A 56,528-nucleotide genomic window follows, 5' to 3' on the forward strand; every position below is an offset into this window, starting at 1 on the left:
GCGCGCCCGGCCGCCCGGTCAGCCGGCCCGACGCGCGGTCCCACACGATCCGCGCGCGCAGCTCGCCGAAGTCCTCGCTCGGGTAGCGGCCCGCGAGCATGTCGAGGACGGCGTGCAGCGACGCGTCACCGAGGTGCGCGTAGGGCTCGCTGCGCCGCACGAGCGTCGCCAGCTCCGCGACCGTCCACTCGTCGACCGCGACCATCGCGACGACCTGCTGGGCGAGCACGTCGAGCGGGTTGGCGAGCACGTGGAGCTCCTCGATGCCGCCGGAGCGCATGCGCTCGGCGACGACCGCCGACGGCACGAGGTCGCCCCGGTGCGTGGGGAACACCACGCCGTGCGACACGGCCCCCACCTGGTGGCCCGCGCGCCCGATCCGCTGCAGGCCCGACGCGACCGAGGGCGGCGCCCCGACCTGCACCACGAGGTCCACCGCGCCCATGTCGATGCCGAGCTCGAGGCTCGACGTCGCGACCACCGCGGGCAGCCGGCCGTCCTTGAGCTCCGTCTCCGTGCGCGTGCGCTCGGCCCGGCTCATCGAGCCGTGGTGCGCGCGGGCGATGACGGGCTCGACGCCCGAGCTCGCGCCCGACTGCGCCTGCACCTGCGCCGCGGTGACCGTGCCCGGGTCGAGCACGTCCTCGCCCTGGCGCTCGGCCCACAGCTCGTTCATGCGCGCCGTGAGGCGCTCCGCCCCGCGGCGCGAGTTCGTGAAGACCAGCGTGGAGCGGTGGTCGGTGACGAGGTCGACGACCCGCTCCTCGACGTGCGGCCAGACCGACGGGCGCGGCGGCCGGACGTCGGGCGCGCCCGTCGGGCGCGACGTCGCCGGGCCCGTGAGGTCGCGCTCGCCGGGGGGCAGGGGCGGCAGGCCGCCGTCCGACCGCGACCCGGCGTCCGGCACGAGCGCCGCCGTCCCGAGGTCGGAGAGGTCCGGGACGGGCACGACGACGTCGACCTCGATGCGCTTGCTCGACGGCGGCTGCACGACGACGACCTCGCGCCCGCCCTCGGCCTCGGGCCGGTGCCCGCCCAGGAAGGTCGCGACCGCCTCGACGGGACGGACCGTGGCCGAGAGCCCGACGCGCTGCGCCGGGGGCCGCTCGTGCGCCTCGAGCAGCGCGTCCAGGCGCTCGAGCGACACGGCCAGGTGGGCGCCCCGCTTGGTGCCCGCCACCGCGTGGATCTCGTCGACGATCACCGTCTCGACGCCCACGAGCCCCGCGCGTGCCTGTGACGTCAGCACGAGGAACAGCGACTCGGGCGTCGTGATGAGGATGTCGGGCGGGTGGGTCGCGAGCCGGCGGCGCTCGCTCGTGGGGGTGTCCCCGGTGCGGGTGCCGACGACGACGTCCGGCACGTCGAGCCCGAGCCGCACCGCGGCCTGGCGGATGCCCGCGAGCGGCGAGCGCAGGTTCCGCTCGACGTCCGCGGCGAGCGCCTTGAGCGGGGAGACGTAGACGACGCGGCAGCGCGCCTCGCGAGCCGGGGCCTCGTCCGGGGGCGCGGCGAGGATCCGGTCGAGCGACCAGAGGAACGCGGCGAGCGTCTTGCCCGAGCCCGTCGGGGCGACCACGAGGGCGTGCCGGTCGCTCGACACGGCCTCCCACGCACCGGCCTGGGCGGCGGTCGGCGCGTCGAACGCGCCCGAGAACCACGCGCGCGTGGGCGCGGCGAAGCGGGCGAGCGGGTCCGAGGTCACGCGCCCATTCTGGGGCTGCCCACCCACACGCGCCCGCCGCAAACGTGCCGGCGGCCCGGCGGCCCGCCCGTGCGCCCTCGGCGCGACCCCGGGCGACTTCGGTGCGACCCCGGGCGACGCGGTGCGGCCCGCGCGTCCCGGCGCGCGACCGGGCGGCCACGGATCCGTGCAAGGCTTGGTCCGTGCGCTACCGCGAGTTCTCCGAGCTGGTCGACGAGGTGTTCGGTGCGGCCCTGGGCCGCGCCTACGTGCGCGAGCAGGTGCTGTCCGCGCTCGACGACCGGACCGCCGCCCAGGCGCTCGAGGACGGGGTCGAGCCGCGCGTCGTCTGGCACGCGCTGTGCGACGCGCTCGACGTGCCCGACGCGCGGCGCTGGGGGAACGACGACCACCGCCAGGCGCCGCCGCGCCGCTGACCGGCCCGGCCCCGACCTGCGCGGCCCAAACCTGCCCCGACCTGCTCGGGACCCGGGGACGCCCGAGGGGCGCACCCCGCCGTGCCCCGCGATGATGGCGGCATGAGCGTTCCCGCCCGCGGCCGCCTCGCCACGCTGCGCCTCACCGCCGCCGACGTGCGCGGCGCGGCCTGGTCGCTCGTCTCGACGGCGGCCGGGCTGGGGCTCGCGATCTGGGTCGTCCCCGGGGTCGAGGTGACCAACCCCTGGTCGCTCGTCCTCGCGGCGCTCGCGGTGGCGGTGGGCGACGCGCTGCTGCGGCCGGTGCTGCGCGGGGTCGCGCGCCGGTCCGGCGTCGTCGGCGCGCTCGTGTCGGGCGTGGTCGCCCAGGTCGCGGTCGCGTGGGCCGCGCTCACCTACCTCCCGGGGTTCCGCAGCGGGACGTGGACCGACGTCCTCGCCGTCCTCGTCATCGCGGCCGTGCTCATGGCGCTCGGGCGCTGGGTCGTCGGGGCGAGCGACAACGAGTACGTGATCGGGGACCTGCTCCGGCGCGCGCGACGCCAGGCGGGCGTGCCCCGGGGAGCCGCCGCGGGCGCCGCCGCGGAGCGCCCGGCGGGCCTGCTCGTCGTCCTGCTCGACGGCGTCGCGCGCCCCACGCTCGACTACGCCCTCCAGGCCGGCCTGGCCCCGACGCTCGCGCGGTGGCTGGGCGACGGCACCCACCACCTCACGACGTGGTGGGCCCGCGTGCCCGCGACGACGCCGGCCTCGACCGTCGGGCTCCTGCACGGGTCGACCGAGCACGTCCCCGCCTTCCGGTGGTGGTCGCGCGCGCTGGGGCGGCTCGTCGTGACGAACCGGCCCGCGGACGCGGCGGTGGTCGAGGCGCGCACGAGCGACGGCGCGGGTCTGCTCGCGGGCGGCGGCGTCGCCGTCTCGACGATGTTCTCCGGGGACGCGGCGACGAGCCTGCTCGTCATGAGCCGGGCGCGCGAGGGCCTGGGGCCCGGGCAGATGTTCGTGCACTTCTTCGCGAGCCCGTTCGTCCTCGTGCGCGCCGTGGTCGTCGCGCTCGGCGAGCTGCTCAAGGAGCTCTACCAGGGCTGGCAGCAGGCCGTGCGCGGCGTCGAGCCGCGCGTCTCGCGCCTCGGCTGGTACCCGGTGCTGCGCGCCGTGACGAACGTCGTGCTCCGCGACCTCAACACGACGCTCGTCGCGGAGCAGCTCGTGCGCGGGGCGCCCGTCGTCTGCGTCGACCTCGTGGACTACGACGAGATCGCGCACCACGCCGGGCCGCTGCGGCCCGAGTCGCTGCGCGCGCTTGAGGGCCTGGACCGCGTCGTCGGGCTCTGGGAGCAGGTCGCGGCCGTCGCGCCCCGGCGCTACGACGTCGTCGTGCTCTCGGACCACGGGCAGTCGCTCGGCCCGACGTTCGAGCAGGTCACCGGGCGGTCCTTCCTCGACGAGGTGCGACGCCTCATGGCGCTCGACCCGCCTGTCGACGGCGCTCGTGCGGACGACGACGGCCGCGCGCGGGACGGCGCCGCGCCCGCCCGGGGCGAGGGGCGGCGTCGGGCGACGGCCCCGGACAGCGAGGCGTGGGGCCCTGCCAACACGGCCCTCAACGCGCTGCGTCCCGGGCAGCCGGACGCGCAGGCGGGCCGCATGCTCGTGGGCCCGGACCGCTCCGAGCGCCGCGCCGACGCCGCACCCGCCGTGCCCGAGCTGCCCGAGGTCGCGGTCGTCGGGTCGGGCAACCTCGGGATGGTGTGGTTCCCGCGCGAGCCGCGGCGCCTCACGGGCGACGAGGTCCGCGCCCGGTGGCCCGCGCTGCTCCCGGGGCTCGTCGCGAACCCCGCGGTCGGCGTCGTCGTCGAGCGAGGCCCGCGCGGGGAGGTCCGGGCGCACGGCCGGGGCGGCTCGCGCGACCTGCTGACGGGCGAGGTCGTGGGTGCCGACCCGCTCGCGTCGTTCGGGTCGTGCGCGGCGGCGGACCTCGTGCGCGTCGCCGGGCTGGAGGACGCCGGGGACCTCGTGCTCGTGTCCAGCGTCGACGAGGTCGGGATGGTGCACGCGTTCGAGGGCCTGGTCGGGTCGCACGGCGGCCTCGGCGGGGCGCAGAACCAGGCGGTGCTGGTGCACCCCGCGCACCTCGCGGTGCCCGACGACGAGCTCGAGGACGTCGACGGCACGCCGATGCTCGTCGGGGCGGAGGCGGTGCACCGCCGGCTCGTCGCGTGGCTCACCGACCTGGGGGTACGGCCGCCGGTGGCCGAGGACGCGCCGGGCCAGGGGAGCGGCGCGTGAGCGTCACCGTGACGTGGCTCGGCCACTCGAGCGCGGTCCTCGACCTCGCCGCGACCCCCGGCGGGCCGACGGCGCGGCTCGTGACCGACCCGCTCCTGCACCGGCACGCGGGGATGCTCCGCCGGCGCGGAGAGCAGCCGGCCCCGGTGTGGCGGGGCGGCGACGCCGTCCTGCTGTCCCACCTCCACCACGACCACGCCGAGCTGCGGTCGCTGCGGCTCCTCGGCGACGTGCCGGTCCTCACGGCGCCCGCCAACGCGCGGTGGCTGCGCGGCAAGGGGCTGCGCGGCGTCGGGCTGGGCGACGAGTGGCACGCGGTGGGCCCGCCGGGGGCCGGGGTGGAGACGCGGCTCGTCACCGCGGTGCACGGGCACCGGCCGATGCCGCACCGGCCCAACGCCGCGAACGGTCACCTCGTGCGGACCACCGGTCCCGACGGCCTGCGCGTGTGGGTGGCGGGTGACACCGAGCACCACCCCGGGATGGCGCACCTCCCGGCGCTCGCGGGCGGTCCGGTGGACGTGGCCCTCGTGCCGGTCGGCGGGTGGGGGCCGCGGCTCTCGGGCGGGCACCTGGGCCCGGTGCAGGCCGCGCGGGTGTGCGCCGAGGTCGGGGTGCGGGTCGCGGTGCCGGTGCACTGGGGGACGCTGCACGCGCCGGGCGGCCAGCACCTGCCGCGCGGCTGGATGGACCACGCGGGCGCGGCGTTCGAGGCGGCCGCGCAGCGCGAGGCGCCCGGGACGCGGGTCGTCGTGCTGCGGCCCGGGGAGTCGTGGTCCGCGGACGACGACGGGTGAGCCCGCGAGTCGCGGACACGCCGGGGCGGGTTCCGTGATCGAACACGTGTTCGGCTAGAGTTGTGCACAGGGCGCGCTCCGGCGGGCCCGGGACGCCGGTCCGGCACGACGGTCCCCAGGTCTGGGGCTCGTCGGCACCGCGTGTCGGTGGCTGCCCGTAACGTCGGGCCACAACGAACAGATGGACGTCGAACCGAAGGTGGACTGACATGCCCGCACCCGCAGACCGCGAGAAGGCGCTCGAGGCAGCCCTCGCCCAGATCGACCGGAGCTTCGGCAAGGGCTCCGTCATGCGCCTCGGCGAGGAGGGCCGTGCCCCCGTCGAGGTCATCCCCACGGGCTCCATCGCGCTGGACATCGCGCTCGGCATCGGCGGCCTGCCCCGCGGGCGCGTCATCGAGGTGTACGGCCCGGAGTCCTCCGGAAAGACGACCGTGGCGCTGCACGCCGTGGCCAGCGCCCAGCGCGCCGGCGGCATCGCGGCGTTCATCGACGCCGAGCACGCCCTCGACCCGGAGTACGCCAAGAAGCTCGGCGTCGACACCGACGCCCTGCTCGTCTCCCAGCCGGACACGGGGGAGCAGGCGCTCGAGATCACGGACATGCTGATCCGCTCGGGCGCGCTCGACATCATCGTCATCGACTCCGTCGCGGCCCTCGTGCCGAAGGCGGAGATCGAGGGCGAGATGGGCGACAGCCACGTCGGTCTCCAGGCCCGCCTCATGTCGCAGGCGCTGCGCAAGATCACCGGTGCGCTCAGCGCGTCCGGCACGACCGCGATCTTCATCAACCAGCTCCGCGAGAAGATCGGCGTGTTCTTCGGCTCTCCCGAGACCACGACCGGTGGCAAGGCGCTGAAGTTCTACGCCTCGGTCCGTCTCGACATCCGCCGCATCGAGACCCTCAAGGAGGGCACCGACGCGGTCGGCAACCGGACCCGCGTGAAGGTCGTCAAGAACAAGATGGCGCCGCCGTTCAAGCAGGCCGAGTTCGACATCCTCTACGGGGTCGGCATCTCTCGCGAGGGTGGTCTCATCGACATGGGCGTGGAGCACGGGTTCGTGCGCAAGTCCGGGTCGTGGTTCACCTACGGCGGCGACCAGCTCGGGCAGGGCAAGGAGAACGCGCGCTCGTTCCTGCGCGACAACCCCGACCTCGCGAACGAGCTCGAGAAGAAGATCAAGGAGAAGCTCGGCGTCGGGGCCAAGGTCGACGCACCGGCCGACCCGGCCGCCGGCGTGACCGTCGCGGCCGACGCCGCCGTGGCCGCTCCGGCTAAGGCGACCGCCGCGGCCGGCAAGGGGAAGAAGTCGCCGTTCTGATCGGCGAGCAGGACGGGGTCGAGGGCGCTGAGCCCGTCGACCCGTCCGCGGAGGATGACGGGCGCCGCACCGGCCGCAAGGCCGGGCGGCGCCCGCGCCCGTCGCTGCACGAGCTCGTGGAGCGCGGCGAGATCAGCGACGCCGACCTCGCCGAGCGCGCCCGCGAGACCGTCCTGCGCATCCTCACCGCGGCACCGAAGAGCCGCGCGGAGCTCACGCAGTCGCTCGCGCGCAAGGGATACCCCGAGCACGTCGTGCTGCCCATCCTCGACCGCTTCGAGGAGGTCGGGCTCGTCGACGACGCGCAGTACGCGGAGATGATCGTCCGCACGCGGCACGCCGAGCGCGGGCTGTCCCGCCGCGCGATCTCGACCGAGCTGCGCCGGCGGGGGATCGACGGCGAGGTCGGTGCGGCCGCGCTCGAGCAGGTGGACGACGACTCCGAGGCGGACGCCGCCCTGGCCCTCGCGCGAGCACGTCTCGCCAGGACCCGCGGTCTCGACCGCGACGTGCGCGTGCGTCGGACGGTCGGCGCGCTCGCCCGCAAGGGGTACAGCCCCGGGCTGGCCTTCGAGATCGTGCAGCGCGAGCTCGACGCGGAGGAGTGACGCTCGACCGGCCAGGACGAGCACGGGCGGCCCACCCCACGGCAGAGCGGCCCGTCGCCCGCCCGAGCACGGGCGGGCGACGGGTGCGTCAGCGCACGGTGGAGGTGGCCGGGGCGTCCTCCGTGGGGCCGCCCGCGACCGCCGTCGGGTTGCCGATGCCCGGTCCCGCAGCCGTGGCGCCCGCGGTGCGCCCGCTGAGGAAGCGTGAGAGCCACTGGGCCAGGGCGGTCAGGGCGTAGTTGATGACGATGAAGATGACCGCGGCGACCGTGAGGGTCTGCAGGGTGTTGCCGAAGGCCGTGCCGAGGATCTGCGCGGCCCGCAGCAGCTCGGGGTACGTGATGATCTGCCCGAGCGCGGTGTCCTTGAGCACGACGACGAGCTGCGACACGAGCGCGGGCAGCATCGCGATGAGCGCCTGCGGGAGCTGGATCGACCGCAGGGTCTGCCCGCGCGTCAGGCCGATCGCCACGCCGGCCTCTCCCTGGCCCTTCGGCAGGTTGCCGACGCCGGACCGGACGAGCTCGGCGATCACCGAGCCGTTGTAGAGCACGAGGGAGATCACGACCGCGAGGAACGGGGCGTCCGGGACCTTCTGCAGCCCCAGCAGGAGCCAGAAGAAGATCATCATGAGGAGCACCGGCACGGCGCGGAAGAACTCGACGACGACACCGCACGCCCAGCGCAGCGCGCGCACGTGCGAGAGCCGGCCGGAGCCGAAGACCAGCCCGAAGATCACGGCACCGACGATCGCGAAACCGGCGGCGCGCAGCGTGTTCTGGAGGCCCGGCAGGAAGAAGTTCTCCCACGCGTTGGCGGTGAAGACGGGACCCCACTGCTCCCACGAGAGCTGGCCCTTGCGTCCGAGCTCCAGCAGCACGAGCACGGCGATCCCGATCACGATCACGGCGCCGATCACGTTGCCGACGGCGATCGCGCGCCGGGCCCGGGGCCCGGGGGCGTCGAAGAGGACGGACTGACGCGGGGCGCTCATCGGCGGACCGCCAATCGGGTCGAGAGCGAGGTGGTGAGCAGGCCGATCGGGATGACGAGGATCACGTAGCCGATCGCGAAGGTGAGGAAGATCGCGTAGATGTAGTTCGAGTTGAACTCGATCATCGTGCGCATGAGGCTCGACGTCTCCGTCGTGACGCTCGCGGCGGCCGCGACGGTGGAGTTCTTCAGCAGCGCGATGAGGGTGTTGCCGAGGGGGGCGATGGCGCCGCGGAACGCCTGCGGGAGGATGACGAGGCGCGCGGCGGGAGCGAAGGAGAGGCCGATCGCCCGCGCCGCCTCGGCCTGGCCGATCGGCACCGTGTTGACGCCCGAGCGGATCGCCTCGCACACGAAGGCGGCGTGGTAGACGGTCAGGCCGATGACCGCGAACCGGAAGAAGTTCGTCGGGAAGTCGGGGGACAGGCTGATCTGCAGCTGGGTCCACACCGCGAGGACCATGAACGTCATGATGATCGTCAGCGGCGTGTTGCGCAGGAGGTTCACGTAGGTCGAGCCGGCCCACCGCAGGCTCGAGACGGGGGAGATCCGCATGAGCGCGAGCGCCGTGCCGAGGATCAGGGAGAAGATCGCAGCCCAGAACGTCAGCTGGATGTTCACCCAGAACGCGCCGAGCACGTCGTAGGTGCTGAGGAGCTCGGTGAACTGGGAGAGGTAGTCACCCACGGTTGGTCATCCTCCGGGAGGGCGTGGTCGTGGACCGACCGGACGAGGCCGGGGAGCGGAGCGCGGCACGCCGCGCTCCGCTCCCCGGCAGAGAGGTCAGGCGCAGGGGTCGACCGTCGGCGGGTTCTCGCTCGCGTTCGGCGTGTACCCGGTGCCCTCGGTGTTCTTGCTGACGAACTCCTCCCAGGAACCGTCCTCGATCATCTTCTCGATCGCGGCGTTGACGTCCTCGCAGACGTCGTTGTCCTGGGGCAGGCCGACGCCGTAGCGCTCGGTCGAGAACGGCGCCCCGACCACCTTCACCTTGCCCTGGTTCTGCGGCTGCGCCGCGAGGCCCGCGAGGATGATGTCGTCGGTCGTGACGGCGTCGACCTGGCCGGCCGTGAGCGCGGTCACGCACTCGGCGTACCCGGGGCGCTCGAGGAGCTGCACGCCCGCGGCGTACTCGTCCTTGATGCGCTGCGCCGACGTCGAGCCCGTGACGGAGCAGAGGTTCTTGCCCTCGAGCGACTCCGGGCCGGTGATGTCGGTGTTGTCCTCGGCGACGAGCAGGTCCTGCCCGGCGACGAAGTACGGCCCGGCGAACGCGACGGTCTCCTTGCGCGTGTCCGTGATGGAGTACGTCGCGAAGATCATGTCGACCTGACCGGTCTGGAGCATCGTCTCGCGCTGCGCGGACGGTGCCTCGACCCACTCGATCTGATCCGGGGAGTAGCCGAGCTCGCCCGCCACGTAGGTGGCGACGTCGACGTCGAACCCCGTGTAGGTCGACCCGTCCTGGAACCCCAGGCCGGGCTGGTCGAACTTGATGCCGATCTTGACCGTCTCGCCGCCGCCGTCGCCGCTGCCTCCGGCGGACTGCTCGGGGTCCGTGGTCGTGCTGTCGTCGCCGACGTCGCCGCTGCTGCACGCTGCGAGCGTGAGCGCGGTGAGAGCGGCCAGCACGGCAGCACCTGCGTGTCGTGTGCGCATCGTTCCTACCCTTCGTGAGTGGTGGTCGTCCGACGACGGTGTGCCTCGTCGGTCGGCCGGGTGTGGGGGGCCTGGCGGCCCGGTCCGTGGTGGTCGGTGCGTGGTGAGGGCGGGGGACCTCAGTGCGTGAGGATCTTGGAGAGGAAGTCCTTGGCCCGCTCGCTCTTCGGCGCGGTGAAGAACTCCTCGGGGTGCGCCTCCTCGACGATCTGGCCGTCCGCCATGAAGACCACGCGATTCGCGGCCTTCCGGGCGAAGCCCATCTCGTGGGTGACGACGATCATGGTCATGCCCTCCTTGGCGAGCGAGACCATGACGTCCAGGACCTCGTTGATCATCTCGGGGTCGAGCGCCGACGTGGGCTCGTCGAACAGCATGACCTTGGGCTTCATCGCGAGGGCCCGGGCGATGGCGACGCGCTGCTGCTGGCCGCCCGAGAGCTGCGCCGGCATCTTCTGCGCCTGGTTCTTCACGCCGACCCGGTCGAGGAGGGCCAGGGCGCGCTCCTTCGCGTCCTTGCTCCGCTCGCGCCGCACCTTGACGGGCCCGAGCGTCACGTTGTCGAGGATCGTCTTGTGCGCGAAGAGGTTGAAGGACTGGAAGACCATGCCGACGTCGGAGCGCAGCCGCGCGAGCGCCTTGCCCTCCTGGGGGAGCGGTTCGCCGTCGACGAGGATCTCGCCCGAGTCGATCGTCTCGAGCCGGTTGATCGCCCGGCACAGGGTCGACTTGCCCGAGCCGGAGGGTCCGATGACGACGAGCACCTCGCCGCGCCGGACCGTGAGGTTGATGTCGCGCAGCACGTGGAGCTCGCCGAAGTGCTTGTTCACGTCGCGCAGCTCGACGAGCGGCTCACCGAGGACCTGCTCGGCGGGGAGGGGCTGAGCGTCCTGAGCGCTGCGCTGCGCGTCGGACGGCGAAGGGGTTTCGTCGGCCATTCCTGGACACTATGTCCCTTCTGTTGCACGGTGCCACCTCATCCGGCAACAACCGGGCAACAGTTCAGTAACACGGCACCCGGAGCCGTACCCTGGACGGTGATGTCCACGATCGCCCCTGCCCCCGTCCCGGCCGCCCCCGCACCGCACGCCACCGCCGCTGCGCCGGCCGACGCGTACCCCCGCACCTACGTCGTGCGCACCCTCGGGTGCCAGATGAACGTCCACGACTCCGAGCACATGGCGGGGATGCTCGAGCAGGCGGGCTACACGCGTGCGAGCGCGCAGGACGAGGCCGCGAACCGCGCCGACGTCGTCGTCATCAACACGTGCGCCGTGCGCGAGAACGCCGCGACGCGCCTGTACGGCAACCTCGGCCAGCTCGCCTCGGTGAAGGCCGCGCGACCCGGCATGCAGATCGCCGTCGGCGGCTGCCTCGCGCAGAAGGACCGCGGCACCATCGTCGAGAAGGCCCCCTGGGTCGACGTCGTGTTCGGCACCCACAACCTCGACGCCCTGCCCGTCCTGCTCGAGCGCGCGCGGCACAACGAGGCGGCGCAGGTCGAGATCGCCGAGTCGCTGCAGGTGTTCCCCTCGACGCTGCCGACGAAGCGCGAGTCCGTCTACGCGGGGTGGGTGTCCATCAGCGTCGGCTGCAACAACACGTGCACGTTCTGCATCGTGCCGCACCTGCGCGGCAAGGAGCGCGACCGCCGTCCGGGTGAGGTCCTCGCCGAGGTGGGCGCGCTCGTCGAGGCCGGTGCCATCGAGGTGACGCTGCTCGGCCAGAACGTCAACAGCTACGGCGTCGAGTTCGGCGACCGCGGCGCGTTCGCCAAGCTCCTGCGCGCGTGCGGGACGATCGACGGGCTCGAGCGGGTGCGGTTCACGTCGCCGCACCCGGCGGCGTTCACCGACGACGTCATCGCGGCCATGGCCGAGACGCCGAACGTCATGCCCCAGCTCCACATGCCGCTCCAGTCGGGCTCCGACCGGGTGCTGCGCGCGATGCGCCGCTCCTACCGCTCCGAGCGGTTCCTCGGGATCCTCGACCGTGTCCGGGCCGTCATGCCCGATGCCGCGATCACCACCGACATCATCGTGGGCTTTCCCGGCGAGACCGAGGAGGACTTCGCGGAGACGATGCGGGTCGTCGAGGCGTCGCGCTTCTCCTCCGCGTTCATCTTCCAGTACTCCCCGCGCCCCGGGACGCCCGCCGCGACGATGGACGGCCAGCTCCCCAAGGAGGTCGTCCAGGAGCGCTTCGAGCGGCTCCAGGCGCTCCAGGAGCGGATCGCCGGCGAGGAGTCCGCACGCCAGGTGGGCCGGACGATCGACGTCCTCGTCGGCGAGGGCGCAGGGCGCAAGGACGGCGCGACGCACCGCGTCACCGGTCGCGCCCCCGACAACCGCCTCGTGCACCTCGCGCTCCCCGCGGCCGTCGTGGCCGGGGCGCCCGACGACGCCCCCTCCGACGGGACCGGCACGCCCGGGTCCGTCGACCCGCGCCTCGCGGACGACCTCGACGTCCGCCTGCCGCGTCCCGGCGACGTCGTCACCGTCGAGGTCACCCGCTCCGCGCCGCACCACCTCATCGCGGACTCGGCGCTCGCGGGCGGCACGTTCGCCGTCCGCCGGACCCGCTCCGGCGACGCGTGGGCGCGGCGTGAGCGCGCCCGCCTGGGCGGGGGCGACGACGACCACGGCCACGGGCACGGCGGCGGCGCGCCGTCCGGCCCGGTCGTCCTGGGGCTCCCGACGCTCCGCGCCTGAACGGCGGGGTCCAGGACCCCGACGGCGGGCGCGCACGACGGCGCCAGGACGTCAGTCGTCCAGGGTCCCCGGCGGGAGCTGGGCACCGATGGCGTGGAAGAGCTGCACGGCCGTGCCGAGCCCGCACGAGACGGTCTGGGCGAGCTGGTCGTCGGTCGCGCCGTGCTCGAGGTCGACGGAGACCTCGGCGTAGAGCGCGAGCCGGCCGCCCTCCTCGCGCACGTAGACCTTGGGCCAGATGCGCTCGCGGTTCCAGTCGTTGACGGTCTGGAGCGTGACGAGGCGCGACTCGACGGGGAGCGTCGTCGACCAGCGGCCGCGGACCTGGAGGATCTCCGACCGGTCGCCGAGCAGCAGGAACCAGAAGCGGTGCCCGTCCCACGTACCTGTGATGTCGCCGTCGTCGTCGACGCGGAAGTGGTACCCGCGGCGCGTCAGGTGGTCGCCGATGCGCGCCATCGACAGCGCGCGCGGCAGCTCCTCCTCGCGGGGCAGCGAGTCCGGCGCCTTGGGCCGGCGGTTGCCGAACAGGCGCGTGAACCAGTTGGTGCGGGCCTGCGTCATGGCGCCTGCCTCGCGGGGTCCGGGTAGAACTCGTCGAGCGCGTCGAAGAACATCGACCCCGTGCTCAGACCGCACTGGAGGAGCTGGTCGAGCTGGTCGTCCGTCACGCCGTGCTCGAGGTCGACCGTGACCTCGGTGAAGACCTGGATCATCCCGTTGTCGCGGACGCGCGTGTAGGTCTTGGGCCAGATCCGGTCGGCGTTCCACTCGTTGCAGAACTCGAGGATCTCCTCGAGGCGCTCGAGCGCGAGGTCGCGGTTCCACTGGCCGCGCACCTGGAGGATCTCGTCGTCGTTGCCGAAGAGCAGGAAGTAGAACAGGCGGCCGTGCCACAGCCCGCCGACGTCGCCGTCGGAGTCGACGAAGTAGCTGTACCCGCTGTCGGTGATCCACTCGACGACCCGCGAGAGCGTGAGCGGTGTGGGAGGCCGCAGGACGTCGGTCGCGACCTGACCCAGCTCGCGTGCCAGCAGGTCCTCGACCTGCGACTGCAGGTCGTCCGCCGGCCGGGCCGCGCCGGACCGGCCCCCGTCCTGCGCTCCGCCGGGATTCCCGTCCCGCCGGTCGTCGTCGTCCCGCGCCCCGAAGAACCTCACCTCCCTACCGTACTCGCGCGCGCCCGCGGACGCCGCATCGCGGGCCGTCCGGGGAGGCGCGGCGAGGGTGGTGGAGCGGGCACCACTACGGTGGGACGGTGACCGTCCGCGCCGTCGTGCTCCCCGGAACCGCCCTGCTCGTCCCGGGAGCGGCCGGTGCCGCCTCGGTCCTCGGGCCGGTGCGCGACGCCGCGCTCGCGGCGCTCGCCGACCTCGTGGCGGACCCGCCCGGTGAGGCGGGTGCGACGGCCGTCGTCGTGGTCGCCCCGGGCGTGGAAGGAACGCGTGGCCCTGCGCGGGCCTCGCTCGCCGCGGGGGGTGTCGCGGACCGGTGGATCGACCCCGCGTGGGCCGCCGCCACGCGACCGCTCGACCGGCCGGTCGCCGGGACGGCCGCCTCTGTGGCGCTCCTCGCGCTCGCCGGTGCGGGCTGGACCGGTCCCGTCGATGTCGTGGAGCTCGGTGGCGCGGCGACGCGGACGGCGGCAGGTGCGATCACGGAAACGAGCTTGGAGACGAGTACGGGGACGAGCGCGGAGGCGGGTGCGGCGACGGAGAACGCCCTGGACGCCGCCCGAGAGCTCGGTGCGGAGCTCGCCCGGGAGGGGGCGCGGCTCGTCGTCGTGCACGACCCGCGTGCGCCCCTGCCGCAGGCCCTGCTCGACGGGTTTGTCGCCGCGGCGGGCGCCCAGGCCGCGCCGGTCGCGACGGCTGACGAGCCGGACCCCGCCGTGGCGGTCCGGCGGTACGAGGTCCGCGCCCCCGCAGCCGCCGCCCGCCCGGCGGGGCCCGTCGTCAGCCGCTGAGGCCCGTCCCGACGGCAGCCGCCTCGTCGTCGCGCCCGAGCCGGCGCAGCGCCGCGACCATCTCGTTGCCGACCATCGCGCGCGACTCCGCGTCGTGGACGATCGCGAAGCCCTCCATGGCCGACTCGAGCAGCTCCACCGCGTCCGTGTCCTTCCCCGCCGCGCAGCGCGAGCGCCCGGCGAGCCAGAAGGCGTGCGCCGCGTCGCGGACGTCCCCCGCACGGGCGAACTCCTCGGCGACGGACTCCGCGAGCGTCGCCGCCGCGTCGAGGTCGCCCGCGGTCGCGAGGAGGCGGGCGCGCGTGTCGTCGAGGTCGCGGCGCTCGCGAGCGTCGGCCGCCGCGTCGCGCTCGACGAGCTCGACGGCCCGCGGCGCCGGCGCGACGTCGGTGCCCTCGCCCGCTGCGGCCAGGTCGTCGAGCGTGCGCTCGACCTGGGCCAGGGCGGCGGTCACGTCGCCCCGCCCGGCCTCGAGCCGCGCGTAGGCGCGCACGACCTGCCCGACGAACCGGGGAGCGACACCGCCGGCCCGCAGGAGCGCGAGCGCGTGCAGGAACGCGGGCGCGGCGCCCTCGTCGTCGCCCTCGAGCGCGGCGAGCTGCGCCGCCTCGGCGAGCGCGAAGCCGGCGCGGTCGAGGTGGCCGGAGCTCTCCAGGTGCGACGACGCGCGACGCAGGAGGCGTGCCGCCCGGACCGGGTCGTCACCCGCGACGTCGTCGGCGAGCGCGAGCAGGCCGTCGGCGTCGGTGGGCTCGTCGGTGCCCTCCGCCGGGGCTCCGCCGGTGACCGCGGACTCCTCCGGCGCGAGCCCGGCGGGGAGGTCCGACGGACCGCTCGTCGCGACCTCGGCCCCGGCGACGGGCCGCGGCGACGCAGGCGGGACGTCCAGGGAGAGCACCGCCAGGTCGACGGGGAGCGTGCGCGCGCCGCGCTCCCACGCGGCGCGCAGCCGTTCGGACGCCGCCGTCGTGCCGTTGCGCGCGTCGAAGGACTGCGCGAGGGCGGCCGCCTCGCCGCGCACCCACGCGTCGAGCTCGCCGAGCGTCGTGGCGGGAACGTCCCGCAGGGCGAGCGCGGTGTCGCCGTGGTCGGCCCGCAGGACGCCCGTCGCGACGCTCACGCTCGTGAGGAAGCCGAGCCGGTCGCCCGGCGAGTCCGCCTCCGTGAGGAACGCCTGGCGCTCCACGAGCAGGCGCAGCGCGCGCGACGCGTTGCCCGTCCGGGCGAGGAACTCCACGTGACGACCCTTCGGGCCCGTCATCGTCACCCCGGTGTCGAGGTGGCGCAGCCCGCGGCGGTGCGTGCGGGCCGCCGCCTCGGCGTCGCCGACCTCCACGTACGCGAGCTGGAGGTGGGACAGCATGTCGCCGGGCTCGGTGGCGCACGACGGCGATCCCTGGAGCACGCCCTCGAGCAGCCGGATGCCCTCGTCGTGCCGGCCCGTCTCGAAGAGGTACGCCGCGCGGTCGCCCGGCTCGCACGCCTCGCACTGCGAGTAGTCGTCGCGCGGGGTCGCGACCCACGCGCGGTACGCGTCCTCGACGTCCGCGCCGCCACGCTCGCGCGCCCACTCGAAGCGCTCCAGGGCGACCGCGTTCGTGCCGTTGCCCGCGAGCGCGTACCGGCGCGCCATGTCGTCGAGCGTGCGCTCGATCTGCGCGGCGGGGACGTCGGGGAACTCCATGAGGTGCCCGACCATCCACTTGAACGACCAGAACAGCGAGTGCGTGTCCTCGGCGTCGAAGTGCTCGGGGTGCTCGTCCCACCAGCGCAGCATCTTGGTGAACGGCAGGTACGCCTTGGTCACCTCGCCGCCCCACACGTACGACTCGACGAGGACGAACTGCGCGTAGGCGCGCGCCGCGTCGGGGCCCTCGGCCTCGACGCGCTCGAGCTCGGCCGCGGCGGCCGTGGAGCGCGCGAGGCCGTAGGGCATGCGGCGGACGTCGTACAGGGCGGCGTTCACCTGGTCCACGGACCGGGTCATCGGTTCTCCTCGTCGGCAGGGGGATCGGGTTCCGTGGCGGGGTCCTGCCCGGCCGCGAGGGCGCGGGCGAGCAGGAGCGACAGGGAGTCGTTCATGAGGGTCGCCTCGACGGGCTGGAGCGCCTTGCCGGACGCGAGCACCGCCGTGACGTAGAGGGAGCGGGCACCCGCGGCGCGCACCTGCGCGTCGGGGCTCGTGAGCAGGTCGCGCACCGTGGCGTTGGCGTCGTTGAGGACCAGGCGGCGGGGGCGGGCCGGGGCGCTGAGGCCCGCGAGGATCTCGCCCCACAGGTCGTCCGTCTCCGCGACGCGGGCAGCCTCGCGCGCGTGGTCGCTCTCGCGGTCGTGCAGGAGCATGGCCGGGAGGGCGTCGGGCTCGTACCAGCGCAGCACGACGTCGCAGTCCTGCTCGGCGAGCGCGGCGTCGAGCGACGCGAGCGCGTCGGCGACCTCGAGCTCGCGCAGCGGCTCGACCTCCGTGAGGACGTGCGCGACGTCCGCGGCCGACACGGGCGACAGCCGCCACTGCGGGAACCGCGCCGCGACGCGCTCGAGCAGGTCGGCGTCGTAGACGTAGCCGCCGTTGACGACCGCGAGCCCCTGCGCCGCCGCGACGGGCGCGATGCGCCGGAACTCCTCGACGCTCGCCGTGTACAGCAGGCGCCCGTCGAGGTGGTCCGTCGCGAGGTCGGCCAGGGTCGTGGACCCGGCCGTCGTCTCGAAGGGCAGCACACGCGCGGCGACGTCGAGCATCTCGTCGTCGGTGAGCGCGAGCGCGCGCACGGCGAGGTGGTGGGTCTCGAGGAAGCGCCGAGCGAGGACCGAGCCCGTCGCGAGCGTCTCCAGCAGCCACCGGCGCACCTGCGCCCCGAGCGCGTCGCGGGTCGCGAGCAGGACCTCGTCCTCGTACAGCCCCTCGCGCGACGCCGTCGGGCGCAGCACGGACGCGTCGAGGACGCACCGCACGAAGAACGCCCACGGGGGCAGCAGGTCGTCGACCGCGCTGCCCAGGAGCATCCGCTTGAGGTAGACCCGGTGCCGCGACGTCGTGGTCGGCGCGACCGCGGCCGGGAGCACGTACGCGACGCCCGTCAGGCCGGCGAGCGGCAGGTCGAGGTCGATCCGTGCGAGCGGGGTGAAGCCGAGCGTGCGCTCGGCGTAGCCGGCGAGCGCGGCGTCGCGGGCCGCGGGCGTCAGGTGCGCAGCGCGCCACGGCAGGCCCTCCCCGCTGAGCCGGCGCACCGCGACCGGGGCGTCGGCGCCCGCGCCGCCGTCACGGTCCTCGCCGGGGCCGCCGTCGAGACGCGTCTCGACGAGCAGCTCGACCGGCAGGAGCGAGCCGAAGTCCTGGGCGAGCGCGACCACCGACTCCGGGGCGAGCCAGTGCTCGGTGTCCCGCCGCGGGTGCAGCCGGACGACGCTCCCGGGCTCGGCGGGTGCCGCCGGGTCGTCCGGCGCGAGCTCGACGAGCTCGTACCGGCCGTCGGCGCGGCCGCGCCAGCGCACAGGGACGGGCGCGTCGCCCGCCGCCGTGGGGCGCGCGGAGCGCGAGACGAGCTCGATCTCGTCGGCGACCATGAACGCGGACAGGAGCCCGATGCCGAACTGACCGAGGAACTCCTCGCGACCCGTCCCGAGCTCGACGTCGCGCTTGGAGCTGCGCCCGATGGTCGCGAGCAGCTCCTGCGCCTCGTCCCGCGTGAGGCCGACGCCCGAGTCGTGCACCTCCAGGCCGCCGTCGGGCAGCGGACGGAGCAGGATCCGCGCCGGCGCCTGCGGTCCCTCGAGCCCGGCGCGCGCGGTGATCGCGTCGACGCCGTTCTGCAGCAGCTCGCGCAGGTAGACGCGCGGGCTCGAGTACAGGTGCCGGGCCAGGAGGTCGACGACGCCCCGCAGGTCGACCTGGAAGGCCGTCGTCGCCTCCTCGCCCGGGGCGCCGTCCGGAGCGCTGCGGCCCGCGGTGGTCTCGTGCGTGCCGGTCACCGCGCGTCGACGTCGGCGCCGCCCTCGGCCACGGTCTGCGCGGCCGTGTCGGGGAAGCGGGCGTCGAGCGCGTCGAAGAACTGCAGTCCCGTGAACAGGCCGCACTCGATGAGCTGGCCGAGCTGGTCGTCCGCGACGCCGAACTCCAGGTCCGTCGCGACCTCGGTGTAGACCGCGAGCTGGTCGTCCTCGACGCGCGCGTAGACCTTCGGCCAGATCTTGTCGCGGTTGAACTCGTTGGCGACGAGCGCGACCTGCGCCTCGGCCGACGCCGGGAGCGTCCGGTTCCACCGGCCGCGGACCTGCAGGATCTCCTGCTTCTCACCCATGAGGAAGAAGAAGAACACCTTGCCGTCCCAGTTGCCGCCCAGGTCCCCGTCCGAGTCGACGAAGTACCGCCACTCGCGGCTCGTGAGGAACGCCTCGACGCGCTCGCGCGTCAGCGGCGCGTTCTGGCTCGTCGGTGCGGCGTCCGGCTTGGTGAAGAAACCCATGTTCTCGAGTCCTTGTCGTCTGAGAGGTCGTGCGAGGTCGTCGTGCTGAGGTCGTACGCGTCGGTGCGCGCTGGCGGACCGACCACCGGACACCCTACGCATCCTCGCCCACACGCCTCGGGCCGCCGGCCGCCCGGACGGTACCGTTGCGCGGGTGAAGACCGAGCACGACCCCGCAGGCCCAGGCGTCGTCGTCGCCGTCGTCGGCCCGACGGCCACGGGGAAGTCCGACCTCGCCCTCGACCTCGCCGAGCGCCTGTCCGTCCCCGGGGCGCCCGCGGAGATCGTCAACGCCGACGCCTACCAGCTCTACCGCGGCATGGACGTCGGGACCGCGAAGGTCCCCGTCGCCGAGCGCCGCGGTGTGCGCCACCATCTCCTCGACGTGCTCGACCCCGCCGAGGACGCGTCCGTGGCCCGGTACCAGACCGAGGCCCGCCGCGTGCTCGACGAGATCGCCGCCCGGGGGGCGCGCGCCGTCGTCGTGGGCGGCAGCGGGCTGTACGTCCGCGCCCTCCTCGACGACATGCGGTTCCCGGGCACGGACCCCGCCGTGCGGGCGGCGCTCGAGGCGCGCGCCGAGGAGCAGGGCCCGCGCGCGCTGCACGACGAGCTCCTCCGGCGCGACCCCGCGGCCGCCGCGAGCATCGGCCCGGCCAACACCCGCCGGCTCGTCCGGGCGCTCGAGGTCATGGAGCTCACCGGCGAGCCGTTCACGGCGAACCTCCCGCGCCAGGTCTACGTCCGCCCGACCGTGCAGATCGGCCTCGACTGCGACCGGGCCGTGCTCGACGCGCGGGTCGCCGGCCGCGTCGAGCGGATGTGGGAGCAGGGCCTCGTGGCCGAGGTGCGCCGCGTCGAGGCGCACGGCATGGGCCGCACGGCCCAGCGCGCCGTCGGCTATGCGGAGGTGCTCGCCGCGCTCCACGGCGAGACCACGCAGGACGCCGCGCGCGAGGCCGTCACCGCGAACACGCGGCGCCTCGCACGCAAGCAGATGGGCTGGTTCGGCCGGGACCCGCGCGTCGGGTGGCTCGACGCGCAGTCGCCGACGCGCGTCGAGGACGCTCTCGCGCTCGTCGCCGCGGCGGACGAGCGCGCTGCCGCGCAGGGCACGGACGGGCACGAGTCCGCGACCGTGCCGGGCACCGCCGTCGGGCCGGACGAGGCGGACAGCGGCGCGCCCGTGCGCCGTAGTCTGGGCTCATGACGCGCACCCGCTTCACCAAGGGCCACGGGACCCGCAACGACTTCGTGCTCCTCGCCGACACGAAGGGCGAGCTCGACCTCACGCCCGAGCTCGTGCGTGCGCTCGCCGACCGCCGCGGCGGCGTCGGGGGGGACGGCGTCATCCGCCTCGTGCCGACCGCGCTCGTCCCGGAGTCGCGCGACGTGCTCGCGGAGGACCCGCACGCCATCTGGTTCATGGACTACCGCAACGCCGACGGCTCGGTCGCCGAGATGTGCGGCAACGGGGTCCGCGTCTTCGCGGCCTTCGCCGAGCGCCTCGGGCTCGTGAGCTTCGCGGGCGGCACCGAGGTCCCGGTCGGCACGCGCGCGGGCGTCAAGCGCGTGCGCAAGGAGGACGACGGCTGGTTCGCCGTCGACATGGGCCCGTGGTTCCTCCCCGGCGGGCGCCCCGCGCTCCAGGACGGCTACGACGCGACAGTCGTCGTGCGGGGCTGGGAGGTCCCGCGCCCGGCGCTCAGCGTCGACCTCGGCAACCCTCACACCGTCCTCGCCGTCGCGCGCGAGGACGTGCTCGAGCGCGCCGACCTCACCGAGGCGCCCGTCGTCGAGCCGCACCCGTCCCACGGGACGAACGTCGAGCTCGTGGTGCCCCTCGGTGAGACGACCGCGGACGACGGCACCGTCGTCGGGCACGTGCGCATGCGCGTGCACGAGCGCGGCGTCGGGGAGACGCCGTCGTGCGGCACGGGCGCGTGCGCGGCGGCGCTCGCGGTCCGCGTGTGGGGCGGCCCCGACGCGCCGGACACCTACCTCGTCGACGTCCCGGGCGGCACGGTGCGCGTGCGGGCGCTCCCGGGCGGCCGCGTCGAGCTCGCCGGTCCCGCGGTGCTCGTCCACGCGGGGGAGATCGACCTCGCCGCGCTCGTCCCGGGGACGCCGGTCCCGCCGGAGGACGACGCGCACCAGGGCGCGGACGGCCTCGTGACCGCCCAGCCCGCCGAGCCGGTCGCGGCGGCGTCCGAGGGCGACCGCGCGCCGGTCTGACCGCCGGCTCAGCGGGGCGCGACGACCTCGAGGACGCGGAACCCCTTCGCGCTCGCGGCGCGCTCGACGACCGCGCCCGGCAGGAGCGGGGGCAGCGCCTCGGCGAGCCAGCGCTGGAGCGAGTCCGAGCCCAGGTTGCGCTGCACCACGAGGTGCGCGCTCGCGCCCGGCGCGAGCCGGGGCAGCCAGTGCAGGAGCATCCCGTGCAGGACGTCCTTGCCGACCCGGATCGGCGGGTTCGACCACAGCGCGGCGAGCGCGACGTCGTCGGGCACGTCGTCCGGGAGGACGGCCCGGACGTTGTCCAGCCCGAGACGCTGCGCGTTGCGGCGCACGAGGTCGAGCGCGCGCTCGTTGACGTCGACGGCCCACACGGTCGCCTCCGGCGCCTCCAGGGCCATCGTCAGGGCGACCGGGCCCCAGCCGCAGCCGAGGTCGAGGACGTGGGCGGGGCCGTCGTCGGGCCGGGCCGCGAGGACGTCGTCGAGCGGCGGGGTGGTGCGCAGGAGCACCTGCGTGCCGAGGTCCAGCCGGCCGGGGGAGAAGACGCCCGAGGCGACCTCGACCTCGACGTCGCGGCCCGCGAGCCGCACGGAGATCGTGCGGCGCTCGGCGGCGGACGCGGGCCGGGCGGTGAAGTAGTGGTCCGCCGCGCCGTCGGGCGCGGCGTCGACGGCGGGGTCCTGGTCCTCGGTCACGTCGGCCGATCCTACGCGGGCGCGCCCATGTCAGGAGGCGGTACGGCGCACCGGGCCGCTCGTCGGGGGCTTAACCACTGGCCTCGGGACGATTTCGCGTGCCACGCTTGTTGTCACACCCGGACGCACGAGCGCCCATCACCGACGGAAGGCGGCACATGAGCCCAACCCCTGCGAACACTCCGAACCCCACCTCGGCTCAGGACGAGCCGACCGGCGCGACGCGGGACATCGCGAGCGACGTCGTGGCGCGGGTGCTCGCTCGGGCCGGGACGGCACGCGCCGAGGGCGGCACGGTCCACACGGAGCACGACGGCGAGCAGCTCGAGCTCGAGGAGCGCAGCGCGCTGCGCCGCGTCGTCGGCCTGTCGACCGAGCTCGAGGACGTCACCGAGGTCGAGTACCGGCAGCTGCGCCTCGAGAAGGTCGTGCTCGTCGGGCTCTGGAGCCCCGGCTCCGACCCGCGCGAGGACGGCGCGCCCACGTCCGCCGAGGAGGCCGAGATCTCGCTGCGCGAGCTCGCCGCCCTCGCGGAGACCGCGGGCTCGCAGGTGCTCGACGGCGTGATCCAGCGCCGCGCGAAGCCCGACCCGGGCACGTACCTGGGCTCCGGCAAGGCCGCGCAGCTCGCCGACGTCGTCGCCGCCAGCGGCGCGGACACGGTCGTGATCGACGGCGAGCTCGCGCCCTCCCAGCGGCGCGCGCTCGAGGACATCGTCAAGGTCAAGGTGATCGACCGGACCGCCCTGATCCTCGACATCTTCGCCCAGCACGCCAAGTCGCGGGAGGGCAAGGCCCAGGTCGAGCTCGCCCAGCTCGAGTACCTCCTCCCGCGCCTGCGCGGCTGGGGCGAGTCGATGTCCCGCCAGGCCGGTGGCCAGGTCGGCGGCGCCGGCGCGGGCATGGGGTCGCGCGGTCCCGGTGAGACGAAGATCGAGCTGGACCGCCGGCGCATCCGCAACCGCATGGCCAAGCTGCGCCGCGAGATCCAGGCGATGGCCCCGGGGCGCGAGACGAAGCGCGCGTCGCGCAAGCGGCACGCCGTGCCGTCCGTCGCGATCGCGGGCTACACGAACGCGGGCAAGTCGAGCCTGCTCAACTCCATCACCGGCGCGGGCGTGCTCGTCGAGAACGCGCTGTTCGCGACGCTCGACCCCACGGTGCGCCGCACGCGCACCGACGACGGCCGGGTCTACACGCTCGCCGACACCGTCGGGTTCGTGCGTGCGCTGCCGCACCAGCTCGTCGAGGCGTTCCGCTCGACGCTCGAGGAGGTCGGCGACGCCGACCTGCTACTGCACGTGGTGGACGCGTCGCACCCCGACCCGGAGGGCCAGATCGCGGCGGTGCGCCACGTCCTGGCCGACATCCCGGGCGTGGAGGACGTGCCCGAGGTGATCGTGCTCAACAAGGCGGACCTCGCCGACCCGGAGACGATCGCGCGCATCCGGCTGCGCGAGCGCCGCACGGTCGTCGTGTCGGCGCACACGGGCGAGGGGATCGAGCACCTGCGCGAGCTCATCGCGCACGAGCTCCCGCGCCCGGACGTCGAGATCGACGTCGTCGTGCCGTACCACCGGGGCGACCTCGTGCACCGCGTGCACACCGAGGGCGAGATCGACCACGAGGAGCACACGCCCGAGGGCACGCTCCTGCGCGGCCGTGTCGCCCAGGCGCTCGCGACGGAGCTCGTGGGCGCCTCCGCCGGGAGCTGATCCGCCCCCCAGCCTCCCGGCGGCGCGGCGGCCCCGCCCCGCGCCGGACCCGGCGCCGGCCCCACGCACGACCTCGCGCAGCCACGGCTGCGCGGGGTCGCGTGCGTCCCGGGCCGGTCCACAGGGCCCCCGCCGCGTGGGTGCCCGACCGTAGAATCGGCAGGTGCCCCCCTCCACCCGTACCGCTCCCGTGCCCGACCGTCCGGACACGGAGGCGCCCGGGCAGGCGGCCGGTGACGTGCCCGCCGTCGAGGAGCTCCTCGACCTCGCGGTCACGCGCCTGGGCGGCGCGCGGCGCGACGGCCAGCGGACCATGGCGCGTGCCGTCACGGACGCCATCGAGCGTTCCGAGCACCTCGTGGTCCAGGCCGGGACCGGGACGGGGAAGTCGCTCGGGTACCTCGTGCCGGCCGTGCGCCACGCGGTCGCGACCGACGAGCGCGTCGTCGTCTCGACGGCGACCCTCGCCCTCCAGCGCCAGGTCATCACGCGGGACCTCCCGCTCGTGGCCGACGCCGTCGCCGACCGCCTCCCGCGGCCCGCGTCGATCGCGCTCCTCAAGGGCTGGCACAACTACCTGTGCGTGCACAAGATCGCGGGCGGCTACCCCGCGGACGAGCCCACGCTCTTCGACCTCCCCGGCGAGGCGGCGGGCGCCGCCGACCACCCTGCCGCGCGCGGGGGGACGAGCATGGCGGCCCTCGGCGAGCAGGTCGTGCGCCTGCGGGAGTGGGCCGACGAGACGCCCACGGGCGACCGGGACGACCTCGTCCCCGGCGTGAGCGACAAGGCGTGGCGGCAGGTCTCCGTCACGGCGCTCGAGTGCCTGGGCCAGCGCTGCCCGCTGCTCGCCGAGTGCTTCCCCGAGCGGGCGCGCGCCGCGGCGCGCGAGGCCGACGTCGTCGTGACGAACCACGCGATGCTCGGCATCGCGGCCATGGGGTCGCCCGGGGTGCTGCCCGAGCACGACGTCCTCGTCGTCGACGAGGCGCACGAGCTCGCGGACCGCGTCACGGCCGCCGCGACGGTGGACCTGTCGGTCCCGGCGATCGAGAGCGCGGCGCGCCTCGCGCGCCGCCACGGCGGGGTCACGACGGACGCGCTCGACGCCGCGTCCGCCGCGTTCGGCACGGTCGTCGGGTCGCTGCCCGCCGAGCGCTTCCCCGACGGCCTGCCCGACGCCGCGCGCTCGGCCGTCGCGGCGGTGCGGGACGCCGCGCGCGAGGTGCTCTCCACGCTCAAGCCCGAGACGGGCGTGACCAAGCCGGCCCAGCCGGACACGGGCCTGAAGATGGCGCAGTCGACGATGCTGCAGCTCTTCGAGGTCGCCGAGCGCATGGCGGCCGACCCCACGGGCCACGACGTGCTGTGGTGCTCGCGGCCCGGGGAGGGCGGCTGGTCCGGCGACCGCTTCGGCGACGGCGCGAGCCGCCTGCACGCCGCCCCGCTCGGCGTGGCGGGCCTCATCCGCACCCACCTGCTCGCGGAGCGCACGGGCGTCTTCACGTCCGCGACGCTCGCGCTCGGCGGGAGCTTCGACGCCGTCGCGCGCACCTTCGGGCTCGGCCCCGCGGCGACGGGCGGAGCCGCGGACGCGGGCGACGGCGACGCGCCGCGCTGGCGCGGGCTCGACGTCGGGAGCCCGTTCGACTACCCGCGTCAGGGCATCCTCTACGTCGCGAAGCGCCTGCCGACGCCCGGCCGCGAGGCGTCGACCGAGCACCAGCTCGACGAGATCGCGGCGCTCGTCGAGGCCGCCGGTGGTCGGACCCTCGGCCTGTTCTCCTCGCGGCGCGCCGCGGTGGCCGCGGCCGAGGCGATGCGCGAGCGGCTGGACGTGCCGGTCCTGTGCCAGGGCGACGACCAGCTGCCGACGCTCGTGCGGGAGTTCGCCGAGAACCCGGCGACGTGCCTGTTCGGCACGCTCTCGCTGTGGCAGGGCGTGGACGTGCCCGGGCCGTCGTGCCAGCTCGTGCTCATCGACCGCATCCCGTTCCCGCGCCCGGACGACCCGGTGAAGTCGGCGCGGGCTCGCGCCGTCGAGGCCGCGGGCGGCAACGGGTTCATGCAGGTCTCCGCGACGCACGCGGCCCTCCTGCTCGCGCAGGGTGCCGGGCGGCTAGTACGGTCCACGGCCGATCGCGGGGTCGTCGCGGTCCTGGACCCACGGCTCGTGACGGCGCGCTACGGGTCGTTCCTCACGCGGTCCATGCCGGGGTTCTGGCAGACGACCGACCGCGACGTGGCCACCGCTGCGCTCCGCCGCCTCGCCGCCCTAGGCTGAGCCCTTTCCAGCGACTTCACGGAGGCGACATGACGAGCACGTCACCGCAGGGCACCGGCGACGCGACCACGGGCGGTCCGGGAGGGGGAGCGCGGACGACGAAGCTCGCGATCGTCGGCGCCGGTGCCGTCGGCTCGACGCTGGCCTACGCCGCGCTCATGCGCGGTGCGGCGCGCACGGTGGCGCTCCTCGACGTCAACCGCGCGAAGGTCGAGGCCGAGGTCCTCGACCTCCAGCACGGCATCCAGTTCATGCCCATGGCGCGCGTCGAGGGGTCCGACGACGTCGCGGTGTGCGCGGGCGCCGACGTCGTCGTGGTCACGGCCGGCGCCAAGCAGAAGCCGGGCCAGACGCGTCTCGACCTCGCCGAGGGCACGATCGGGCTCATGCGGACGATCCTCCCGGGCCTCGTGGAGGTCGCCCCGGACGCCGTCTACGTCATGGTGACCAACCCGGTCGACATCGTCACGTACGCGGCGCTCAAGTTCTCGGGCCTGCCCCCGACGCAGCTCTTCGGCAGCGGCACCGTGCTCGACTCCTCGCGGCTGCGGTTCCTCGTGGCGCAGCACTGCGGCGTCGCGGTGCAGAACGTGCACGCGTACATCGCGGGGGAGCACGGCGACAGCGAGATCCCGCTCTGGAGCTCCGCGACGATCGGCGGCGCGCCGCTGCTCGAGTGGCAGGGCATCGGCGGTCGGGGACCGCTCACGGGCGACGTGCGCGACGAGATCGCGCGCGAGGTCGTGCAGTCGGCCTACCGGATCATCGAGGGCAAGGGCGCGACCAACTACGCGGTCGGGCTCGCGGGCACCCGGATCATCGAGGCGGTGCTCGCCGACGAGCACCGGGTGCTGCCCGTGTCGACGCTCCTCGACGGCATCTACGGGCTCGAGGACGTCTGCCTGTCGCTCCCGACGCTCGTCGACCGCCGGGGCGCGACGGAGCGCGTCGAGGTCCCGCTCGCGGACGACGAGCTCGCGGGCCTGCGCTCGTCCGCGGAGTCGCTGCGCGCGGTCGCGCGACGCTTCGGGCTCTGAGCCCACGGGCCCGTCGGGCCCGGCACGACGAGAGCCGGGCGGTCGAGGGACCGCCCGGCTCTCGTGGTGTCCCGAGCCTGCCAGGAGGGGCGCCCGGAGCCGCTCGGAGACCGTTCAGAGGCTGCGCAGGACGGAGACGACGCGCCCCAGCACCTGGGCGTCGTCGCCGGGGATCGGGTCGTACGCGGCGTTGTGCGGCATGAGCCACACGTGGCCGTCGGCGCGCCGCAGGCTCTTCACGGTGGCCTCGCCGTCGATCATGGCGGCCACGATCTCGCCGTTCTCCGCGACCGGCTGGCGCCGCACGACGACCCAGTCGCCGTCGCAGATCGCGGCGTCGATCATCGAGTCGCCCTGGACGCGCAGGAGGAAGAGCTCTCCCTCGCCGACGAGCTGGCGCGGCAGCGGGAAGACGTCCTCCACGACCTGCTCCGCGAGGATGGGGCCACCGGCGGCGATGCGGCCGACGACGGGGACGTACGACGGCGCGGGGTGGGCCCCGTCGTACGCGGGCTCGGGGGCCGTCCCGGCCGGCGCGAGCGGGGTGGCGCGGCGGGCGTCGTCGGGCTGGACCACCTCGATGGCGCGCGGACGGTTCGGGTCGCGCCGCAGGAACCCCTTGCGCTCGAGCGTGGTGAGCTGGTGCTTGACGGAGGACGGGCTCGTGAGCCCGACGGCCTCGCCGATCTCGCGCATGCTCGGCGGGTAGCCGCGCTGCTCGACGCACGCGCGGATGGTCTCGAGCACGAGCCGCTGGCGCGGGGTGAGCCCGTCACCCCCTGCCGACCCGTCCGGCAGCTCGCGCACCTCGGCGAGCCCCCGTGCCCTGTCCGTGCCTCGTCCCGCCATGGTCGCTCCGCCCTCGTCCGTCGCGTGCCGCCGGCGCCAACCGGGCCTGCGGCCTCCCCTCCCCGGGGCGTGCGCCCCGGGACCTCGGTCGCCCCTCCGGGTCCGAGCGGACATGTCCGGCGAACCGACCTCACCCCAGGCTAGGGGAGGATGCGACACGAATCAAACACCTGTTCGAGCATGTCTCGACTCTGTCGGTCGCTCGTGATAGACATTCGTACAGATGTTCTACGTACAGGTGTTCGACCGCAACGGGTCGGCGCGGAGATGAGGCGGGCGCGCGGGTCCGATCGACCGGGGAAGGCGATCGGGCTCGCGGGCCGGGACGGAGGGGACATGGACACGGTGGCGATGGCGACGGCAGCGCCGTCCGCGCTCGGGCGGGGCGGCGCAGCGGAGCGAGGTGCGCGCCCGGAGGCGCGGCTGCGGCTCACGCGACGCGGCCGTGCGGTCCTCGTGCTCCTCGTGGCCGTCGTGCTCGTCCTCGCGGCGCGGGTCGGGCTGGCCGTCGCGAGCGGGCCCGGGGAGCCGGTCGAGGTTCGCGTCCACGTCGTGAGCGCGGGGGAGACGTTGTGGGAGCTCGCCCAGGGTGTCGCGACCCCGGGGGAGGACCTCCGGGAGGTGGTCAGCGGGCTCGTGGAGCTGAACGGCCTGCCCTCGTCCGGCGTGCGGGCCGGCCAGACCATCCTGCTCCCGGTCGCCGAGCGGTGACGCGACGCGCGCGCGGTCCAGATCCTGTGACGCAGCACACGGCGCCGACGCGCGACAGGTGGCGGCCGAGGGTTGCGCCGGCGCCTTAGGTCCGCCTAAGTTAGTGTCACCTCACACGCCGGCTGGGGGGCTGGGCGGACGAGGCGAGGAGTGTGCGGACCACCGCGACTCCTGTGCACGTCGCCGCGCGCGAGGCGAGTCGCGCGCGAGATGGGGACGGGGGCGTCCCGACGGGGGCGGTCGACTTCGACCGCCCCCGTTCTGCTGTCCGCGGCCCGGCGCGTCGTCGGCGTGTTGCACCGCGCGCCCGCGACGACATACGTTCGTCGCGCCGACCTGTCGGCGCGACCCGCGGAGGAGCCCGCCATGCACTGCCCGTTCTGCCGTCACGCGGACTCCCGCGTCGTCGACTCCCGCACGTCCGACGACGGTGCCTCCATCCGCCGGCGACGCCAGTGCCCGGAGTGCAACCGTCGCTTCACCACGATCGAGACCGCCAGCCTGTCCGTGGTCAAGCGGTCCGGCGTGACCGAGCCCTTCTCGCGCGAGAAGATCGTCAACGGCGTCCGCAAGGCCTGCCAGGGGCGCCCGGTGAACGAGGACGACCTCGCCGTCCTCGCGCAGCGCGTCGAGGAGACCATCCGCGCGAGCGGGAGCGCCGAGCTCGACGCCTACGAGATCGGTCTCGCGATCCTCGGGCCGCTGCGCGAGCTCGACGAGGTCGCCTACCTGCGCTTCGCGAGCGTCTACCAGGCGTTCGACTCGCTCGAGGACTTCGAGAGCGCCATCACGTCGCTGCGCGTCGACCGGGAGGAGCGCGAGGCGGCGGCGGGCCGTGCGGCGGCCGAGGCCACCGACGACGTCGCGACCGACCGCGAGACGGCACCCCAGGCCTGACGGTCACGCGACGGTCCCGCGCCTCGCGCCTCCGGTCCGAGGTTCGGTCCGCACAGCCGGACACGGCTGCGCGCGGCCGCGGCGCTACAGGTCGCTGGACCGCGTCGCCCAGATGTTGATGCCCGTGTCCACGGGGAGGTCGTCGACGGCCGCGAGCTCCTCGGGGGAGAGGTCGGGGGCCTCGAGGGCCGCGAGGTTGTCGTCGAGCTGGCGCGTCGAGCTCGCGCCGAGCAGGACCGACGTGACGCGCTGGTCGCGCAGCGCCCAGCGGATCGCCGTGGACGCGAGCGTCCGCCCGTGGGCGCGCGCGAGCCCGTCCAGATGGCGCACGCGGTCGAGGTTCTCCTCCGAGAGAAACGCCGGGCGCAGCGGCCCCCCGCGCGCCGCGCGCGAGCCGTCCGGGACCCCGTGGAGGTAGCGGTCCGTGAGCATGCCCTGGGCGAGCGGGGAGAACGCGACGACGCCGAGCCCTTCGTCGCCCGCGACGTCGAGCACGGTGGCCCCCGCCTCGTCGTGCGGGTCGGGCGCCTCGATCCACCGGTTGAGCATGGAGTAGGAGACCTGGGTGACGACAAGCTCGACCCCGACGTCGGCCGCGACCCGCAGGGCCTCGCGCGTGCGCCGCGCCGAGTACGACGAGATGCCGGCGTAGCGGGCGCGCCCCGACCGGACCGCCGTCGCCAGCGCACCGATGGTCTCCTCGAGCGGGGTGGAGGGGTCGTAGCGGTGCGAGTAGAAGATGTCGACGTGGTCGAGCCCGAGCCGGCGCAGCGACGCGTCGAGGGACGAGAGCAGGTACTTCCGGGACCCGCCCTCGCCGTAGGGGCCGGGGCCCATGCGGTAGCCCGCCTTGGTGGTCACGACGAGCTCGTCGCGCACGGGCCGGAGCTCGCGCGCGAGCAGCCGGCCCAGCGACTCCTCCGCGGCGCCGCCGGGCGGCCCGTAGTTGTTCGCGAGGTCGAGGTGCGTCACGCCACGGTCGACGGCGTGCAGCACGATCTCGCGCTGCGTCGAGAAGGGGTCGGCGACGCCGAAGTTCTGCCAGAGCCCGAGCGCGACCTCCGGCAGGCGCAGGCCGCTCCGGCCGAGCGCACGGTGCGGGAGCGCGGCACGCGCCGGCGCGGGACCGCCTGTGGCGTGGGGAGGAGCGGGGGAGGCCTGCGGCGTGGGATCGGGCGACACGTCCCGACGCTACCCGACGGCGTTCGCCGCGCGGTCGTCGGCGCTCGCGGCGCGGTCCCCAGCGCCCGCGCCCGCAAGGCCGGGACGGCCGGTCCGAGCGGACAAATCAGGTGGCGTCGGGCCGCCCGGTGGGGGAGGCTGGCGGGGTGCCCGCAGCGTCGGGCCGACCGCAGTGCCCCCACCGAGTTCCCCGTCGACGAGGAGACCGCCATGGCGTCCGACCAGCAGCGACCCGCTGCAGAGACCGCACCGACCGAGGAGGCCAAGGCGAAGTTCCGGGAGGCGCTCGACCGGAAGAACGCCGCGCGCCACCGCACGGCGGACGGCGAGTCGAACACGGGCTCCGTGCACGGCTCGGAGACCGTCGGACCGGTCCAGCGCACGTTCCGCCGCAAGTCCGGCTGAGCACCACCCCCGACGTCCGGTCGTCCCCTGCGGGGCGGCCGGACGTCGTGCGTCCGGGGGACTAGGGCTCCGCGCGCGCGAAGCGTCGTCCGGTGAGCTCGTGGGCCTCGACCACGACCCACTCCTCGGTCGGGACGTCGACGGTGGGGACGAGCGGGTCCGCACCTTCCCGGACGGGATCCACCTCGTGCTCGGTGCGCAGACGGTGAGCGGTGCCGCGCGCGACGACGCTCCACGCCCCGTCGTCGTCGACGTGGTCCCACTCCAGGGCGACCCGCTCGTTGATGGCGAGCGTCGCGAGCTTCGTGCCGGGGACCGTGCGGAACGCGAGCGTGCGCTCGTGCGCCCGCACGGTCACGGGGTAGATGTCCGGCTCGCCCCGCACGCTCACGGCGAGGCGTGCGACGTGGGTCCCCTCCACGAGGTCCCACGACGCGTCGGCGTCGAGGATCTGCGGCGCGTCGTGCGTGTATCCGGTCATGCCTCATCGTGGCACCGGCGCGCGAGAGGCGCTCAGCGGCGAAGGTCATGGCCGCCGAGGACCTTCGCCGCGTGCGGACGGGCCGCGCGCGGCGAAGGGTCCCGGGGTGCTGGGCCGCGTCAGTCGAGGACGCGCAGGGCGATCGTCTGCTCCATCGCGGCCAGCGCCTCGATGACGGCGGGCTCCACGCGCGAGCCGACGTCGGTGACGACGTAGCCGATCTCGCCGCGGGTGGCGAGGAGCTGGCCCTCGATGTTCGTCCCGTGCTCGGCCAGGGTCGCGTTGACGGCGGCGAGGACACCGGGGGTGTTGCGGTGCAGGTGCGTGATGCGCGTGATGCCCGTCGTCTGCTCGAGCGCGAGGTTCGGCACGTTGACGCTGAGCGTCGTGGAGCCGGTGGTGAGGTAGTCGCGCAGCTTGGCGGACACGAACTGCCCGATCGCCTCCTGCGCCTCCTCCGTCGAGCCGCCGATGTGCGGCGTGAGGATGACGTTCGGCAGGCCGCGCAGCTCGGAGTCGAACGCGTCGCCCTTGCGCTTGGGCTCGTGCGGGAAGACGTCGACCGCGGCGCCGGCCACGCGGCCCTCGACGATCGCCTCGCGCAGCGCGCCGTAGTCCACCACGAAGCCGCGCGACAGGTTGAGGAAGATCGAGCCCGGGCGCATGCGGGCGAACTGCTTGGCGCCGAAGAGCCCGGCGTTGCCCTGGCGCCCGTCGACGTGGAGCGTGACGACGTCGGCCTGCTCGAGCAGCTCGTCGAGCGTGTCCATGCGGCGCGCGTTGCCGAGCGCGAGCTTCTCCGCCGTGTCGTAGAACACGACCGACATGCCGAGGTTCTCGGCGACCACCGAGAGCTGCGTGCCGATGTTGCCGTAGCCGACGATGCCGAGCGTGCGGCCACGGACCTCGTGCGCGCCCTCCGCCGACTTGTCCCAGCGGCCCTCGTGCAGCGCGCGGTCGCGCTCGGTGAGGCGGCGCGTGAGCGCGATGATCTCGGCGAGCGCGAGCTCGACGACGGAGCGCGTGTTCTGGAACGGCGCGTTGAACACGGCGACGCCCTGCGTCGCGGCCGAGCGCAGGTCGATCTGGTTCGTGCCGATGCAGAACGCGCCGAGCGCCACCAGGTCGGGGGCGTTCTCGAGCACGTTCGCCGTGACGTTCGTCTTGGACCGGATGCCGAGCAGGTGGACGCCGTCGAGCGCCTCGATCAGCTCGGACTCGTCGAGGGCCCCGGTGCGGACGGTGACGTCGATGCCCGCGGCCTCGAGGTTCGAGGCGGCGAGGGGGTGCAGGTTTTCGAGGAGGAGGGCGCGTAGCACGCCCCCATGGTGCGCCCGTCCCGCGGTCCGGACCAAACGGGTCTTGACCCTCGGGACGAGGTGACCCCGCGCCCGGACGCGACCGCTGTCAGGCTCGGGCGCCCCGTGCGTCGTCCGACGGCGCGGGGGCGACGCCTGCGGGCAGCGGGCGCGCGTGCACGACGACGAGGCGCTGGGTCGGCCGCGTCATGGCGACGTACAGGTCGGACGGGCCCGAGGGCCCGGTCGCGACGTCGGAGGGCTCGACCAGCACCACGGCGTCGAACTCCAGCCCCTTGACCTGCACCGGGTCGAGCACGACGACCGGGTCCTCGCCGCCCGCGTCGGCGAGCCCGAGCGCGGCCCGCAGCGCGGGGACCGCGGGCGCGGCCGCGACGACGGCGACGCGGCCGGACTCCGCGGCGACGAACTCGGCGCGCGCGGCCTCGGCCTCGGCCCGGACGCGTGCCTCCAGCGCGCCCGGTGCCACCTCGACCACGCGCAGGGCGTCCTCGACGTCGCGCGCGGACGTGAGCGGCGAGACCGGGAGGCCGGCCGCGACGGCCGCGCGTCGGGCCGCGTCCGCGACGGAGGCCGGGGTGCGGTAGTTGACCGTGAGCTCGGCGAGCCGCCACGCGTCGCGGAAGACCGGGTCGAGCATGCCCTTCCACGACCGGGCGCCCGCGAGCGAGGACGTCTGGGCGACGTCGCCGACCACCGTGAACGACCGCGTCGGGCACCGGCGCACGAGCATGCGCCACGCCATGGCGGACAGCTCCTGCGCCTCGTCGACCACGACGTGGCCGTAGGTCCACGTGCGGTCCTGCGCGGCGCGCTCGGCGGTGGTCAGGCGGGGGCCGCTCGCGGCGAACCGCTCGGCGAGCACGTCGGCCCCGACGATCCCGCCGCCCGCACCGGACGACTCGAGCACCTGCCGCGCGTACTCGAGGTCCTGCGCGCGCTGCGCCGCGCGCGCGGCGGCCTCGGCCCGCTCCGCCTGGTCGTCCTCGCCGAGGAGCTCCGCCGCCTCGTCGAGGAGCGGCACGTCCGCGGGGGTCCACGGTGCACCCTTCGCCCGCTCGAGGAGCCGTCGGTCCTCGGGGGAGAGCTCGGGCGCGGCCTCGGCGAGCCGGTGCGGCTTGGTCCACAGGTCCTCGACGAGGCGCTCGGGCGTGAGCGGCAGCCAGGCGAGGTTGAGCGCGACGCGCACGTCGCGGTGGGAGCGCAGGTCCTCCAGCGCGAGCGCGCGGTCCTCGCCGACGAGGGGCTCGCCGAGCTGGCGCCCGTACTGCTCGACGAGGCGCGAGAGCATCTCGCGGACGAACGTGACGCGCGCGAGGTTGTGCGGCTTGTGGGTGCGCCGCGCCTTCGCGATGGCGTCGCGCACGTCGCGGCGGCGGATGACGAGGTCGTGGCCGTCGAGCCGGACCGGCACGTCGGCCGCGGGCACGCGCTCGCGTGCGCGCACGGCCCGGCGCACCGCACGGGCCATGACCGCCCGACCCTTGACGCGCGCGACGCGCGGGTCCTCCTCACCGTCGGCGACGATGCCGGGCAGGAGGTCGGCGATGGTCGTGCTCACGACGCCGGTCTCGCCGAGCGACGGCAGCACCTGGTCGATGTAGCGCAGGAAGGAGAGGCTGGGGCCGACGAGCAGCACGCCCGAGCGCTCCAGCAGCCGCCGGTGCGCGTACAGCAGGTAGGCCGCGCGGTGCAGCGCGACCGCCGTCTTCCCCGTGCCGGGCCCGCCCTGGACGACGAGCGCCCCCGCGAGCTCGGAGCGGATGATCGCGTCCTGCTCCGACTGGATCGTGGCGACGATGTCGCCCATGCGTCCCGTGCGGCCCGCGGCCATCGCGGCGAGCAGCGCGCCCTCGCCCGAGAGCGTCGTGCCCGTCACGGCCTCGGGGGCGTCGAGGTCGAGGAGCTCGTCCTCGAGTCCCGTCACGGCACGACCGCGCGTCACGAGGTGCCGACGGCGCACGACGCCGTCCGGGTGGGCCGCCGTCGCGCGGTAGAACGCCTGGGCGGCGGGCGCGCGCCAGTCCGTGAGGAGGCTCGAGTGCTCTTCGTCGGTGAGGCCGATGCGCCCGACGTAGCGCAGGGTGCCGTCGTCGAGGTCGAGGCGGCCGAACGCGAGGCGGTCCTCGACCGCGTCGAGCTGCGCGACACGGTCCTCGTACAGCGTCGCGAACGCGTCGCGCTCGCTGCGGTTCTGCGGCGAGCCCGACGGGCCGGACCGCCGGACCTCGTCGAGGCGTGCCCGGGCGGCCGCCCGCAGCTCGTCGAGGCGCGCGTAGAGGGTGTCCACGACCTCCTGCTCGAGCCGGAGCTCGTCGTTGCGTCCCACGCTGTCCCTTCCTCGACCGGCGCCGCGCCGCCCGCGCGGCCGTCCATTATGGCGTACGACGACCGTCCCGGGGACCGACGACCGGCGCGTCCCGGCGCCGTGACCGGGCCGGACGCGCGCCTGCGGCTAGGATCGTGGCCCATGGCGACCAGAGGGGAGCGGGCGTCGTGACCGGGAGCGAGCGTCGAGCCCCGGGCCGACCCTCCGCGCGCGGCGACGACGCCGCCGGACCGGACCAGGCGCGCCCGGGGCGCGCCGTGCTGGCCCCGACGGACGAGCTCCGGATCCTGCTCGTGGAGGACGACGACGGGGACGCGATCCTCGTCGAGGAGCTGCTGGCCGACGGCAACCTCAAGGTCGAGCTGCACCGTGCGACGACCCTGGACGGTGCCCTCGAGATGGTCGTCTCCCACGACGTCGACTGCGTGCTGCTGGACCTGGGCCTGCCCGACTCCGTGGGACTGTCCGCCGTCGAGCGCGTGCGCGCGGGGTCGCGGCCGCCGGCGCTCGTCGTCCTGACCGGCCACTCGGGCATCGACCTCGGCGTGCAGGCGGTCGCCGCGGGCGCCGACGACTACCTCGTCAAGGGGGAGGTCGACGGCGACCTGCTCGGGCGGTCCGTGCGCTACGCGGTCCAGCGCCGCATGTCCGTCGAGCAGCAGCGCGCGCTGTACCGCAGCGAGGTCCGCGCGGCAGAGACGGCGCGCCTCGAGCGTGCGCTCCTGCCGACCCCGCTCGTGCAGGACGACCGCCTCGACGTCATGGTCGGCTACGTGCCGGGCGGCAACGGCCTGCTCGGCGGCGACTTCTTCGACGCGGTCGAGCGCCCGGACGGGACGGTCCTGTGCGTCATCGGGGACGTCGCGGGGCACGGCCCGGACGAGGCCGCGCTCGGCGCGACGCTGCGCACGGCCTGGCGCACCATCGTCCTCAGCGAGACCCAGCCGGAGGCGATCCTGCCGCTGCTCGAGCGTGTGCTCGTGCCCGAGCGCGCGCGCCCGGAGGTCTTCGTCACGCTGTGCCAGGTCGTCGTCTCCGCGGACCGACGCAGCGCCGAGGTCTACCTCGCGGGCCACCTCGCGCCGCTGCTGCTGCGCGACACGGCGTCGGAGATCACGCCGACGTCGCGCGGCCGCGCCCTGGGCATCCCGGTCGCGGGCGGCTGGACGTCGCAGCCGGTCGAGCTCGGCGAGCGCTGGGCCCTCATGCTCTACACCGACGGCCTCGTCGAGGCGACCGTCGCGGGAGCCGGGGCGGGCGACGCACGGACCCGCCCCGAGCGCGTCGGGGTCGACGGCCTGCGCCGCGCCGTCGACAGCGCGCTGGAGCAGGGCGTCGAGGGCGTCGTCGAGCGGGTCTTCCGTCGCGTGCGCGACCTCCACGGCGGCCCCCTCGCGGACGACGCGGCCCTCCTCGTGCTCGGGTGGGACGGCGACGGCACCTCGCCGGGCGAGCGGTCGGCCACCCTCGCGGACTCGGACGAGTGGGCCCGGTGAGCGCCGCCGGCGACCGCAGGCGCGCGGGCGAGCGTCGCGCCCCGACGCTGCGTCGGCGCCTCGGCTGGGCGCTCGTCGTCGCCGGGGTGATCCTCCTCGGCGTGCTCGCGACCTCCGCGATCGCGCTGTCGCGCGTCCTCACCCTCCAGACCGACGTGACCGGGCCGTTCTTCGACGCGGTGAGCGAGGCGGACGGCGCGTACGTCGGCCTGCTCGACGCCGAGGTCGCGGTGCGCGCGTACGTCGCCACGGGCGACGCGACCGCGCTCGAGGCCTACACGCGCGCGGTGGGCGTCGACGCCGAGGGCGTCGTCCCCGACGCCGCGCTCGTCGACCGTCTCGGCCTCGACGACGAGCTCGCCGGGACGCTCGCCCAGGCCGAGTCCTCGGTGCGCGCCTGGGTCTCCGAGGCGGCCGAGCCCGCCATCGCGACCACCGAGGCCCAGGGCCCGGGGCGCGTGCGCGCCGTCGACCAGGCGCGCGGCGCCGAGCTCTTCGCGGCGGCGCGCGCCGACACCGCGCAGTACGTCGACGAGCTGCGCGACGAGCGCGTCGAACGCCTCGACGCGCTCGACCGGTGGAGCCGCGCCCTGTTCGGGAGCGTCCTCGTCCTCGTCGGCTCGGCGCTCGCGGTCGGCATCATCCTGTGGGTCTGCCTCAAGCGCTGGGTCACCGAACCCATGGCCGAGCTCGCGCATCGCGTGCGGCGCGTGAGCTCCGGGAGCCTCGACGAGCCGGTCGTCACGTCCGGGCCCGCCGAGATCGCGGACCTCGCGCAGGACGTCGAGCACATGCGCGTCGAGCTCGTCAGCCAGGTCGCGGAGATCAAGGCGTCGCACGAGGACGCGGCGCGCTCGCACGAGCTGCTCGCCGAGCAGGCGCGCGAGCTGGAGCGCTCGAACCGCGACCTGGAGCAGTTCGCGTACGTCGCCTCGCACGACCTCCAGGAGCCGCTGCGCAAGGTCGCGAGCTTCACGCAGCTCCTCAAGAAGCGCTACGGGGGCGAGCTCGACGACCGCGCCGACCAGTACATCGACTTCGCGGTCGACGGCGCGAAGCGCATGCAGCGCCTCATCCAGGACCTGCTCGGGTTCTCCCGCGTCGGCCGGACGGGCACCGAGCGCGTCGACGTCGACCTCGAGGACGAGCTCCGGGGCGTGCTCGAGGACTTCTCCGACAAGATCGCGGAGTCCGGGGCGCGCGTCACGCACGACCCGCTCCCCGTCGTCGTGGGGGAGCAGGCGCTCCTGCGCCAGCTCCTCGCGAACCTCGTCGGCAACGCGCTGAAGTTCCGCCACCCGGACCGGGCGCCCGCCGTGCACGTGGGCGTGCTCGCGCGCGACACCCACTGGGAGCTGTCGGTCGAGGACAACGGGATCGGCATCGACGCGCAGTACGCCGACCGCGTGTTCGTCATCTTCCAGCGCCTGCACGCCAAGGACGTGTACGAGGGCACGGGCATCGGCCTCGCGTTGTGCAAGCGCATCGTCGAGTACCACGGCGGACGCATCTGGATCGAGCCGCGCGAGGGCGGGACGACCATCCGCTTCACGCTCGCCCACGCCTACGTGCAGGCGCAGGTCGGCTACGCTCGCTCCGACCCCGGCGGCGCCGGTCCGGACGCTCCGGCCCCCGCGCGCCCCGACGACGAGGAGAGCCCCGCATGAGCCACGGCAGCAAGCCGATCGACGTCCTCCTGGTGGAGGACGACCCGGGCGACGTGCTCATGACCCGCGAGGCGTTCGAGGACCACAAGGTCACCAACCGCCTCTCGGTGGTGTCCGACGGCGTGAGCGCGCTGCAGTTCCTGCGCAAGGAGGGCGAGCACGCGGGCGCCCCGACGCCCGACCTCATCCTCCTCGACCTCAACCTGCCCCGGATGGACGGGCGCGAGGTCCTCGCCGAGCTCAAGGCCGACGACGCGCTGCGCAAGATCCCCGTCGTCGTGCTCACGACGTCGGAGGCCGAGGAGGACGTGGTGCGCAGCTACTCGCTGCACGCCAACGCCTACGTCACCAAGCCGGTCGACTTCGACCGCTTCATCGACGTCGTGCGGCAGATCGACGACTTCTTCGTCTCCGTGGTGCGCCTCCCCGGTCGCTGACTGCCGGCGCAGCCCGGCCGGGAATGATCCCCGGCCCGGGTCGCGTTACCTCGTCAGGCCCGGAGCGCGCCACCGGCGGCGCACGGGCGAAGGACGTGACGAGGAGGATGCATGCTGGACCCTCGCGGGATCTACGAGCTCGACGAGCAGGCCGTGGCGCGCCTGTGGCCCACGCCGCCCGAGGCGGGCTCTGGGCCGGTGCTGCTGCACGCGGTCGCGGGGTTCGTCGACGCGGGCAGCGCGGGAGAGGTGGCCGTCGACCACCTGCTGGAGATCGGCGAGGTCACCCGCCTGGTGACGTTCGACGCCGACCAGCTGATCGACTACCGCTCGAAGCGGGCCACGATGACCTTCAGCACGGACCGCTGGTCCGACTACGACGAGCCGTACCTCGTCGTCGACCACGTGCGCGACGCCGAGGGCACCGGCTTCCTGCTGCTGCACGGCGCCGAGCCGGACGTCCAGTGGGAGCGCGTGGTCGCCGCGGTGCGCGACGTCGTCGAGCGTCTGGGCGTCTCGCTCGTCGTGGGCTTCCACGGCATCCCGATGGGCATCCCGCACACGCGGCCGCTCTCGGTGACGGCGCACGCCACGCGCCCCGAGCTGCTCGGCGAGCACACGTCGTGGTTCGGGACGGTCAAGGTCCCGGCCAGCCTCGCCGCGCTGCTCGAGCTGCGGCTCGGGCGCGCCGGCCACGACGCCGTCGGCTACACCGTGCACGTGCCGCACTACCTCGCCCAGTCGTCGTACCCGCCCGCGGCGGTCGTCGCGCTCGAGCACGTCCAGCGCGTGACGGGTCTCGACCTCGCCACGGGCGGCCTCGCGGAGGCGGTCCAGGACGCGAAGACCGAGGTCGAGCGCCAGGTGCGCGACTCCGAGGAGGTCGCGGCGGTGGTCCGGGCGCTCGAGGAGCAGTACGACGCCTTCGCCCGCTCGGTCGGGCGCACGAGCCTGCTCGCCGAGTCGGCCCCGATCCCCACGGCCGACGAGCTCGGCGCGGAGTTCGAGCGCTTCCTCGCGCAGCAGTCGGGGGAGTGACGGCGCGCTCGGCCCCGCCGGGGAGTATGTGCCGAAAAATCAGCACGAGAGGGCTCGTTCTCCATGGCGGACCTGACGTGGTCCATGCCACACTGTGACCCGTTGCAGTGACGTACTTGCGCACGACCCGGTGCAGGGCCGGTACGTGGGTCCGCCCGGCGGGGCGGTCCGGCGTCGGGCCTGCCGGCCGCACACGGCCGGGACGCCGGCGAAGGACGTGGGACATGGCATTGCGGCGCACGGGGGTGGACGAAGGGTCCGCCTGCTGATGTCCCCGGATGGACAGAAGGTCAGAGGAACAGCATGGCGCAGGGTTCTGTGAAGTGGTTCAACGCCGAGAAGGGCTACGGCTTCATCGCGCAGGACGGCGGCGGTGCCGACGTCTTCGTGCACTACTCGGCGATCGAGTCGAACGGGTACCGCACGCTCGACGAGGCGCAGCGGGTCGAGTTCGAGATCACCCAGGGGCCGAAGGGCCCGCAGGCGGAGAAGGTCCGCCCGCTCTGACGTCCACGACGTCCTGCGGTCGGGTCGCCCGGTCGTAGCAGCAGCGCAGGAGCCGCGTCCCCTCCCGGGGGCGCGGCTCCTGGCGTGTCAGCCCTCGCGCGTCGCCCGCGCGTGCTCGTCGGGCGCCGGACGCGCGGTGGTGGCGTCCCCGGGAGCGGGCCCCTCGAACGTGGGGTCGGCGGACCCGGGGTCCGCGGGCGCGGGGTCCGGGAGGGGCGCCGCCGGGCCGACGAAGGTCCGCAGCTCGCTCCCCACGAGGACGCGCGCCGGCACGGCCAGCGAGCGCACGGTGCGCGCGAGGCCCGGGCCGGTCAGGGCAGGCTCGGCACCGCCCGGCGCGACCGCGGCGAGCACCACGTTCCCGTACCGGCGGCCCTTGAGCTGTGCCGGCTCGGCGATCGCTGCGACACGCCCCTCCTCCACGGCGCCGTCGCCCGTGCCGCCCCCGAACGCGGCGGCGAGCGTCGCGAGCTCGCGCCGCACCGACGCGAGGGGCGGCCGGTCCGCGCAGTTGACCAGGTAGACGCCCCCCGGTCGCAGGACGCGCCGCACCTCCTCGGCCATGCCGAGGGTCACGAGGTGGTCGGGCGTGCGGTCGCCGTGGAAGACGTCCCGGACCACGACGTCGAACGACGCGTCGGCGAGCCCTTCCACCGCGTGCCGGGCGTCGTCGGGCCGCAGCCGCAGCCGCGGGGAGCGCGGCAGGTCGAACCAGGCGCGCACGAGCTCCAGGAGGCGCGCGTCGAGGTCGACCCCGAGCTGCGTCGAGCCGGGGCGGGTGTGCTCGACCCAGCGCGGCAGGCTGCACCCGGCAGCGCCGAGGTGCAGCGCACGCACGGGCCCGGGGTGCAGCTCGTCGACCACCGCGGCCATCTGCTGCATGTACTCGAACGCGAGCATCCCGGGGTCGTCCAGGTCGAGGTACGAGCTCGGCACCCCGTTGACGTAGAGGGTGACCGCCGACGGGCGGTCGGGGTCGCGCTCGACGCGCGCCGTGCCCGTCGTGGTCGCGACTGGCTCGTCCGGGAGGTCGGACGCCGCAGGCCCGCCACGCGCGTGGCCCCGACGCCGGGGCGGTGTGGGTGGTGCGGAGGACCCTGGAGGGCGTCGGGAGGTACGGCGAGCCATGTGCCCCACGGTACGGGCTGCCGGCGTCCGGCACGTTGACAGGATCGAACAGGTGTTCGATAGTGGAGCAGGAGGTGCGCGATGTCGAACGAAGCAGGCGCGAGGGCGCAGGTCGTGGTTCCCGCCGAGGTCCGGCGGCTGCTCGCCCGCGCGGACGCGGAGCTCGTCGCTGCGGCGCTCGCGCAGGACGCGGGGGAGCGGTTCGTCCACGCCCACCTCGGCGCGCTGCGGGCAGCCGCCGCGGTCGTCGCGCTCCGTGCGCGCCCCGTGCGCCGTGGGCGCGCCCGCTCGGTGTGGGAGCAGCTCGCGGACGCCGAGCCCGCGCTCGCCGCGTGGTCGGTGTACTTCGCGAGCGGTGCGCGCGTCCGTGCCGCCGTGGACGCCGGGCGGTTCGACGAGGTCGACCCGCGTCGCGCCGACGAGCTCGTCGCGTGCGCCGAGGACTTCCGCGACGAGGTCGCGATGCTCGTCGACCCGGACGCCGGCTTCGTCCGGCTGCCGGGGCTGCGGACGGTGGCGTCGTGACGACCCGGCCGGTCGGCCCGCGGGCACGGTGAGCACCCGATGAGCCGGGGTCCTCGTGCCGTCGTCCGCCGGGACTGGGGGGACGACGAGAGCGGCTGCTCGATCCTGCACGTCGACATGGACGCGTTCTTCGCCTCGGTCGAGCTCGCGCGGCGTCCCCAGCTCGTCGGGCGACCGGTCATCGTCGGCGGTGCCGAGCGGGGCGTCGTCCTGGCCGCCACCTACGAGGCGCGCGCGTTCGGCGTCCACTCGGCGATGCCCATGACGACCGCGCGCCGGCTGTGCCCGCAGGCGGTCGTCGTGCCGCCGGACCACGCGCGGTACCACGAGGTCTCGCGCTCGGTCATGGTCGCGCTCGGGGAGATCACCGCGCTCGTGGAGCAGGTGAGCGTCGACGAGGCGTTCCTCGACGTGAGCGGCGCGCGGCGCCGTCTCGGGCCGCCCACGCGGATCGCGGCCGCGCTGCGGCGTCGGGTCCAGGCGGACCACGGGATCACGTGCTCGGTCGGGATCGCGACCACGAAGTTCGTCGCGAAGCTCGCGTCCACGCACGCCAAGCCCGACGGCATGCTGCTCGTGCCCGCCGCGGCGACGGTGCCGTTCCTGCGCACCCTGCCGGTCGGGGCGCTGTGGGGTGTGGGCGAGCGCACGGAGGCCGTCCTCGCGCAGTGGGGCATCCGGACGGTCGCCGAGCTCGCCGACACCGACGTGGCGTCCCTCCAGGCGGCGGTCGGCAAGGTCTCCGGGGCGCACCTGCACGACCTCGCGTGGGGTCGCGACCCGCGCCCCGTCCAGCCGGAGCGCTCGGAGCGGAGCATCGGCGCGGAGACGACGTTCGAGCACGACCTGCGCGACCTCGCCGCCGTGCAGGCGCGCGTGCTCGAGCTCGCCGACCGGTGCGCCGGGCGGCTCCGGCACCAGGGCCTCGTCGCCCGCACGGTGAGCGTGAAGGTCCGCACGAGCGACTTCCGGACCGTCACGCGCGCCCGCACGCTCGGCGCCCCGACGGACGTCGCGCGCGAGATCTACCTCGTCGCGCGTGAGCTCGTCGCGGGGGTGGACCTGCGAGGGCTCGCGGTCCGGCTCGTGGGGGTGCGTGCGGAAGGTCTCGAGCCGCGCGCGGAGGCCGTCGTCCAGCCCACGCTCGAGGAGGCCGTGGTGGAGACGAACGCCGTCCGACGGCGCGCGGAGGAGGCCGTCGACGCCGTCCGCGGCCGTTTCGGGGTGAGATCCATCGCGATGGGGCCCGCCCGGGCCCGCTCGACTACCACCCCCGCGGATGTCGATCTATCCTGAGGGTGTCACACGACCACCGTGGAGAATCGGGGTGCTCATGCCTCTGTCTGAGTACGAGCAGCGGGTCTTGGAGCAGATGGAGCGCGCGCTCACCTCGGACGATCCGCGGTTGGCGAACACGCTCCAGGCCCCTCGACGTCGCTCTGCGCTGCGCTACGTCCTGGCCGGTGTCGGCGTCGTGGGAGGGCTGCTCCTGCTGGTGCTGGGCGCCGCGCTCTCGCAGACCTGGCTCGGCGTCATCGGCTTCGTCCTCATGTTCGCCGGCGTCGTGCTGGTCTTCCAGGCACCGCGCGCCTCCCGCAAGGGACCGGTCGGCACCGTCGAGGCCGACGGCACCGTCCGGCCGGCCGCAGCGAGCAGGACGTCGCGGAAGCCGTTCCTCAGCCGGCTCGAAGAGCGCTGGGACCGTCGGCGCGAGCAGGACGGTCGCTGAGCGACCTCTCGATCCCCTCGACGGCGGCGTCGACGAGTGCCTGGAGGCGCTCCGGGGTGACCGTCTCGCGCGGACGCGGGGCGTAGCGCTCCGCCTCGAGCGCCGACGCGAGGGCCGTGAGCGTCTCGGCCAGGTCCTCGTCCCCGGCATCCGCCCCGCGTCGCGCCTGCAGGGTCGCGACGACGACGGCGGGCACGCGGCGCGGCGTCGTGGACGACGGCCACCGCACCTCCAGCGCACCGAGCCGTGCCACGAGCTCGGCCCACGCGTCCTCGGCGTCCCGCAGGCTCTCCGCCTCGGTGCTTCGGCGCAGCACGAACCACAGCCCTGCGGCGAGCGCCGCCGCGACGAGCAGCGCCACGCCCACGACCAGCGGCCACGAGGTGGAGTCCTCCTGCGTGCCGCCCGTCGTGCCGCCGGCCCCCGGGGCGGTGGGTGCCGGCGTCACCGGCGCCGACGGCGCGGCCGTGCTGGCGTCCGGCGTCGGGACGTTCCCCGGGTCCGCCGGGCCGCCGGGCGTGACGGCGACCGGGGTCGCCCACCGCGGCGTCGGGCCGGTCTGCTGCGCGGGCGTCGGCTCGAACCGGACCCAGCCCTGCCCCGGGAAGTACAGCTCGGGCCACGCGTGGGAGTCGCGGCCCGTGACCTTGTAGCTGGAGTCGTCGACGCGCTCGCCCGGGAGGAACCCGACGCCCAGCCGTGCGGGGATGCCGAGCGTGCGGGCCATCATTGTCATCGACGTCGCGAACTGGACGCAGTAGCCCGTCCGGTCCTGGAGGAAGTCCCAGACGGCGTCGCCCGAGGCGCCCGGCGGCACCTCGGTGGAGTACGTGAACTGCGAGATGTCGCGGAAGTAGGTCTGCAGCGCGAGCGCCTGGTCGTAGCGCGTCGTCGCGCCGTCGACGACGGACGTCGCGAGGTCGCGGATGTCCTGCTCGTGCTCCGTCGCGGGCACGTCGAGGTAGTTGGGGTCGTCCGGGTCCGCGCCGCTGGCGCCGCGCAACGCGTCGGCGTCGAGCGGCCGCGGGAAGACCGTGACCTCGTAGGACGTGCCCGCGCCCGTCGGCTGCTCGCCGAGCACCTCGTCGCGCACGTCGTCGTACGCCCAGTCGCCGTCGATGCCGACGGCGCGCGGCTCGGTCGGGAGGGGCAGCTTGGTGTCGCGCAGCGACTCGAGCGTGACGCGCAGCGACGTCGGGTCCCCGGTGGCGCCCGGGTCGTCGGGCCACAGGACCTGCTCGCCGCCGTCGATGGGGGTGCCGTCGCGGTCGGCGCCGCGGCGCCAGTTGGTGCCGTCGAACCCCGTGAGCGTGAAGACGCGCAGGGGACCGACGTTCTCGCCGTCGGTCCGGTAGCGCAGGACGACCTCGGCGGACCGCTCGGCGAGGTCGCGCCGCATGTCCAGGTCGTCGGAGAGCCGGACCGTCTGGCCGGTCGAGGAGAACAGGCGCGACCACGACGCCGACGCCACCTCGGGGAGCGAGGCGCTCGCCGACCCGAGCCCGAGGGCGGTGACCGCGACGGCGACGGCCACGACGAGCGCGCCCGCGGCACGCAGGCCTCCGGCGGCGCGGTCCTCCGGGCGTCGCGCGGACGCCCCGCGGCGGACGGCGCGGTGCGGGTTGTCCACGGCGAGGAGCAGCACGAGCGCGGTGACGGTCACGACGAACGCGAGCGGCGGGATCTCGCCGACGATGACGAGCCCGGGCACCCACAGGGCGAGGAGCGGCAGCGCGACCCCCGCGCCGAGCCGCAGCCCGCCGGCCATGAGGTCGGCGACGACGAACACCACGACCGCGCCGCCGACCGCCAGGAGCGCGATGGGCAGGCTGGGGTCGATCGGGGCGACCTCCGCGAGCGTGAGGTCGCGCGCGGTGCCCAGGCGGGACAGGACGCGGTCGACGTTGGACAGGCCGATGAGGAGCGAGAACCGGTCCGTCGGCCCGCCGTACAGCCCGAGCAGGGCCCACAGCCCGACGACGAGCCCGGCGAGCGACGGCAGGAGCGCCGCCGGCGGGGCGAGCACCTCGCCGCGCGCCGCGTGGCTCCGCTCGAGCGCCCAGCGGCTGAGGCCGGTGACGAGCGCGAGGACGACGACGACGCGCACGACCGTGCCCGTCCAGCCGCCCGGCCCGACGACGCTCCCCAGCGCGTACGCGGACGCGACGACCGCGGTGGCGACGAGCGCGCTCGTCGCGAGCACGCGCAGGCCCGCGGAGTCCGAGGTTCCCGGTCGGGGTGCGGTCATCGTGAGCCTTCCGCGAGCAGGGTCCAGGCGTGCTCGAGCGACACGGACGGGTCGACGAGCGCGGCGTGCCACCCCGTCGAGCGGAGCGCGGCGACCGTCTCGACGGCGTCCGCGTGCTCGGGGGCCCACGGGCGGGTGCTCACCACGAGCGCGCGGTGGACGCCGTCCCCGGCCATCGCGGCGACGGTGTGCCGGGCCACGGAGCCGAGCGGGCCGAGCACGGCGAGGGTGATCTCGCCCGGGCGGCGGTCGCGGCGCAGCGCCTCGGAGGTCGTGACGACGGAGCGGTCGGCGTCCGCCACGACCTGGTGCCCGTGCAGGTCGACCGTCGCGTCGAGCAGGTCGGCCGGGCCCTCGCCGGACCGGTTGACCCGGAAGCCGGTGCCGGGGACCACCGCGGCGAGCGACGTGGGGACGAGGCGGACGGGGTGCCCCGCCTGGAGCAGGGACACCCCGATCGACGCGGCGCACTCGACGGCCCACTCGCCGTCGGCCAGCGCGCGCGGGCTCGACGCGGCGAGCTCGGGGTGGGGCAGGAGGCCGCGGTCGAGGAGCACCGTCACGGGCGGCAGGCCCGCGCTCTCGTCGGAGCGCACCATGAGCTGGCCGCGGCGCGCGGCGCTGACCCAGTGCACGCGGCGGGGGTCGTCACCGGCGACGTAGTCGCGCAGGACCGAGTCGTCGCTCGACGCGAGCCGGGCGCCGGAGGTCGAGCGCTCGTGCTCGCCGAACGCGCGGCTCCCGCGCACGGGCAGCTCGACGGTGCGCGGCCAGACGGCCACGGCCGTCGGGTCGCCGAGCTCCTGCGTCGCGCTGACGAGGCCGAACAGGTCGGTCCGCGTCGTGAGGAGCGGGCCGAGCGGCCACCGGCCGCGGCGCAGCGGCCGCAGGCGGTACCGCACGGCGATGTGGTCGCCGACCGTCGCGACCTGCGCGCGCAACGAGCCCTGGTCGGACAGCTCGTGCGCGGCCTGCTCGCTGATGCGCAGGCGTGCGAGCGTGGAGGCCGTCGACGACGTCGTGCGCGCCGCCGCGACGGTCAGGCGCGCGGTCGTGAGCTGGCCGCGCACGGCGGGGTTGGGCTGCACCCGGCGCGTCACGTGCAGCGCGCCGCGCCCCCGGTCGATGCGCCGGGCCGCCATCCAGCACCACGCGGCCCCCACGGCGAGGAGCCCCGCCGCGCCGAGCCCGACGAGGTCCGGCAGGCCGAGCGTGACGCCGAGCACCACGAGCGCGGCGCCCGCACCGAGGACCACGGTGCCGCGGCGGGTCGGGCGCGCGCTGGCGAGGCTCCTGGTCCTGCGCCGGAGCCGCGCGAGGAACGACGGGCCGCGCACGTCAGCGTCGCTCGGTCGCGTCCAGCGCGGGGATCGGCGTCTGCGCCACGAGGGACGCGACGACGGCCTCGGCGTCCTGGCCCGAGAGCCGTGCCTCGGTGGTGACGACGAGCCGGTGCGCGAGCACGGGCACCGCGAGGTACTGCACGTCGTCGGGGAGGACGTGGTCGCGCCCCGCCATCGCGGCCAGGGCCTTCGCCGCGCGCAGGAGCTGGAGCGTCGTGCGGGGGGAGGCGCCGAGGCGCAGGCCCGGGTGCTCGCGCGTCCCGGTGACGAGCGCGAGGACGTAGCGCTTGACGGCCGTGGACGCGTGGACCGAGCGCGCGACCTCGGCGAACCGCAGCACGTCCGCCCCGGTGGTCACCGGCCGCAGGTGCGCGAGCGGGTTGTCCGACTCCTGGCGGTCGAGCATCCGCAGCTCGGCGTCGACGTCGGGGTACCCCACGGTCAGCCGTGCCATGAAGCGGTCGCGCTGGGCCTCGGGGAGCGGGTAGGTGCCCTCCATCTCGACCGGGTTCTGGGTCGCGACGACGAGGAACGGGCTCGGGAGCATGTGGGTCGTGCCGTCGACCGTCGTCTGGCCCTCCTCCATGCACTCCAGGAGCGCCGACTGCGTCTTGGGGGAGGCGCGGTTGATCTCGTCGCCGATGACGATGTTGGAGAAGACGGGGCCGGGCCGGAACTCGAACTCGTGGTTCGCGGCGCGGTAGATGTTGACGCCGGTGAGGTCGCTCGGCAGGAGGTCGGGCGTGAACTGGATGCGGCCGACCTTGCAGTCGATCGTGCGGGCCAGCGCCTTGGCGAGCGTCGTCTTGCCGACGCCGGGGACGTCCTCGACGAGGAGGTGACCCTGCGCCAGGAGGACGGCGACGGTGACGGTCACGAGGTCCGGCCGCCCGGTGACTACGGACTCGATGCCGGAGCGGATCCGTCCGGTGGTCTCGACCAGCTCGTCGAGACCGGCGAGGCGACCTGACCCGGGCTCGTCGGAGGGCGCGACAGGGGCGATGTCGGGGAGCACGGGGACCTCCGTCGTCGGTGGCGCAGGGCCGCGGACCGGCGAGACCGCGGGTGGGAAGAGCCTAGTAGACGGTGGGAGGTCCGCCGACCCCGACCCGGTGGCGCGGGCCGTCCCGACCGGCCCGTGCCCCTCCCTCTCCCTCCACGGGCACCGGGCGCCGCCGCCCAGGACCCGCCGGACGGCTCCCGGAAGCGGTCGCCGCCCGACGGCGGCCCCGCCGGACGCGGCCGCGACGCGCCCTGGGGAGTCCTCCCCTCCACCGCGCTCCAGCCCGTCTGACCTGCGGAGATCCTGCGAAGACGGGTGAAACCCGTGAGTTTCGCCGAGAGCGGTGGAGGGAAGTGGAGTACCGTGGAGCAGAAGGGAGCAGGAGGGGAGGTGCCAGGTGCATGTCCGGCTTCGTGGACGACGTGCTCGGCGGTTCCTCCGGCCTGCTCCTGGGCACCTTCACGCCGCGTCTGGACGACAAGGGGAGGCTCATCCTCCCCGCGAAGTTCCGGTCGCGGCTCGCACCGGGTCTCGTCATGACGCGGGGGCAGGAGCGCTGTCTGTTCCTGCTGCCGATGGACGAGTTCCGGCGCATGTACGACCAGATCCGGCAGGCGCCGGTGACGAGCAAGCAGGCCCGGGACTACCTGCGCGTCTTCCTCTCGGGGGCGAGCGACGAGATCCCGGACAAGCAGGGACGTGTCTCGATCCCCGCGCCCCTGCGGGCGTACGCGGGGCTCGACCGCGACGTCGCTGTGATCGGCGCCGGCACGCGCGTCGAGATCTGGGACGCGCAGGCGTGGGAGACGTACCTCGCGGAGCAGGAGTCGGCGTACTCCGACACCGCGGAGGAGGTGTTCCCGGACCTGCGCTTCTAGGGCCGAGCACCCCCGGCCCCGCACGGTGAGGCCTCCTCCCGCCCGGTCTGGCGCACTTCCCCGGCGCCAGAAAGGACGCGGAGGGAGACCTGACCGTACGGGGCCCGCAGCACAGCACGACCAGCAGCAGCACCGGAGCACGACGACCAGCAGGGAGAGGAGGAGGACGTGACGAGCACCCCCGACGACGCCGCCGAGCGGCACGTCCCGGTCCTCCTCCAGCGCTGCGTCGACCTGCTCGCGCCCGCGCTCGGCGAGCCGGGCTCCGTGCTCGTCGACTGCACGCTCGGCATGGGCGGCCACACGGAGGCCGTCCTGGAGCAGGTGCCGACGGCGCGCGTGGTCGGCATCGACCGCGACCCCGAGGCGATCGACCGCGCGTCGCGCCGGCTCGCCCGGTTCGGCGACCGCTTCCGCGCCGTGCACGCCGTGTACGACGAGATCGAGGACGTCGTCGCGGACGTGGTCGGCGCACCGGTCCAGGGCGTGCTCATGGACCTCGGCGTCTCCTCGCTCCAGATCGACGAGACGGAGCGCGGGTTCTCCTACGCGCAGGACGCCCCGCTCGACATGCGCATGGACCCGACCGTGGGTCTCACGGCCGCGGACGTGCTCAACACGTACGACGAGCGCGCGCTCACCCGGATCCTGCGCGACTACGGCGAGGAGCGGTTCGCCCAGCGGATCGCGCGGGCCGTGGTGCGCCGGCGCGAGCAGCAGCCGTGGGAGCGCAGCGCGGACCTCGTCGACCTCGTCCGCGCGTCGATCCCGGCGGCCACCCGCACGACGGGCGGCAACCCCGCCAAGCGCACGTTCCAGGCGCTGCGCATCGAGGTGAACGGCGAGCTCGAGGTCCTCGAGCGCGCGGTCCCCGCCGCGGTGGACGTGCTCGCCGTGGGCGGGCGCATCGTCGTCGAGTCGTACCACTCGCTCGAGGACCGCATCGTCAAGCGCGTGCTCGCCGCCGGCGCGACGATCAGCGCGCCCGCCGGCCTGCCGGTCGTGCCCGAGCAGGACGAGCCGTACCTGCAGCTGCTGACCCGGGGGGCCGAGGAGGCGCCGGCCGGGGAGCGCGAGACGAACCCGCGGTCCGCGTCCGTGCGCCTGCGTGCCGCCGAGCGCACCCGCCCGACACCGCCGCACCGCCGCCCGTCCGCCGCTCGCCGCTCGCCGGCGCCCGGCCACCGACCGACCGACCGACCGCACGACCCGGGGGAGACGACACGATGAGCGCACAGAGGTCGACCGCCGCCCGCCCGCTCCCGCGCCCGGCCCGGCCGGCGCCCGCACCGCGCCCGTCGCTGACCGCCCTGCCGGGCGGCGCGTCCGAGCGGGCGCTGCGCTCGCGTCTCGAGCTCGTCCGGGCGCCGCTGCAGGCGCGCTCCAAGGTCCCGTTCCTCGTCGTCTGCATGTCGATCCTCGGCGCCGCGCTCCTGTGTGCTCTCCTGGTGAACACGACGATGGCGCGCAACTCCTACGAGATGTCGGAGCTGCGCCGGGAGGTGAGCCGCGTGGCCCAGGACACGCAGAGCCTGCAGCTGCAGGTCGCCGAGCAGAAGACGGCGCTGCCGGAGACCGCACGCGGGCTCGGCATGGTCGAGGCGCAGGACCCGGCGATGGTCCGGCTGTCCGACGGCACGGTGCTCGGCGTGGCGCAGGAGGGGGCGGGGGAGTGACGCAGGGCACGGGCGCCGGGCGCACCGGCCGGTCACGACCGGCGGCGGGCACCCCGCGTCCCCGTCCCGCCACCGCGGCCTCCCGGGCCTCCTCGGGGGGCCGTGCTGCGTCCGCCGGTCGGGCCGCGGGTGCTCGCTCCGGTGGTCCCGCGCCCGCGCGCGCCGCCTCGACGGGCACCACCTCGGCGCGCGCCACGTCCGGTCGTGCCTCGACGGCGCGCACCACGTCCGGTCGCACGTCGACCACGCGCAGCACGTCGGGGCGCGCCCCGGTGTCGCGCGCGCCGCGCGGCGCCGGCCGCCCGCCGTCCCGTCCGGCCCGGGGGACCCGCGAGCCGGGCCGGCCCGAGCGTCGGCAGCGCTGGCTCATCGTCGTGGCGGGCGTGATCACCGCGGTGTTCATCGCGCAGCTCGTCAACGTCCAGGTGCTCCGCGGGCCCGCGCTCGCGGCCGAGGCCCAGAACGACCGCACGCGCAGCTCGACGACGATCGCGCACCGCGGCGACATCACGGACGCCGACGGCGTGGTGCTCGCGACCTCGGTGGACCGGTACACCGTCGCGGCCGACCTCCAGGCGATCGCGAGCTTCGAGCCCCGTTCCGGGGACCTCGTCAACGGCGAGCCGCTCGAGGAGGGCGGCGCGGTCGGCGTCGCGAAGCTGCTCGCCCCGATCCTCGACCGGTCCGCGGTCGAGCTGGCGGCCGACCTCGTTGGCACGTCCCGGTACCTCGTCCTGGAGAAGGACGTCACGCCCGAGGTGCAGCGTCAGATCGCCGACCTGCGCCTGTCCGCGTTCGTCAGCACGACGATGACGAGCGAGCGCACGTACCCGGCGGGCACGGTCGCCGGCAACCTCGTGGGCTTCGTCAACGACGAGCAGACGGGCGGGGGCGGCATCGAGGCGTCGTACGACGACGTCCTGGCCGGGACGCCGGGCTCGCGCCGGTGCGAGGCAGGGCTCGGCGGACAGCTCATCCCGACGGGACGGTGCGACGTCGTCGAGGCGGTGCCCGGCCTGAACGTGCGCCTCACGACCGTGCGCGACGTGCAGTGGAAGGCGCAGGACGCGATCGACCGGGCGGTGAGCGAGACCGGCGCGGAGTACGCGATCGCCGTCGTGCAGGACGTCCGCACGGGCGAGGTGCTCGCGCTCGCGGACTCGGGCACGGTGAACCCGAACGACCGCTCGACGGACGCCGTCGCCCGCCCGAGCCGTGCCGTCGCGAACGTGTTCGACCCCGGGTCGACGGGCAAGGTCATCACGATGGCGGCGGCCATCGAGGGCGGCCACGCGGACGCCGGGTCGCGGTTCGAGGTGCCCGACCGCTACACGACCCCGAACGGTCAGACGTTCAAGGACTCGCACGACCACCCCGTCGAGCGCCTGACGCTCGCGGGCATCCTCGCGGAGTCGTCGAACACGGGCACGGTCCAGGTCGGCGAGAAGATCCCCAAGCAGGTCCGCTACGACTACCTGCGCAAGTTCGGCTTCGGGCAGAAGTCCGGCCTCGGGCTGCCCGGCGAGTCGGCGGGCATCCTGCACCCGGCGGACTCGTGGGACGGCCGCACGGAGTACGCCGTGCTCTTCGGCCAGAGCGTGTCGGTCAACGCCATCCAGGCGACGAGCGTCTTCTCGACGATCGCGAACGGCGGGGTCCGCACGACGCCCAGCATCGTCGCCGGGACGACGGACGAGCGCGGCGAGCTCGTGCCCGCGGAGCGCCCGGCGCCGGAGCGCGTCGTGTCGCAGGAGACGGCGGACACGGTGCTGCACATGATGGAGTCCGTCGTGGAGGAGGGCACCGGATCGAGCGCCTCGGTCCCCGGCTACCGCGTCGCGGGCAAGACCGGCACCGCGGAGGCGGCGGGCGAGGACGGGCGGCTGTCCGGGATCATGGCGTCGTTCATCGGCGTCGCGCCCGCGGACGACCCCCGGTACACCGTGTCGGTCTTCCTCAAGAACCCGCACTCGTCGATCTTCGGCGGCGTCGTCGCGGCGCCGGTGTTCAGCGAGATCATGGGCTTCACCCTCGAGCACGAGGGCGTCCAGCCGAGCACCGAGCCCTACGTGCCGCTCCCGACGACGTGGTGAACCTCACCGCCCCTCTCCCGGTCGCCGGTGAAGGTCCCGTGAAGCGCGCCCCGGCCCGGGTGCAGCGGCCCGCGGGCTTGCGGGGCGGCCCGTCCCGGCACGGTAGGTTCTACACGTGACATCCCCGATCGACCGTCTTCGCCCTGCCACGACCACCCGTCGGTCGGTGGCGGACCTGGCAGCACGGTTCGGGCTCGACGTCCGCGCGGGTGGCGCGGACGCCGCACCGGGCTCCGCCGAGGTGTGGTCGGTGGCGTCGGACGACCGCACCGCCGACGCGGGCGACCTCTTCGTGGCGCTGCCCGGCGCCCGGGCGCACGGGGCGCGGTTCGCGCCCGCCGCCGTGGGCCGCGGCGCCCGTGCCGTCCTCACGGACGCCGAGGGCGCCGACCTGCTCGCGGACGCCGGCCTCGACGTGCCGGTGCTCGTCGCCCCCGACCCCCGCGCGCTCCTCGGCCCCGTCGCGGCCTGGGTGTACGGCGCCCCCGCGCAGGACCTCACGACGTTCGGCGTGACGGGCACGAACGGCAAGACCACGACGACGTACCTCGTCGACCACGCGCTGCGCGCGCTCGGCTGGACGGGCGGCCTCATCGGCACCGTGGAGATGCGCTCCGGCGACCGGGTGCTGCCGAGCCGCCTCACGACCCCGGAGGCGGCCGACCTCCAGGCCCTGCTCGCGGCGATGCGCGAGGACGGCGTACGCACGCTCGCGATGGAGGTCTCGTCGCACGCGCTCGCGCTCCACCGCGTCGACGGGCTCGTCTACGACGTCGTGGGCTTCACGAACCTCAGCCAGGACCACCTCGACTTCCACGGCGACCTCCAGGAGTACTTCGAGGCCAAGGCGCTGCTGTTCACGCCCGAGCACGCGCGCCGCGGCGTCGTCGTGGTCGACGACGCGTGGGGCGAGCGCATGGTCTCGGCCGCGCGCGTCCCGGTCGCCACGCTGCGCGTGAGCCCGACCACGGCAGGCGACGAGCAGCCCGCGGCGGACTGGACCGTGCACGACGTCGAGCCGTCGGAGGCGGGCGGCTCGGCGTTCACGCTGCGGCACCGCGACGGCCGCAGCGTGCGCACGACGACGTCGCTGCCCGGGCACTTCAACGTCGCCAACGCCGCCCTCGCCCTGGCCCTCGTGCTCGAGGCGGGCACGGACGCGCGCGACCTCGAGACGGCGCTCGCGGCGGCCGGTGGGCTCGACCCGGCGGTCCCGGGCCGCATGGAGGTCGTCTCGGAGCCGCCCCACCGCCCGCGCGTCGTCGTCGACTTCGCCCACAACCCGGACGCTCTCGCCCTCGCGCTCGACGCGCTGCGGCCCACCACGCCGGGCCGGCTCGTCGTCGTGTTCGGCGCGACCGGCGACCGGGACCGCGGCAAGCGGCCCACGATGGGCGGCGTCGCGGTCGAGGGCGCCGACGTCGTGGTCGTGACCGACGACGACCCGCACGGCGAGGACCCGGCCGCGATCCGCGCGGAGGTGCTGCCCGGAGCCCACGCGGCGCGCGAGGCCGCGGCCGCCGCACCCGAGCCGCGCGACGTCGTCGTGCTCGAGGTCGCGCCCCGCGCCCGGGCGATCCGCGAAGCGATCCTCGCCGCGGGCCCGGACGACACGGTGCTCGTCGCGGGCCGCGGCCACGAGGTGTGGCAGGAGATCGCCGGCGTCGACCACCCCCTGGACGACCGCGTCGAGGCGCGGGCCGCGCTCGAGGAGCGCCCCGCGACGACGCCGCCCCACGACACCCCCGACCTGAAGGAGCACCACGCATGATCGAGCTCACTGCGGCGCAGGTGGCCGCAGCGACCGGCGGACGCCTGTCCGCCGACCCGGAGGTCCGGGTCGGGGGGCCCGTCGTCGTCGACTCGCGCCGGGTCGCGCCGGGGTCGCTCTTCGTGGCGCTGCCGGGCGAGCACGTCGACGGTCACGACTACGCCGCGGGTGCCGTCGAGGCGGGCGCGACGCTCGTCCTCGCCGCGCGCGAGCTCGACGTGCCGTGCGTCGTCGTGGACGACGTCCAGGCCGCGCTCGGCGAGCTGGCCCGCCACGTGCTCGCGACGCTGCGCGAGCGCGGCGACCTGCGCGTGGTCGGCGTCACGGGCTCCGTGGGCAAGACCACGACGAAGGACCTGCTCGGCCAGCTCCTGCGCCCCGAGGGCCCCACCGTGGTCCCGCGCGGGTCGTTCAACAACGAGATCGGCCTGCCGCTCACGGTGCTGGAGGCCGACGAGTCCACGCGCTTCCTCGTGCTCGAGATGGGCGCGAGCGGCGTGGGGCACCTCACCTACCTCACGCGCATCGCGCCCCCGGACGTCTCGGTCGTGCTCGTCGTGGGCAGCGCCCACCTGGGCGAGTTCGGCGGGATCGAGGCCGTGGCGCGCGCCAAGTCCGAGATCGTCACGGGCCTCGCGCCCGGCGGCGTCGCCGTGCTCAACGCCGACGACCTGCGGGTCGCGGCGATGGCCGACGTCGCGCCGGGGGAGGTCGTCACCTTCGGGACGATCCCCGCGGCGGACGTGCGCGCGGAGGACCTGGGCATCGACCGCACGGGCCGGGCCTCCTTCACGCTGCGCGTGCGCCCCGGCGCGTCGGGCGACGCGACGCGCGGCGAGGGCACGAGCGCGCGCGTGACCCTCGGCCTCGTCGGCGAGCACCACGTGACGAACGCGCTCGCGGCCGCGACGGCCGCGCTGCGCCTCGGCGTCACGCTGCCCGACGTCGTGGCCCGGCTGTCCGACGCGCGTGCCCTGAGCCCGCACCGGATGCAGGTCACCGAGCGTCCCGACGGCATCACGGTGATCGACGACTCCTACAACGCCAACCCGGACTCGATGCGCGCCGCGCTCAAGGCGCTCGCCGTCATGGCGGGGCGCGACCGGCGGTCCGTCGCCGTGCTCGGCGAGATGCTGGAGCTCGGCGAGGACTCGCGCGTCGCGCACGACGACATCGGTCGGCTCGTGGTGCGATTGAACGTCAAGCTGCTCGTCGTGGTCGGCGAGGGCGCCGGCGGGATCCACGACGGCGCGACCCAGGAGGGGTCGTGGGGCGACGAGACGCGCTTCGTCCCCGACGTCGAGGCGGCGTCCGCGCTGCTGCGCGACGAGCTGCAGGAGGGGGACGTCGTGCTCGTGAAGGCCTCGAACGGGTCCGGGCTGTGGCGGCTCGGCGACGAGCTGGCGGCCGCAGGTGCCGGTGCGGCAGGAGGTGAACGCGCGTGATCGCGATCATCGTCGCGGCGGGCGTCTCCCTGCTCGTCGCGCTCTTCGGGACGCCGCTGTTCATCCGGTTCCTCGTGCACCGCAACTACGGGCAGTTCGTCCGCCAGGACGGCCCGACGGCGCACTTCACCAAGCGCGGGACGCCCACGATGGGCGGGGTCGTCATCATCGGCGCGACGCTGCTCGGCTGGGCGATGTCGTACGTCGTCTCGGGCCGGTTCCCGAGCGTGTCCGCCCTGCTCGTCCTGTTCCTCATGACGGGGCTCGGGATCGTCGGCTTCCTCGACGACTTCACGAAGATCCGCAAGCAGCGCAGCCTCGGGCTCACGGCCCGCGCGAAGATCATCGGCCAGGGCGCGGTCGGCATCGCGTTCGCGGTGCTCGCGCTGCAGTTCCCCAACGAGCACGGCCGCACGCCGGCGTCGACGCGCATCTCCTTCCTGCGCGACACGAACCTCGACCTCGCGTTCGCG

50 protein-coding genes (2 of these 50 cut by a window edge) are annotated in these 56,528 nt (G+C 75.1%); 30 read left to right on the forward strand and 20 right to left on the reverse strand.

From position 1 onward, the window contains the following. On the reverse strand, positions 1-1,705 hold the start of the coding sequence (locus tag ACPCUX_RS09190; RefSeq protein WP_423388596.1) for an Lhr family helicase. 3,260 nt of this gene lie to the left of the window's left edge; the window shows 1,705 of its 4,965 coding nt (coding positions 1-1,705); its start codon is at positions 1,703-1,705; its stop codon lies beyond the left edge, outside the window. Positions 1,706-1,887: 182 nt separating this feature from the next. Between ACPCUX_RS09190 and ACPCUX_RS09195 the strand changes: the two genes are divergently transcribed. From ACPCUX_RS09195 to ACPCUX_RS09215, 5 genes are all read left to right on the forward strand, one after another. Beyond that, positions 1,888-2,121, forward strand: a complete 234-nt coding sequence (locus ACPCUX_RS09195; protein WP_034655650.1) for a DUF3046 domain-containing protein — start codon at positions 1,888-1,890, stop codon at positions 2,119-2,121. A 102-nt stretch (positions 2,122-2,223) separates the two neighbouring features. Next, positions 2,224-4,410 carry an alkaline phosphatase family protein gene (locus ACPCUX_RS09200; protein WP_423388597.1) on the forward strand — a complete coding sequence of 729 codons (2,187 nt, stop codon included), beginning with the start codon at positions 2,224-2,226 and terminating at the stop codon, positions 4,408-4,410. After that, positions 4,407-5,207, forward strand: coding sequence for an MBL fold metallo-hydrolase (locus ACPCUX_RS09205; protein WP_423388598.1), 801 nt, complete (start codon positions 4,407-4,409; stop codon positions 5,205-5,207). Before ACPCUX_RS09200 ends, ACPCUX_RS09205 begins: the two co-directional genes overlap by 4 nt. A gap of 209 nt (positions 5,208-5,416) precedes the next feature. After that, positions 5,417-6,529, forward strand: a complete 1,113-nt coding sequence (gene recA, locus ACPCUX_RS09210; protein ID WP_034655657.1) for a recombinase RecA — start codon at positions 5,417-5,419, stop codon at positions 6,527-6,529. A 116-nt stretch (positions 6,530-6,645) separates the two neighbouring features. Continuing rightward, positions 6,646-7,137, forward strand: a complete 492-nt coding sequence (locus ACPCUX_RS09215; RefSeq protein ID WP_228485303.1) for a regulatory protein RecX — start codon at positions 6,646-6,648, stop codon at positions 7,135-7,137. Between the two features lie 88 nt (positions 7,138-7,225). Here the strand turns inward: ACPCUX_RS09215 and ACPCUX_RS09220 are convergent, their stop codons facing one another. The 4 genes from ACPCUX_RS09220 to ACPCUX_RS09235 all read right to left on the reverse strand — a co-directional run bounded on the left by ACPCUX_RS09220 (position 7,226) and on the right by ACPCUX_RS09235 (position 10,727). Beyond that, complete coding sequence (locus ACPCUX_RS09220) at positions 7,226-8,131, reverse strand: amino acid ABC transporter permease (protein ID WP_021482421.1); 906 nt, start codon at positions 8,129-8,131, stop codon at positions 7,226-7,228. Beyond that, on the reverse strand, positions 8,128-8,817 hold the full coding sequence (locus ACPCUX_RS09225; RefSeq protein ID WP_021482422.1) for an amino acid ABC transporter permease: 690 nt from the start codon (positions 8,815-8,817) through the stop codon (positions 8,128-8,130). Before ACPCUX_RS09225 ends, ACPCUX_RS09220 begins: the two co-directional genes overlap by 4 nt. A 96-nt stretch (positions 8,818-8,913) precedes the next feature. Further along, a complete protein-coding gene (locus tag ACPCUX_RS09230) occupies positions 8,914-9,789 on the reverse strand; it encodes a glutamate ABC transporter substrate-binding protein (protein WP_086151306.1) in 876 nt (291 codons plus the stop codon). Positions 9,790-9,908: 119 nt separating this feature from the next. Further along, complete coding sequence (locus ACPCUX_RS09235) at positions 9,909-10,727, reverse strand: amino acid ABC transporter ATP-binding protein (protein ID WP_034655661.1); 819 nt, start codon at positions 10,725-10,727, stop codon at positions 9,909-9,911. Positions 10,728-10,829: 102 nt separating this feature from the next. On the opposite strand from ACPCUX_RS09235, the gene miaB reads away from it, so the two are divergent. After that, a complete protein-coding gene (gene miaB, locus ACPCUX_RS09240; protein ID WP_144722828.1) occupies positions 10,830-12,500 on the forward strand; it encodes a tRNA (N6-isopentenyl adenosine(37)-C2)-methylthiotransferase MiaB in 1,671 nt (556 codons plus the stop codon). Positions 12,501-12,551: 51 nt separating this feature from the next. On the opposite strand, the gene ACPCUX_RS09245 is transcribed toward miaB, so the two are convergent. Together ACPCUX_RS09245 and ACPCUX_RS09250 are read right to left on the reverse strand one after the other, a co-directional pair. Continuing rightward, positions 12,552-13,064, reverse strand: a complete 513-nt coding sequence (locus ACPCUX_RS09245; protein WP_021483660.1) for a YbjN domain-containing protein — start codon at positions 13,062-13,064, stop codon at positions 12,552-12,554. Next, the gene (locus ACPCUX_RS09250; RefSeq protein WP_081599986.1) at positions 13,061-13,660 is read right to left on the reverse strand and encodes a YbjN domain-containing protein; all 600 of its coding nucleotides are present in this window, start codon (positions 13,658-13,660) and stop codon (positions 13,061-13,063) included. The genes ACPCUX_RS09245 and ACPCUX_RS09250 overlap by 4 nt, the downstream gene beginning before the upstream one ends. Before the next feature lie 98 nt (positions 13,661-13,758). Here ACPCUX_RS09250 and ACPCUX_RS09255 point away from each other — a divergent pair, with 98 nt between their 5' ends. After that, positions 13,759-14,466, forward strand: coding sequence for a hypothetical protein (locus ACPCUX_RS09255; protein WP_043654551.1), 708 nt, complete (start codon positions 13,759-13,761; stop codon positions 14,464-14,466). On the opposite strand, the gene ACPCUX_RS09260 is transcribed toward ACPCUX_RS09255, so the two are convergent. Genes ACPCUX_RS09260 through ACPCUX_RS09270 form a run of 3 tightly spaced genes read right to left on the reverse strand, consistent with a single transcriptional unit; the run spans position 14,456 to position 18,929 of the window. Continuing rightward, positions 14,456-16,453, reverse strand: coding sequence for a hypothetical protein (locus tag ACPCUX_RS09260; protein ID WP_043654548.1), 1,998 nt, complete (start codon positions 16,451-16,453; stop codon positions 14,456-14,458). The genes ACPCUX_RS09255 and ACPCUX_RS09260 overlap by 11 nt on opposite strands. Continuing rightward, entirely contained in the window at positions 16,450-18,435 is a 1,986-nt protein-coding gene (locus ACPCUX_RS09265; protein WP_423388599.1) for an HSP90 family protein, read from the reverse strand. The genes ACPCUX_RS09260 and ACPCUX_RS09265 overlap by 4 nt, the downstream gene beginning before the upstream one ends. Next, positions 18,432-18,929, reverse strand: coding sequence for a YbjN domain-containing protein (locus ACPCUX_RS09270; RefSeq protein ID WP_021483506.1), 498 nt, complete (start codon positions 18,927-18,929; stop codon positions 18,432-18,434). The genes ACPCUX_RS09265 and ACPCUX_RS09270 overlap by 4 nt, the downstream gene beginning before the upstream one ends. Before the next feature lie 154 nt (positions 18,930-19,083). On the opposite strand from ACPCUX_RS09270, the gene miaA reads away from it, so the two are divergent. Beyond that, a complete protein-coding gene (miaA, locus tag ACPCUX_RS09275) occupies positions 19,084-20,139 on the forward strand; it encodes a tRNA (adenosine(37)-N6)-dimethylallyltransferase MiaA (protein ID WP_137280325.1) in 1,056 nt (351 codons plus the stop codon). After that, a complete protein-coding gene (gene dapF, locus ACPCUX_RS09280) occupies positions 20,136-21,164 on the forward strand; it encodes a diaminopimelate epimerase (protein ID WP_081599983.1) in 1,029 nt (342 codons plus the stop codon). Before miaA ends, dapF begins: the two co-directional genes overlap by 4 nt. Positions 21,165-21,172: 8 nt before the next feature. Here the strand turns inward: dapF and ACPCUX_RS09285 are convergent, their stop codons facing one another. Then, a complete protein-coding gene (locus ACPCUX_RS09285; RefSeq protein WP_076406521.1) occupies positions 21,173-21,862 on the reverse strand; it encodes a class I SAM-dependent methyltransferase in 690 nt (229 codons plus the stop codon). A 158-nt stretch (positions 21,863-22,020) separates the two neighbouring features. Between ACPCUX_RS09285 and hflX the strand changes: the two genes are divergently transcribed. From hflX to ACPCUX_RS09300, 3 genes are all read left to right on the forward strand, one after another. Beyond that, the gene (hflX, locus tag ACPCUX_RS09290; protein WP_043654546.1) at positions 22,021-23,577 is read left to right on the forward strand and encodes a GTPase HflX; all 1,557 of its coding nucleotides are present in this window, start codon (positions 22,021-22,023) and stop codon (positions 23,575-23,577) included. Positions 23,578-23,767: 190 nt separating this feature from the next. Beyond that, positions 23,768-25,861: an ATP-dependent DNA helicase gene (locus ACPCUX_RS09295; protein WP_423388618.1), complete on the forward strand. Its 2,094-nt coding sequence runs from the start codon at positions 23,768-23,770 to the stop codon at positions 25,859-25,861. Between the two features lie 29 nt (positions 25,862-25,890). Then, on the forward strand, positions 25,891-26,898 hold the full coding sequence (locus tag ACPCUX_RS09300) for an L-lactate dehydrogenase (RefSeq protein WP_021479748.1): 1,008 nt from the start codon (positions 25,891-25,893) through the stop codon (positions 26,896-26,898). 114 nt (positions 26,899-27,012) lie between these two features. Here the strand turns inward: ACPCUX_RS09300 and lexA are convergent, their stop codons facing one another. Continuing rightward, on the reverse strand, positions 27,013-27,747 hold the full coding sequence (gene lexA / locus ACPCUX_RS09305) for a transcriptional repressor LexA (protein ID WP_423388600.1): 735 nt from the start codon (positions 27,745-27,747) through the stop codon (positions 27,013-27,015). Between the two features lie 336 nt (positions 27,748-28,083). Here lexA and ACPCUX_RS09310 point away from each other — a divergent pair, with 336 nt between their 5' ends. Beyond that, positions 28,084-28,458: a LysM peptidoglycan-binding domain-containing protein gene (locus ACPCUX_RS09310; protein WP_423388601.1), complete on the forward strand. Its 375-nt coding sequence runs from the start codon at positions 28,084-28,086 to the stop codon at positions 28,456-28,458. A gap of 366 nt (positions 28,459-28,824) precedes the next feature. After that, positions 28,825-29,355, forward strand: a complete 531-nt coding sequence (gene nrdR, locus ACPCUX_RS09315; protein WP_415298523.1) for a transcriptional regulator NrdR — start codon at positions 28,825-28,827, stop codon at positions 29,353-29,355. A gap of 84 nt (positions 29,356-29,439) precedes the next feature. Here the strand turns inward: nrdR and ACPCUX_RS09320 are convergent, their stop codons facing one another. Then, positions 29,440-30,537 carry an aldo/keto reductase gene (locus ACPCUX_RS09320; protein ID WP_423388602.1) on the reverse strand — a complete coding sequence of 366 codons (1,098 nt, stop codon included), beginning with the start codon at positions 30,535-30,537 and terminating at the stop codon, positions 29,440-29,442. Positions 30,538-30,747: 210 nt separating this feature from the next. Here ACPCUX_RS09320 and ACPCUX_RS09325 point away from each other — a divergent pair, with 210 nt between their 5' ends. Continuing rightward, entirely contained in the window at positions 30,748-30,942 is a 195-nt protein-coding gene (locus ACPCUX_RS09325; RefSeq protein ID WP_031316400.1) for a DUF5302 domain-containing protein, read from the forward strand. Between the two features lie 61 nt (positions 30,943-31,003). On the opposite strand, the gene ACPCUX_RS09330 is transcribed toward ACPCUX_RS09325, so the two are convergent. The 3 genes from ACPCUX_RS09330 to ACPCUX_RS09340 form a co-directional block, all read right to left on the reverse strand. After that, positions 31,004-31,423, reverse strand: coding sequence for a pyridoxamine 5'-phosphate oxidase family protein (locus tag ACPCUX_RS09330; RefSeq protein WP_034655066.1), 420 nt, complete (start codon positions 31,421-31,423; stop codon positions 31,004-31,006). A gap of 119 nt (positions 31,424-31,542) precedes the next feature. Continuing rightward, entirely contained in the window at positions 31,543-32,742 is a 1,200-nt protein-coding gene (gene serA / locus ACPCUX_RS09335) for a phosphoglycerate dehydrogenase (protein ID WP_043654536.1), read from the reverse strand. Positions 32,743-32,830: 88 nt separating this feature from the next. After that, a complete protein-coding gene (locus ACPCUX_RS09340) occupies positions 32,831-35,071 on the reverse strand; it encodes a HelD family protein (RefSeq protein WP_423388603.1) in 2,241 nt (746 codons plus the stop codon). Positions 35,072-35,238: 167 nt separating this feature from the next. Between ACPCUX_RS09340 and ACPCUX_RS09345 the strand changes: the two genes are divergently transcribed. The 5 genes from ACPCUX_RS09345 (at position 35,239) to ACPCUX_RS09365 (ending at position 40,216) form a co-directional block, all read left to right on the forward strand. Beyond that, entirely contained in the window at positions 35,239-36,567 is a 1,329-nt protein-coding gene (locus ACPCUX_RS09345) for a PP2C family protein-serine/threonine phosphatase (RefSeq protein WP_371810604.1), read from the forward strand. Next, positions 36,564-38,234 carry a sensor histidine kinase gene (locus ACPCUX_RS09350; RefSeq protein ID WP_171467787.1) on the forward strand — a complete coding sequence of 557 codons (1,671 nt, stop codon included), beginning with the start codon at positions 36,564-36,566 and terminating at the stop codon, positions 38,232-38,234. The genes ACPCUX_RS09345 and ACPCUX_RS09350 overlap by 4 nt, the downstream gene beginning before the upstream one ends. Further along, the gene (locus ACPCUX_RS09355; RefSeq protein ID WP_021482350.1) at positions 38,231-38,671 is read left to right on the forward strand and encodes a response regulator; all 441 of its coding nucleotides are present in this window, start codon (positions 38,231-38,233) and stop codon (positions 38,669-38,671) included. Before ACPCUX_RS09350 ends, ACPCUX_RS09355 begins: the two co-directional genes overlap by 4 nt. 111 nt (positions 38,672-38,782) lie before the next feature. Beyond that, complete coding sequence (locus ACPCUX_RS09360; protein ID WP_034655073.1) at positions 38,783-39,709, forward strand: proteasome assembly chaperone family protein; 927 nt, start codon at positions 38,783-38,785, stop codon at positions 39,707-39,709. A gap of 303 nt (positions 39,710-40,012) precedes the next feature. Next, positions 40,013-40,216: a cold-shock protein gene (locus ACPCUX_RS09365; protein WP_034655075.1), complete on the forward strand. Its 204-nt coding sequence runs from the start codon at positions 40,013-40,015 to the stop codon at positions 40,214-40,216. Positions 40,217-40,303: 87 nt separating this feature from the next. Here the strand turns inward: ACPCUX_RS09365 and ACPCUX_RS09370 are convergent, their stop codons facing one another. Beyond that, complete coding sequence (locus ACPCUX_RS09370) at positions 40,304-41,152, reverse strand: spermidine synthase (protein ID WP_423388604.1); 849 nt, start codon at positions 41,150-41,152, stop codon at positions 40,304-40,306. Positions 41,153-41,425: 273 nt separating this feature from the next. Between ACPCUX_RS09370 and ACPCUX_RS09375 the strand changes: the two genes are divergently transcribed. From ACPCUX_RS09375 to ACPCUX_RS09385, 3 genes are read left to right on the forward strand one after another with little or no spacing between them, the layout of a single operon-like run. Then, positions 41,426-41,869, forward strand: coding sequence for an SAV_6107 family HEPN domain-containing protein (locus tag ACPCUX_RS09375; protein ID WP_034655077.1), 444 nt, complete (start codon positions 41,426-41,428; stop codon positions 41,867-41,869). Positions 41,870-41,908: 39 nt separating this feature from the next. Then, positions 41,909-43,165: a DNA polymerase IV gene (locus ACPCUX_RS09380; protein WP_423388605.1), complete on the forward strand. Its 1,257-nt coding sequence runs from the start codon at positions 41,909-41,911 to the stop codon at positions 43,163-43,165. A 37-nt stretch (positions 43,166-43,202) separates the two neighbouring features. Next, positions 43,203-43,598 (forward strand): DUF3040 domain-containing protein, encoded by a 396-nt coding sequence (locus ACPCUX_RS09385; protein WP_031316425.1) that lies wholly within the window; start codon positions 43,203-43,205, stop codon positions 43,596-43,598. Here ACPCUX_RS09385 and ACPCUX_RS09390 read toward each other — a convergent pair. Genes ACPCUX_RS09390 through ACPCUX_RS09400 form a run of 3 tightly spaced genes read right to left on the reverse strand, consistent with a single transcriptional unit; the run spans position 43,546 to position 48,192 of the window. After that, entirely contained in the window at positions 43,546-45,846 is a 2,301-nt protein-coding gene (locus ACPCUX_RS09390) for a transglutaminase TgpA family protein (protein ID WP_423388606.1), read from the reverse strand. The genes ACPCUX_RS09385 and ACPCUX_RS09390 overlap by 53 nt on opposite strands. After that, a complete protein-coding gene (locus tag ACPCUX_RS09395; protein ID WP_423388607.1) occupies positions 45,843-47,183 on the reverse strand; it encodes a DUF58 domain-containing protein in 1,341 nt (446 codons plus the stop codon). Before ACPCUX_RS09395 ends, ACPCUX_RS09390 begins: the two co-directional genes overlap by 4 nt. A 1-nt stretch (position 47,184) precedes the next feature. Then, positions 47,185-48,192, reverse strand: a complete 1,008-nt coding sequence (locus ACPCUX_RS09400; RefSeq protein WP_034655085.1) for an AAA family ATPase — start codon at positions 48,190-48,192, stop codon at positions 47,185-47,187. 443 nt (positions 48,193-48,635) lie between these two features. Here ACPCUX_RS09400 and mraZ point away from each other — a divergent pair, with 443 nt between their 5' ends. The 7 genes from mraZ to mraY form a co-directional block, all read left to right on the forward strand. Next, positions 48,636-49,070, forward strand: a complete 435-nt coding sequence (gene mraZ / locus ACPCUX_RS09405) for a division/cell wall cluster transcriptional repressor MraZ (RefSeq protein ID WP_031316739.1) — start codon at positions 48,636-48,638, stop codon at positions 49,068-49,070. Between the two features lie 168 nt (positions 49,071-49,238). Further along, positions 49,239-50,300, forward strand: a complete 1,062-nt coding sequence (gene rsmH, locus ACPCUX_RS09410) for a 16S rRNA (cytosine(1402)-N(4))-methyltransferase RsmH (RefSeq protein WP_423388608.1) — start codon at positions 49,239-49,241, stop codon at positions 50,298-50,300. Next, complete coding sequence (locus ACPCUX_RS09415; protein ID WP_074810049.1) at positions 50,297-50,746, forward strand: hypothetical protein; 450 nt, start codon at positions 50,297-50,299, stop codon at positions 50,744-50,746. Before rsmH ends, ACPCUX_RS09415 begins: the two co-directional genes overlap by 4 nt. A 383-nt stretch (positions 50,747-51,129) precedes the next feature. Next, positions 51,130-52,839, forward strand: coding sequence for a peptidoglycan D,D-transpeptidase FtsI family protein (locus tag ACPCUX_RS09420; protein ID WP_253705850.1), 1,710 nt, complete (start codon positions 51,130-51,132; stop codon positions 52,837-52,839). 115 nt (positions 52,840-52,954) lie between these two features. Then, positions 52,955-54,610, forward strand: a complete 1,656-nt coding sequence (locus ACPCUX_RS09425; RefSeq protein WP_051028430.1) for a UDP-N-acetylmuramoyl-L-alanyl-D-glutamate--2,6-diaminopimelate ligase — start codon at positions 52,955-52,957, stop codon at positions 54,608-54,610. After that, positions 54,607-56,055: a UDP-N-acetylmuramoyl-tripeptide--D-alanyl-D-alanine ligase gene (locus ACPCUX_RS09430; protein ID WP_043657980.1), complete on the forward strand. Its 1,449-nt coding sequence runs from the start codon at positions 54,607-54,609 to the stop codon at positions 56,053-56,055. The genes ACPCUX_RS09425 and ACPCUX_RS09430 overlap by 4 nt, the downstream gene beginning before the upstream one ends. Further along, positions 56,052-56,528, forward strand: the 5' portion of a protein-coding gene (mraY, locus tag ACPCUX_RS09435; protein WP_021483305.1) for a phospho-N-acetylmuramoyl-pentapeptide-transferase. It continues 606 nt past the right edge of the window; only the first 477 of its 1,083 coding nucleotides appear in the window; its start codon is at positions 56,052-56,054; its stop codon lies off the right edge, out of view. Before ACPCUX_RS09430 ends, mraY begins: the two co-directional genes overlap by 4 nt.

Source organism: Cellulosimicrobium sp. AB352 (assembly GCF_049538415.1).
In the GTDB taxonomy this organism is placed as follows: domain Bacteria; phylum Actinomycetota; class Actinomycetes; order Actinomycetales; family Cellulomonadaceae; genus Cellulosimicrobium; species Cellulosimicrobium funkei.

Bases quoted from the DNA above. Each gene is read 5' to 3' on its own strand.
- ACPCUX_RS09200 (WP_423388597.1), top strand. From the start codon at position 2,224: ATGAGCGTTCCCGCCCGCGGCCGCCTCGCCACGCTGCGCCTCACCGCC.
- recA (WP_034655657.1), top strand. From the start codon at position 5,417: ATGCCCGCACCCGCAGACCGCGAGAAGGCGCTCGAGGCAGCCCTCGCC.
- ACPCUX_RS09220 (WP_021482421.1), bottom strand. From the start codon at position 8,131: ATGAGCGCCCCGCGTCAGTCCGTCCTCTTCGACGCCCCCGGGCCCCGG.
- ACPCUX_RS09230 (WP_086151306.1), bottom strand. From the start codon at position 9,789: ATGCGCACACGACACGCAGGTGCTGCCGTGCTGGCCGCTCTCACCGCG.
- ACPCUX_RS09235 (WP_034655661.1), bottom strand. From the start codon at position 10,727: ATGGCCGACGAAACCCCTTCGCCGTCCGACGCGCAGCGCAGCGCTCAG.
- miaB (WP_144722828.1), top strand. From the start codon at position 10,830: ATGTCCACGATCGCCCCTGCCCCCGTCCCGGCCGCCCCCGCACCGCAC.
- ACPCUX_RS09245 (WP_021483660.1), bottom strand. From the start codon at position 13,064: ATGACGCAGGCCCGCACCAACTGGTTCACGCGCCTGTTCGGCAACCGC.
- ACPCUX_RS09260 (WP_043654548.1), bottom strand. From the start codon at position 16,453: ATGACCCGGTCCGTGGACCAGGTGAACGCCGCCCTGTACGACGTCCGC.
- ACPCUX_RS09270 (WP_021483506.1), bottom strand. From the start codon at position 18,929: ATGGGTTTCTTCACCAAGCCGGACGCCGCACCGACGAGCCAGAACGCG.
- dapF (WP_081599983.1), top strand. From the start codon at position 20,136: ATGACGCGCACCCGCTTCACCAAGGGCCACGGGACCCGCAACGACTTC.
- hflX (WP_043654546.1), top strand. From the start codon at position 22,021: ATGAGCCCAACCCCTGCGAACACTCCGAACCCCACCTCGGCTCAGGAC.
- ACPCUX_RS09300 (WP_021479748.1), top strand. From the start codon at position 25,891: ATGACGAGCACGTCACCGCAGGGCACCGGCGACGCGACCACGGGCGGT.
- lexA (WP_423388600.1), bottom strand. From the start codon at position 27,747: ATGGCGGGACGAGGCACGGACAGGGCACGGGGGCTCGCCGAGGTGCGC.
- ACPCUX_RS09310 (WP_423388601.1), top strand. From the start codon at position 28,084: ATGGACACGGTGGCGATGGCGACGGCAGCGCCGTCCGCGCTCGGGCGG.
- nrdR (WP_415298523.1), top strand. From the start codon at position 28,825: ATGCACTGCCCGTTCTGCCGTCACGCGGACTCCCGCGTCGTCGACTCC.
- ACPCUX_RS09325 (WP_031316400.1), top strand. From the start codon at position 30,748: ATGGCGTCCGACCAGCAGCGACCCGCTGCAGAGACCGCACCGACCGAG.
- ACPCUX_RS09330 (WP_034655066.1), bottom strand. From the start codon at position 31,423: ATGACCGGATACACGCACGACGCGCCGCAGATCCTCGACGCCGACGCG.
- ACPCUX_RS09355 (WP_021482350.1), top strand. From the start codon at position 38,231: ATGAGCCACGGCAGCAAGCCGATCGACGTCCTCCTGGTGGAGGACGAC.
- ACPCUX_RS09360 (WP_034655073.1), top strand. From the start codon at position 38,783: ATGCTGGACCCTCGCGGGATCTACGAGCTCGACGAGCAGGCCGTGGCG.
- ACPCUX_RS09365 (WP_034655075.1), top strand. From the start codon at position 40,013: ATGGCGCAGGGTTCTGTGAAGTGGTTCAACGCCGAGAAGGGCTACGGC.
- ACPCUX_RS09375 (WP_034655077.1), top strand. From the start codon at position 41,426: ATGTCGAACGAAGCAGGCGCGAGGGCGCAGGTCGTGGTTCCCGCCGAG.
- ACPCUX_RS09380 (WP_423388605.1), top strand. From the start codon at position 41,909: ATGAGCCGGGGTCCTCGTGCCGTCGTCCGCCGGGACTGGGGGGACGAC.
- ACPCUX_RS09385 (WP_031316425.1), top strand. From the start codon at position 43,203: ATGCCTCTGTCTGAGTACGAGCAGCGGGTCTTGGAGCAGATGGAGCGC.
- ACPCUX_RS09390 (WP_423388606.1), bottom strand. From the start codon at position 45,846: ATGACCGCACCCCGACCGGGAACCTCGGACTCCGCGGGCCTGCGCGTG.
- ACPCUX_RS09415 (WP_074810049.1), top strand. From the start codon at position 50,297: ATGAGCGCACAGAGGTCGACCGCCGCCCGCCCGCTCCCGCGCCCGGCC.
- ACPCUX_RS09430 (WP_043657980.1), top strand. From the start codon at position 54,607: ATGATCGAGCTCACTGCGGCGCAGGTGGCCGCAGCGACCGGCGGACGC.